The sequence below is a fragment of the Micromonospora sp. NPDC050980 genome, assembly GCF_040653835.1.
In the GTDB taxonomy this organism is placed as follows: Bacteria; Actinomycetota; Actinomycetes; order Mycobacteriales; family Micromonosporaceae; genus Micromonospora.
Genome location: NZ_JBFAGS010000024.1, coordinates 1 through 56,709, shown reverse-complemented (window position 1 = coordinate 56,709; position 56,709 = coordinate 1). Strand labels below are relative to the sequence as shown.

55 protein-coding genes and 3 pseudogenes (1 of these 58 only partly in view) are annotated in these 56,709 nt (G+C 73.3%); 19 read left to right on the top strand and 39 right to left on the bottom strand.

Going from position 1 to position 56,709, the window contains the following annotated elements; all coding sequences use genetic code 11:
- Positions 1-411: the final stretch of a LysR family transcriptional regulator gene (locus AB0H28_RS26055; RefSeq protein ID WP_358045316.1), read on the top strand. It extends 438 nt beyond the left edge of the window; 411 of the gene's 849 nt are visible here — the last part of the coding sequence; its start codon lies beyond the left edge, outside the window; the stop codon is at positions 409-411.
- A 250-nt stretch (positions 412-661) separates the two neighbouring features.
- Here the strand turns inward: AB0H28_RS26055 and AB0H28_RS26050 are convergent, their stop codons facing one another.
- The 8 genes from AB0H28_RS26050 to AB0H28_RS26015 form a co-directional block, all read right to left on the bottom strand.
- Entirely contained in the window at positions 662-922 is a 261-nt protein-coding gene (locus AB0H28_RS26050; RefSeq protein WP_358045313.1) for a GNAT family N-acetyltransferase, read from the bottom strand.
- A 16-nt stretch (positions 923-938) separates the two neighbouring features.
- On the bottom strand, positions 939-1,547 hold the full coding sequence (locus AB0H28_RS26045) for an ATP/GTP-binding protein (RefSeq protein WP_358045310.1): 609 nt from the start codon (positions 1,545-1,547) through the stop codon (positions 939-941).
- The gene (locus AB0H28_RS26040; RefSeq protein ID WP_358045307.1) at positions 1,528-1,917 is read right to left on the bottom strand and encodes a DUF742 domain-containing protein; all 390 of its coding nucleotides are present in this window, start codon (positions 1,915-1,917) and stop codon (positions 1,528-1,530) included. The genes AB0H28_RS26045 and AB0H28_RS26040 overlap by 20 nt, the downstream gene beginning before the upstream one ends.
- The gene (locus AB0H28_RS26035) at positions 1,914-2,339 is read right to left on the bottom strand and encodes a roadblock/LC7 domain-containing protein (RefSeq protein ID WP_358045304.1); all 426 of its coding nucleotides are present in this window, start codon (positions 2,337-2,339) and stop codon (positions 1,914-1,916) included. Before AB0H28_RS26035 ends, AB0H28_RS26040 begins: the two co-directional genes overlap by 4 nt.
- Before the next feature lie 66 nt (positions 2,340-2,405).
- On the bottom strand, positions 2,406-4,841 hold the full coding sequence (locus tag AB0H28_RS26030) for a nitrate- and nitrite sensing domain-containing protein (RefSeq protein WP_358045302.1): 2,436 nt from the start codon (positions 4,839-4,841) through the stop codon (positions 2,406-2,408).
- A gap of 80 nt (positions 4,842-4,921) precedes the next feature.
- Positions 4,922-6,475 (bottom strand): prenyltransferase/squalene oxidase repeat-containing protein, encoded by a 1,554-nt coding sequence (locus AB0H28_RS26025; protein WP_358045299.1) that lies wholly within the window; start codon positions 6,473-6,475, stop codon positions 4,922-4,924.
- Positions 6,472-7,377 carry a terpene synthase family protein gene (locus AB0H28_RS26020; protein ID WP_358045295.1) on the bottom strand — a complete coding sequence of 302 codons (906 nt, stop codon included), beginning with the start codon at positions 7,375-7,377 and terminating at the stop codon, positions 6,472-6,474. The genes AB0H28_RS26025 and AB0H28_RS26020 overlap by 4 nt, the downstream gene beginning before the upstream one ends.
- Positions 7,374-8,711: a cytochrome P450 gene (locus AB0H28_RS26015; RefSeq protein ID WP_358045357.1), complete on the bottom strand. Its 1,338-nt coding sequence runs from the start codon at positions 8,709-8,711 to the stop codon at positions 7,374-7,376. Before AB0H28_RS26015 ends, AB0H28_RS26020 begins: the two co-directional genes overlap by 4 nt.
- Positions 8,712-9,052: 341 nt before the next feature.
- Here AB0H28_RS26015 and AB0H28_RS26010 point away from each other — a divergent pair, with 341 nt between their 5' ends.
- A complete protein-coding gene (locus AB0H28_RS26010) occupies positions 9,053-9,301 on the top strand; it encodes a DUF2630 family protein (protein ID WP_107162524.1) in 249 nt (82 codons plus the stop codon).
- A 69-nt stretch (positions 9,302-9,370) separates the two neighbouring features.
- On the opposite strand, the gene AB0H28_RS26005 is transcribed toward AB0H28_RS26010, so the two are convergent.
- The 3 genes from AB0H28_RS26005 to AB0H28_RS25995 form a co-directional block, all read right to left on the bottom strand.
- A complete protein-coding gene (locus AB0H28_RS26005) occupies positions 9,371-10,297 on the bottom strand; it encodes an RIO1 family regulatory kinase/ATPase (RefSeq protein ID WP_358045291.1) in 927 nt (308 codons plus the stop codon).
- A 162-nt stretch (positions 10,298-10,459) separates the two neighbouring features.
- Entirely contained in the window at positions 10,460-11,104 is a 645-nt protein-coding gene (locus tag AB0H28_RS26000) for an HAD-IA family hydrolase (protein ID WP_358045289.1), read from the bottom strand.
- A gap of 55 nt (positions 11,105-11,159) precedes the next feature.
- A complete protein-coding gene (locus tag AB0H28_RS25995) occupies positions 11,160-11,999 on the bottom strand; it encodes a carbon-nitrogen hydrolase family protein (RefSeq protein ID WP_358045286.1) in 840 nt (279 codons plus the stop codon).
- 79 nt (positions 12,000-12,078) lie between these two features.
- Here AB0H28_RS25995 and AB0H28_RS25990 point away from each other — a divergent pair, with 79 nt between their 5' ends.
- From AB0H28_RS25990 to mug, 6 genes are all read left to right on the top strand, one after another.
- A complete protein-coding gene (locus AB0H28_RS25990; RefSeq protein ID WP_358045283.1) occupies positions 12,079-12,651 on the top strand; it encodes a helix-turn-helix domain-containing protein in 573 nt (190 codons plus the stop codon).
- A gap of 93 nt (positions 12,652-12,744) precedes the next feature.
- Positions 12,745-13,689: a TIGR04222 domain-containing membrane protein gene (locus tag AB0H28_RS25985; protein WP_358045279.1), complete on the top strand. Its 945-nt coding sequence runs from the start codon at positions 12,745-12,747 to the stop codon at positions 13,687-13,689.
- Positions 13,686-14,504, top strand: a complete 819-nt coding sequence (locus AB0H28_RS25980) for a DUF692 domain-containing protein (protein ID WP_358045276.1) — start codon at positions 13,686-13,688, stop codon at positions 14,502-14,504. The genes AB0H28_RS25985 and AB0H28_RS25980 overlap by 4 nt, the downstream gene beginning before the upstream one ends.
- The gene (locus AB0H28_RS25975) at positions 14,501-14,947 is read left to right on the top strand and encodes a hypothetical protein (RefSeq protein ID WP_358045273.1); all 447 of its coding nucleotides are present in this window, start codon (positions 14,501-14,503) and stop codon (positions 14,945-14,947) included. The genes AB0H28_RS25980 and AB0H28_RS25975 overlap by 4 nt, the downstream gene beginning before the upstream one ends.
- A gap of 33 nt (positions 14,948-14,980) precedes the next feature.
- Positions 14,981-15,742, top strand: coding sequence for an SDR family oxidoreductase (locus AB0H28_RS25970; protein WP_358045270.1), 762 nt, complete (start codon positions 14,981-14,983; stop codon positions 15,740-15,742).
- Between the two features lie 70 nt (positions 15,743-15,812).
- Positions 15,813-16,451, top strand: coding sequence for a G/U mismatch-specific DNA glycosylase (mug, locus tag AB0H28_RS25965; RefSeq protein ID WP_358045268.1), 639 nt, complete (start codon positions 15,813-15,815; stop codon positions 16,449-16,451).
- On the opposite strand, the gene AB0H28_RS25960 is transcribed toward mug, so the two are convergent.
- The 4 genes from AB0H28_RS25960 to AB0H28_RS25945 all read right to left on the bottom strand — a co-directional run bounded on the left by AB0H28_RS25960 (position 16,448) and on the right by AB0H28_RS25945 (position 21,375).
- A complete protein-coding gene (locus tag AB0H28_RS25960) occupies positions 16,448-18,430 on the bottom strand; it encodes an ABC transporter ATP-binding protein (protein ID WP_358045354.1) in 1,983 nt (660 codons plus the stop codon). The genes mug and AB0H28_RS25960 overlap by 4 nt on opposite strands.
- Before the next feature lie 114 nt (positions 18,431-18,544).
- The gene (locus AB0H28_RS25955) at positions 18,545-19,312 is read right to left on the bottom strand and encodes an enoyl-CoA hydratase/isomerase family protein (protein WP_358045265.1); all 768 of its coding nucleotides are present in this window, start codon (positions 19,310-19,312) and stop codon (positions 18,545-18,547) included.
- A gap of 46 nt (positions 19,313-19,358) precedes the next feature.
- A complete protein-coding gene (locus AB0H28_RS25950; RefSeq protein WP_007072022.1) occupies positions 19,359-19,586 on the bottom strand; it encodes a helix-turn-helix domain-containing protein in 228 nt (75 codons plus the stop codon).
- A 181-nt stretch (positions 19,587-19,767) separates the two neighbouring features.
- Positions 19,768-21,375 carry an ABC-F family ATP-binding cassette domain-containing protein gene (locus tag AB0H28_RS25945; RefSeq protein ID WP_358045261.1) on the bottom strand — a complete coding sequence of 536 codons (1,608 nt, stop codon included), beginning with the start codon at positions 21,373-21,375 and terminating at the stop codon, positions 19,768-19,770.
- Between the two features lie 249 nt (positions 21,376-21,624).
- Between AB0H28_RS25945 and AB0H28_RS25940 the strand changes: the two genes are divergently transcribed.
- Positions 21,625-22,548: a neutral zinc metallopeptidase gene (locus AB0H28_RS25940; RefSeq protein WP_358045259.1), complete on the top strand. Its 924-nt coding sequence runs from the start codon at positions 21,625-21,627 to the stop codon at positions 22,546-22,548.
- A 76-nt stretch (positions 22,549-22,624) separates the two neighbouring features.
- Here the strand turns inward: AB0H28_RS25940 and AB0H28_RS25935 are convergent, their stop codons facing one another.
- The 12 genes and pseudogenes from AB0H28_RS25935 to AB0H28_RS25880 all read right to left on the bottom strand — a co-directional run bounded on the left by AB0H28_RS25935 (position 22,625) and on the right by AB0H28_RS25880 (position 32,822).
- Complete coding sequence (locus AB0H28_RS25935; RefSeq protein WP_358045256.1) at positions 22,625-23,836, bottom strand: hypothetical protein; 1,212 nt, start codon at positions 23,834-23,836, stop codon at positions 22,625-22,627.
- A gap of 165 nt (positions 23,837-24,001) precedes the next feature.
- A complete protein-coding gene (locus AB0H28_RS25930) occupies positions 24,002-24,640 on the bottom strand; it encodes an acVLRF1 family peptidyl-tRNA hydrolase (protein ID WP_358045253.1) in 639 nt (212 codons plus the stop codon).
- Between the two features lie 27 nt (positions 24,641-24,667).
- Positions 24,668-25,024 (bottom strand): hypothetical protein, encoded by a 357-nt coding sequence (locus AB0H28_RS25925; protein ID WP_358045250.1) that lies wholly within the window; start codon positions 25,022-25,024, stop codon positions 24,668-24,670.
- A gap of 173 nt (positions 25,025-25,197) precedes the next feature.
- Positions 25,198-25,833: a LysE family transporter gene (locus tag AB0H28_RS25920; RefSeq protein WP_358045247.1), complete on the bottom strand. Its 636-nt coding sequence runs from the start codon at positions 25,831-25,833 to the stop codon at positions 25,198-25,200.
- Between the two features lie 253 nt (positions 25,834-26,086).
- On the bottom strand, positions 26,087-26,479 hold the full coding sequence (locus tag AB0H28_RS25915; RefSeq protein WP_358045244.1) for a metal-sulfur cluster assembly factor: 393 nt from the start codon (positions 26,477-26,479) through the stop codon (positions 26,087-26,089).
- A 71-nt stretch (positions 26,480-26,550) separates the two neighbouring features.
- Positions 26,551-27,009: pseudogene (sufU, locus tag AB0H28_RS25910) on the bottom strand (Fe-S cluster assembly sulfur transfer protein SufU); the annotation flags it as partial.
- Entirely contained in the window at positions 27,009-28,313 is a 1,305-nt protein-coding gene (locus AB0H28_RS25905) for a cysteine desulfurase (RefSeq protein ID WP_358045241.1), read from the bottom strand. The pseudogene sufU and the gene AB0H28_RS25905, both read right to left, overlap by 1 nt.
- 11 nt (positions 28,314-28,324) lie before the next feature.
- The gene (gene sufC / locus AB0H28_RS25900) at positions 28,325-29,098 is read right to left on the bottom strand and encodes a Fe-S cluster assembly ATPase SufC (protein ID WP_091573415.1); all 774 of its coding nucleotides are present in this window, start codon (positions 29,096-29,098) and stop codon (positions 28,325-28,327) included.
- Positions 29,098-29,424, bottom strand: a complete 327-nt coding sequence (locus AB0H28_RS25895) for a non-heme iron oxygenase ferredoxin subunit (RefSeq protein WP_358045237.1) — start codon at positions 29,422-29,424, stop codon at positions 29,098-29,100. Before AB0H28_RS25895 ends, sufC begins: the two co-directional genes overlap by 1 nt.
- Positions 29,424-30,569, bottom strand: coding sequence for a Fe-S cluster assembly protein SufD (gene sufD, locus AB0H28_RS25890; protein ID WP_358045234.1), 1,146 nt, complete (start codon positions 30,567-30,569; stop codon positions 29,424-29,426). The genes AB0H28_RS25895 and sufD overlap by 1 nt, the downstream gene beginning before the upstream one ends.
- 88 nt (positions 30,570-30,657) lie before the next feature.
- Positions 30,658-32,088, bottom strand: coding sequence for a Fe-S cluster assembly protein SufB (sufB, locus tag AB0H28_RS25885; RefSeq protein ID WP_358045231.1), 1,431 nt, complete (start codon positions 32,086-32,088; stop codon positions 30,658-30,660).
- Complete coding sequence (locus tag AB0H28_RS25880) at positions 32,085-32,822, bottom strand: HTH domain-containing protein (protein ID WP_358045228.1); 738 nt, start codon at positions 32,820-32,822, stop codon at positions 32,085-32,087. Before AB0H28_RS25880 ends, sufB begins: the two co-directional genes overlap by 4 nt.
- A gap of 98 nt (positions 32,823-32,920) precedes the next feature.
- Between AB0H28_RS25880 and AB0H28_RS25875 the strand changes: the two genes are divergently transcribed.
- Positions 32,921-33,883, top strand: coding sequence for a COX15/CtaA family protein (locus AB0H28_RS25875; RefSeq protein WP_358045225.1), 963 nt, complete (start codon positions 32,921-32,923; stop codon positions 33,881-33,883).
- 73 nt (positions 33,884-33,956) lie between these two features.
- Positions 33,957-35,624, top strand: coding sequence for a right-handed parallel beta-helix repeat-containing protein (locus AB0H28_RS25870; RefSeq protein WP_358045222.1), 1,668 nt, complete (start codon positions 33,957-33,959; stop codon positions 35,622-35,624).
- 23 nt (positions 35,625-35,647) lie between these two features.
- Here AB0H28_RS25870 and AB0H28_RS25865 read toward each other — a convergent pair whose 3' ends face one another.
- The 3 genes from AB0H28_RS25865 to AB0H28_RS25855 all read right to left on the bottom strand — a co-directional run bounded on the left by AB0H28_RS25865 (position 35,648) and on the right by AB0H28_RS25855 (position 38,206).
- The gene (locus AB0H28_RS25865; RefSeq protein ID WP_358045219.1) at positions 35,648-36,565 is read right to left on the bottom strand and encodes a hypothetical protein; all 918 of its coding nucleotides are present in this window, start codon (positions 36,563-36,565) and stop codon (positions 35,648-35,650) included.
- 16 nt (positions 36,566-36,581) lie between these two features.
- Positions 36,582-36,914: a hypothetical protein gene (locus AB0H28_RS25860; protein WP_358045217.1), complete on the bottom strand. Its 333-nt coding sequence runs from the start codon at positions 36,912-36,914 to the stop codon at positions 36,582-36,584.
- Between the two features lie 332 nt (positions 36,915-37,246).
- Complete coding sequence (locus AB0H28_RS25855; RefSeq protein ID WP_358045214.1) at positions 37,247-38,206, bottom strand: heme o synthase; 960 nt, start codon at positions 38,204-38,206, stop codon at positions 37,247-37,249.
- Positions 38,207-38,468: 262 nt separating this feature from the next.
- On the opposite strand from AB0H28_RS25855, the gene tkt reads away from it, so the two are divergent.
- The 6 genes from tkt to pgl all read left to right on the top strand — a co-directional run bounded on the left by tkt (position 38,469) and on the right by pgl (position 46,881).
- Positions 38,469-40,607 carry a transketolase gene (gene tkt / locus AB0H28_RS25850; protein WP_358045351.1) on the top strand — a complete coding sequence of 713 codons (2,139 nt, stop codon included), beginning with the start codon at positions 38,469-38,471 and terminating at the stop codon, positions 40,605-40,607.
- A gap of 16 nt (positions 40,608-40,623) precedes the next feature.
- Entirely contained in the window at positions 40,624-41,802 is a 1,179-nt protein-coding gene (tal, locus tag AB0H28_RS25845) for a transaldolase (protein ID WP_358045211.1), read from the top strand.
- Between the two features lie 78 nt (positions 41,803-41,880).
- Positions 41,881-43,449, top strand: a complete 1,569-nt coding sequence (locus tag AB0H28_RS25840) for a glucose-6-phosphate isomerase (RefSeq protein WP_358045348.1) — start codon at positions 41,881-41,883, stop codon at positions 43,447-43,449.
- A gap of 50 nt (positions 43,450-43,499) precedes the next feature.
- Positions 43,500-45,014, top strand: a complete 1,515-nt coding sequence (gene zwf, locus AB0H28_RS25835; protein WP_358045208.1) for a glucose-6-phosphate dehydrogenase — start codon at positions 43,500-43,502, stop codon at positions 45,012-45,014.
- 31 nt (positions 45,015-45,045) lie between these two features.
- Positions 45,046-46,062, top strand: a complete 1,017-nt coding sequence (locus tag AB0H28_RS25830) for a glucose-6-phosphate dehydrogenase assembly protein OpcA (protein ID WP_358045205.1) — start codon at positions 45,046-45,048, stop codon at positions 46,060-46,062.
- 48 nt (positions 46,063-46,110) lie between these two features.
- Complete coding sequence (gene pgl, locus AB0H28_RS25825) at positions 46,111-46,881, top strand: 6-phosphogluconolactonase (RefSeq protein WP_358045203.1); 771 nt, start codon at positions 46,111-46,113, stop codon at positions 46,879-46,881.
- Between the two features lie 133 nt (positions 46,882-47,014).
- On the opposite strand, the gene AB0H28_RS25820 is transcribed toward pgl, so the two are convergent.
- The 9 genes and pseudogenes from AB0H28_RS25820 to AB0H28_RS25780 all read right to left on the bottom strand — a co-directional run.
- Positions 47,015-47,359 carry an RNA polymerase-binding protein RbpA gene (locus tag AB0H28_RS25820; RefSeq protein WP_358045200.1) on the bottom strand — a complete coding sequence of 115 codons (345 nt, stop codon included), beginning with the start codon at positions 47,357-47,359 and terminating at the stop codon, positions 47,015-47,017.
- Between the two features lie 132 nt (positions 47,360-47,491).
- Positions 47,492-47,752 (bottom strand): preprotein translocase subunit SecG, encoded by a 261-nt coding sequence (gene secG, locus AB0H28_RS25815; RefSeq protein WP_181569394.1) that lies wholly within the window; start codon positions 47,750-47,752, stop codon positions 47,492-47,494.
- A 95-nt stretch (positions 47,753-47,847) separates the two neighbouring features.
- Positions 47,848-48,639, bottom strand: coding sequence for a triose-phosphate isomerase (tpiA, locus tag AB0H28_RS25810; protein ID WP_358045197.1), 792 nt, complete (start codon positions 48,637-48,639; stop codon positions 47,848-47,850).
- Entirely contained in the window at positions 48,640-49,839 is a 1,200-nt protein-coding gene (locus AB0H28_RS25805; RefSeq protein WP_358045194.1) for a phosphoglycerate kinase, read from the bottom strand.
- 52 nt (positions 49,840-49,891) lie between these two features.
- The gene (gene gap, locus AB0H28_RS25800; RefSeq protein WP_358045191.1) at positions 49,892-50,896 is read right to left on the bottom strand and encodes a type I glyceraldehyde-3-phosphate dehydrogenase; all 1,005 of its coding nucleotides are present in this window, start codon (positions 50,894-50,896) and stop codon (positions 49,892-49,894) included.
- 267 nt (positions 50,897-51,163) lie between these two features.
- The gene (gene whiA, locus AB0H28_RS25795) at positions 51,164-52,144 is read right to left on the bottom strand and encodes a DNA-binding protein WhiA (RefSeq protein ID WP_018788213.1); all 981 of its coding nucleotides are present in this window, start codon (positions 52,142-52,144) and stop codon (positions 51,164-51,166) included.
- A gap of 55 nt (positions 52,145-52,199) precedes the next feature.
- Entirely contained in the window at positions 52,200-53,204 is a 1,005-nt protein-coding gene (gene yvcK / locus AB0H28_RS25790) for a uridine diphosphate-N-acetylglucosamine-binding protein YvcK (RefSeq protein WP_358045189.1), read from the bottom strand.
- On the bottom strand, positions 53,201-54,109 hold the full coding sequence (gene rapZ, locus AB0H28_RS25785) for an RNase adapter RapZ (protein ID WP_358045345.1): 909 nt from the start codon (positions 54,107-54,109) through the stop codon (positions 53,201-53,203). Before rapZ ends, yvcK begins: the two co-directional genes overlap by 4 nt.
- A 292-nt stretch (positions 54,110-54,401) precedes the next feature.
- Positions 54,402-54,562: pseudogene (locus tag AB0H28_RS25780) on the bottom strand (XRE family transcriptional regulator); the annotation flags it as partial.
- On the opposite strand from AB0H28_RS25780, the pseudogene AB0H28_RS25775 reads away from it, so the two are divergent.
- Together AB0H28_RS25775 and recQ are read left to right on the top strand one after the other, a co-directional pair.
- Positions 54,562-54,786, top strand: a pseudogene (locus AB0H28_RS25775) (hypothetical protein); the annotation flags it as partial. The pseudogenes AB0H28_RS25780 and AB0H28_RS25775 overlap by 1 nt on opposite strands.
- A 31-nt stretch (positions 54,787-54,817) precedes the next feature.
- Positions 54,818-56,659, top strand: a complete 1,842-nt coding sequence (gene recQ, locus AB0H28_RS25770; RefSeq protein WP_358045186.1) for a DNA helicase RecQ — start codon at positions 54,818-54,820, stop codon at positions 56,657-56,659.
- Positions 56,660-56,709 lie beyond the last annotated feature (50 nt).

Genomic DNA, 56,709 nt, shown 5'->3' with positions numbered 1-56,709 from the left:
CTGCTGCACCTGCCGTTCGACTCGACGGCCGGGCTGGACACCGAGGAACTGGTGACCGAACAGCAGGTCGCGGTGCTCCCGGCCACGCATCCGCTGGCCGCCCGGGCACACCTGCGCACGGCCGACGTCGAGTCGGTGCCCGACCTGCCGTTGCCGCGCTGGCCGCTGGCGGACGGCACGTACCCGGACGGGCCGGGCCCCGAGGTCCGCGACCACGTCCAGTTGCTCCAACTGATCGCGCTCGGGCGTGCGGCGGCGGTGCTGCCCGAGTCGTGCCGGCCCCTGCTGGGCCGTGACCTGGCCGCCGTGCCGGTGCCGGACGCCCCTGCGGTGACCACGGTGATCGCGTGGCCGCCGCACAGCCGGTCCCGCGCGCTGGCCGGGCTGGTCCGCACCGCCACCCGCCTCTAGCCGCCCCCGCGCCTGCCGTTCGGCCGCCGGCCCGCCTCCCGACGACGCCCCTGCTCGGCCCCGCCGCCCGCTCGGCCTGCCGCCCCGCTCAGCCCGCCGCCCCGCTCGGTCGGCGAGGCCACAGGACGGCGGGACGGCAGGACCGCGAGCAGGGCCGCGAGGAACGCAGGACCGCGACCACGGGACCGCACAACCCCAGGGACCGACCGCAGGGCCGCAAGAAAGACAGAGCGGCGACCGCAGGGACCGCCTAGGCCACCAGGTCCTTGCGCATCTGCTGGGTGACCACCCGGTAGCCGGACGTCCGGTAGAGCTGAGCGGCCGTCTCGTTGGCGCCGAACACGTTGAGTTCCAGTGCCCGGGCGCCCCGCTCCCGGGCCGCCCGCTCCCCCGCCGCCAGCAGCGCCCGGTCGAGGCCCTCCCCGGCGGTCCAGTTGCCGGCCGTGACGTGCTCCCGGGCGTACTCGACGGCCAGCTCGCGCTGCCAGCGGCCGAACTCCTCCGCGGACATGGCCCGGACGGTCACCTCAGTCACCGGCGGCCCGCCGGCGGGCCTCGCGCAGCTTCATGGCGTGCTCCAGCAGGGTGATCAACACCTCCTTGGCGGACTCGCGCTGCCGCGCGTCGCAGAGCACCACCGGCACGCCCGGGTCCAGGTCGAGCGCCGCCTGCACCTCGTCCAGCCGGAACTTCCGGGCACCCTCGAAGCAGTTCACCGCCACCACGAACGGCGTGCCCCGCCCCTCGAAGTAGTCGATCGACGGGAAGCAGTCGGCCAACCGGCGCGTGTCGGCGAGCACCACCGCGCCGAGCGCGCCGAGCGCCAGCTCGTCCCAGACGAACCAGAACCGGTCCTGCCCGGGCGTGCCGAACAGGTAGAGCACCAGATCGTCGCTGATGGTGATCCGGCCGAAGTCCATCGCCACCGTGGTGGTCGACTTCGCCTCCACCCCGGACAGGTCGTCGATGCCGATGCCGGTCTCGGTCAGCACCTCTTCCGTGCGCAGCGGCCGGGTCTCGCTGACCGCGCCGACCATCGTGGTCTTGCCGACGCCGAAACCGCCGGCGATCAGAATCTTGATCGCGGTGGGCAGCGGCGCCGCCCCCGCCGGCCGCTCAGAGCGCCCGTAGTCCATTGATTACCGCCTCGAAAACGTGCTCGTCGGGAAGGCCGGCGGGGGTGGCGCGCGGCTCGCGTACCTGCACCAGGCTGCGGGCGGCCAGGTCTCCGAGGAGAACCCGGACGGTGCCCACGGGCAGGTCGAGATGGGCGGCGATCTCGGCCACGGACTGGATCCGCTGGCAGAGGCCGACGATCGCCACATGCTCCGGGCCGAGCCCGGAATCCGACCCCACCTCGTTCCGCGTCGCGGTCACCAGGGAGATCAGGTCGAACGTGCCGGTCACCGGGCGCGCCCGGCCACCGGTCACCGCGTACGGGCGGACGACCGGACCCGCGTGGTCGTCCACCCACTCCTGCTCCGTCGGATCCCCCGGGCGGGTCATCGCGCCGTGTTCTCGCCGAGGGGCTGTTCCCGGGTCGGTGACGCGACGAACCGGCCGACCCGGGTGACGAGCATGGCCATCTCGTACGCGATCAGACCGACGTCCGCCTCCTCCGACGCCAGCACCGCGAGGCAGGCGTTACGGCCGGCCGCGGTGACGAAGAGGAACGAGGACTGCATCTCGATGATGGTCTGCTGCACCTGACCACCGCCGAACCGCTTGCCGGCGCCACGGGCGAGGCTCTGGATGCCCGCCGCCATCGCCGCCAGGTGCTCGCCGTCGTCCCGGCTCAATTCGCGGGACGAGGCCATCAGCAGTCCGTCGGTGGAGAGCGCCACGGCGTGTTCCGCCTGCTTGACCCGGCCGACCAGGTCATCCAGCAGCCACGCAAGATCCGCGCTCGAAGCCGTCTTCTGCGCCACTCGTCGTCCTCTTCTCCCCGGCTGGTGTGCCGTTCTCGTCCCGGAACCGTCGGCCTCGACGTCCGGTCAGGTGGCCTGCTCGTTTTCGTCGGCCGGCCCGTCGCCGGCCCCGTGCGCCCCGCCGAGCAACCGGGCCGCGTCGGTGCGGCCGCGTCGGGTTCCGCTCTGGTAGGAGCTCATCATCCGGCGCACCTGCTCCGGCGCGCGTGCCGCGTCCTCCGACCCGTCGGAGCCCGCCTCGGACTGCTCGTGCCGCAGCTCCGGATTCAGACTGGCCTGGCGCACCCGCACCGGCAACCCCGCGTCGGTCACCGGCGGGGCCACGTCGGCCGCTGCCGGCGCGGGTCGGCTCTCGACCGTGGCCAGCTCCGCGGTCGGCCCGGCCACCGCCGACTGCCGTTTGCGGGTACGCGCCGGGAGCCCGGACGGGGTCAGCCGGGGCGCCGCCGGCTCCGGCTCGGCCGCCGGCGTACCGGAGTCGGCGGGGGTGGCCGCACCGGCGTCGCCGTCCCCGACCGGCTCGACCGCGACGGTCTCGTCCGCGCCGCCGGTGGGCGTCCCCGCCGGCTCGCCGGCCGGCGCCGGCGCGGCGGTCACCTCGCGAGGGCCGCCGAAGCCGCCGGCGTCCTCCGTGATCAGCTCGCGCGGGATCAGCACCACGGCCGTGGTCCCGCCGTAGGCGGACTCCCTGAGCTGCACCCTCACGCCGTGCCGCTCGGTGAGCCGGCTGACCACGAACAGGCCCAGCCGGGCGGCGTCGGCGAGGTTCAGCTCGGATCGGTCCACGATGCGCGCGTTCGCGGCGGCCAACTCGTCGCCGCTCATGCCGAGGCCCCGGTCCTCGATCTCGATGGCGAAGCCGTTGGCGACCAGCTGGCCGCGGACCTCCACGGTGGTCTGCGGCGGGGAGAAGGACAGGCCGTTCTCGATCAGCTCGGCCAGCAGGTGGATCACGTCACCGACCGCGCGACCGGTCAGCGACACCGCGCCCAGCGGCCGGACGGTCACCCGGGTGTAGTCCTCGACCTCGGCGACCGCGCCGCGTACCACGTCGACCATCGGCACGCTGCGTCGCCAGGCGCGGCCGGGGGTCGACCCGGAGAGCACGATCAGGTTCTCCGCGTTGCGCCGCATCCGGGTGGCGAGATGGTCGACGCGGAACAGGTCCTCCAGCTCCTCGGCGTCGTGTTCCCGGCGTTCCATGGCGTCGAGCAGGGTCAACTGGCGGTGCACCAACGCCTGGGTGCGCCGGGCCAGGCTGAGGAACACGTCGCGGACGCTGCGGCGCAGCTCGGCCTGCTCGACGGCGGTGCGGACGGCGGTCTCCTGCACCACGTTGAAGGCCTTGCCGACCTGGCCGATCTCGTCGTCGCCGAACTGCAACGGCGGCGCCTCCCGCCCGACGTCCACCTCCTCGCCCCGGCCGAGTCGTTCCACCACGCTGGGCAGCCGCTCGTTGGCCAGCCGGAACGCCGCCTCGCGCAGCCGTTCGAGCTGCCGGACCAGCGCCCGCGCGGTGGTGATCGAGACGATCACGGACGCGACGACGGCGATCAGACCGAGACCGGCGGCGAGCACCAGCCGGACGATGACGCCGACCGCGACCGGGGTGGCCCGGGACACGATGTCCTCACCACCGGCGATGATCACCCGGCGCAGGTCGGCCATCGCCTGGTCGGCGGCGGCCCGCCAGGCCTCGGCGGTGACGGGTGGGCGCACGTCCTCACCCTTGGCCGCGAGCACCCGGTCCTGCAGGGTGCGCAGTTGCCCGAACGCCTCCCCCTCGACCATCTCCTGGTAGCGGGCCCGGTCGGTCGGGGCCAGTTCCCGGGCGGTGCGGTCGGCGAGGAACCACTGCGCGCCGACGAGCCGGGCGAACGCGGTCTGCTCGGCGACGGTCAGCCGGTTGGCCGCGACCGCGCCGGTGAGCAGGGCGTCCTGTTGGGACAGCAGCTCGCGGGAGCGGTTGAGGTCGATCAGCGCGGCGGTGTCCCGGGCGATCTCGTCGTCGTCGAGGCCGCCGAGCGCGTCGAAGACGGCGAAGATCGAGTCGACCGCCTCGTCGTACGCCGTCAGCGTGGCGGTCCGGTCGATCGTCTTGCGGCCGACCTCCTCGCGGACCTGGCCGAGCTGACCGAGCTCGTTCTTCAGCTCGGCGAGCCGCTGCTCCAGCTCGTCGCTCGCGGGGATCTCGGTGCGCCAGTCCTGCACCGACGTCCACAGGGTGGTGGCCGCCTCGTCGGTGCGGGCGCGCTGGTCCTCCAGTTGACGCAACTGGGCGGGGTCGGACTCGCCGAGGTAGCGCAGGGACAGCCGGCGCTCCTGCTGCAACTGCAGCAGCAGCGGGTCGCTCGGCTCGAAGACCCGCGCGTTGAGCGCCTGCACGCCGAGCAGGTTGAACCCGTCGCGCACGGTCACCCAGGCCGCGAAGCCCCAGAGCGCGATCAGCGACGCCAGCAGGGCGATGATCTTCGTACGGAGATTCGTACTGCGGGAACCCATCACACCGTCCTGGCCCGGTCTCCGGTCGGCTCGAAATCCGATCGACTCCGGCGCACGCTAGCAGCCGTCGTGAACTCCATTCAAGCGATCCTGATCATGGTGGGTGCCGGGTACGTCGATGCCCGGTCGGCACGGCCCGACGCGGCCAGCACCACCGCCCGTACGATCAACGTCGGTCGGTAGAGGTCCTTGTCGTGCCAGAGCGCCGGACCGCCGTCGCGTCCGTCCAGGTCGGACAGCCGGGCGCGGCCCCGGACCAGCGCCGCGGCGATCCGCGCGTCCCCGGCGCGGCCGGCCCGGGCCAGGGCGAGCACCGCGTACGCGGTCTCCTCGGCGGTGCCGTGCCAGCGTCCCCAGGAACCGTCCGGGCGCTGCGTGTCCAGCAGCCAGCCGACGCCCCGTTCCACGGCGGCGCGGGCCGCGCCGTCGGGCGCGTGGTCGGCCAGGGCGAGCAGCACCGCGTACGTCGCGTAGTAGGCCGAGGCGTGCCAGCGGTCGTCCCAGCGCCCGTCCGGCTCCTGCCGCGTCACCAGCCACTCGGTCACCCGACGCCGGGCCGCCGTGACGCCGGGGCGGCTCGGGTGCTCACCGAGCGCGTCGAGCACGTGCGCGTTCGTGGTCAGCGACGTCCCGTCCTCCCCCGGCCAGGTGCAGAAGTGCCGCCCGGTGTCGTATCCGGCGAGCGGGCCGACGCCGAGCGGCCGGCCCAGCCGGGCCAGCACGTAGAGCACGACCGCTGTGGTGTCGGCGTCGGCCGGCAGGCCGGGCGCGGTGGCCACGCCGGACGCGCCGACGGCGGCACGCAGCTCGGCCAGCACCGGCTCGGGCACACGCACCGGGACGCCGGCCCGGATCAGGACGGCGAGCACCCAGGCCCGCTCGAAGACCGTGATCGGGCTGGCGCAGGGCACCGGACCGGATCGGGCGACCGCGGACAGGTAGTCCAGCGCGGGGCCGGGCTCCGGGCGGCCGAGCCAGGCGGCTGTGGCGGCCGGCGACGCGCCCACCGACCCGCTCGCCGACGGCGTCACGCCCGCCGCCCGGCAGGCCAGCTCACCGGTCACCTCCAGCGCGTGCGCCAGCTTCTCCGGGACGGGCCGGCCGGCGGCGAGCATCGCGCGTACCCGGGTCAGCCGGGTCGGGTCGAGACCGGCCGGCAGCGGCAGGCGGGGCCGGTCCGCCCACCCGGCCAGCCCGGGCGGCGGTCCCGCCGGCCCGCCGAGATGCCGGTCGACGGCGGCGAGCAGCGCCGGCACGATCAGGTCGGTGGCCGGGAGGTCGGGCGGCGGGTCGGCGCCCAGGGCCGCGGTCAGGAACGCCAGCCCCCGGCGCGCGGCGGCGACCACCGTCGCGGCCGGCCCGTCCCGGTGCAGCGCGGCGAGCAACGCCTCGACCGCGCTCACCGTCGGCACCAGCGCGTAGCCGCCGGGACCGCCCCAGCCGCCGTCCGGACGCTGCCGGTCGAGCAGCCAGGCCAGGCGCGTGTCGTGGCCGGGCAGCCACGGCGCCAGCGCGACCAACCGGCCGGTCTCGTAGACCGACGGCGAGGTCTGTCCGGCCGGGTCGTGGGCCAGCAGGTCGACCAGCTCGCGTGCGGGTGCGGTCCGCGTCGCGGGCTGGGCGGTGAGGTTCACCGCACGCCCCAGAAGTCGGTGTGCCGATAGAACCCGGTGGTGTAGCCGAGCTGCCGGGACAGGAAGTCGGCCTCCCGGGGCGCCTCGGTGGCCAGTTTCGCCAGCAGCACCCGGCAGTGCTCGACCTGCTCGGCGAACCGTCGCTCGATCTCCGCCGGGTCGTCCACCAGCAGCAACGCGTTGAGGTCGCCCGACGCCACGTCCCGGCGGTGGGTGCCGAGGTCGTTGACCAGCCGCAGCGCCCGCTGCACCTCGTCGCCGACCTCGATCAGCCGGTCCAGCGCGGCGGCGTCGGTGACCGATCCGGTGTGGATCCAGTGGGCCACGTTGACCACTGTGGCGGCGAGATTGTCCGCGTTGGCCAGGTATTCGGCGAGCGTCGGGTGCCCGGTCCCGCGCCACGTCCACTCGCGGGCCATCGCGTCCAGGGTGCGTCGCATGGTGGCGCGCCACCGGCCGCGCAACGCGGGGTAGCCGGGCGCGGCCGCGACGTCGTCGCGCAGCTCGGCGAGGAACCGGCCCAGCGGGTCGCCGGGGTCGGCGCCGTCGAGCACGCCCAGGCAGGTGTCGGCGATCCGGTCCACCTCGGCCCGGCTGGTCGCCTGGTGGTCGACCAGCCAGTCGACCGCGAAGCCCCACAGCACCGCCCGGTTGGTGACCGCCAGCTCGGCGGCCGTGTGCCAGGGCGCGCTGAACGCCATGGCCGAGGCGATGCTGCTGAACAGCGTCGCGTCGAACGGTTCGCCGGGGAACAGGTCGGGGTGGGCGGCGGCGGAGCGGCGCAGGGCACGCTGGCCGTGTGCGGCTAGCGCGCAGATGCGGCCCTGTTCCGCGGCGGCGGCGATCGGGTCCGGCGCCGGGGGCACGGCGGCGATCGGGTCCGGCGCCGGCGTGGCGGTCACGCCGGTTCTCCGCGGCCGGCGGCGAGCAGCGTCAGCTCGACCCGTTCGCGTGGCCGCAGCGCCGCGGCCAGGCGCAGGCCGGGCACGTCGGTGCGGCGCAGCCGGAAACGGTAGCGGCCGAGCATCGTGGCGAGGATGAGCTGGGCCTCCAGATAGAACAGGTACATGCCGAGGCACTGGTGCGGGCCGCCGCCGAACGGGAAGTGGGCGTACCGGTGGCGGGCCCGGATCCGCTCGGGCCGGAAGCGTTCCGGGTCGAACTCGTCCGGGCGGTCCCAGAACTGACCCATCCGCTGGGTGATCAGCGGGCTGACCGCCATGGTGGCCCCGGCCTCGATCGGCACGCCGTCGATGACGTCCTCGGCGATCGCGCGGCGGGGGATGATCCAGCCGATCGGATAGAGCCGCAGCAGTTCGTCGAGCACCATCCGGGTGTAGGTGAGCCGGCCCAGGTGCTCGCGGCGTACCGGCTCGCCGCCCACCACCTCGTCGATCTCGGCATAGAGCCGTTCGGCGACCTCGGGGTGCTGGTGCAGGTGGGGCCAGGCCCAGGTGAGCACGTTGATGGTGGTCTCGGTGGTGGCGGCGAACATGGCCACGGTATCGTTGCGGACCTGCCGTTCGTCGAGCTGCCGCCCGTCGTCGGTGCGGGCCCGCCAGAGCGTGGAGATGATGTCGTCGCTGGAGTCGGCGTCGTCGCGGGTCTGCCGCACGATCGGCACCAGCACGTCGTCGACGACGCGCACGGCCCGGCGGAACGTGCGGTCGCCCGGCATCGGCAGCGACAGCGGCGCGAACGGCACCACGATCCGGGGGATGACCGCGGTGGCGATGCGGTCCTGGGCGTCGATCACGCGCATCGCGTCCGGCACCGAGATCCGGTCGGCGAAGAGCACCTTCATGATCGCCCGGCTGACGATGCGGGCCTGCTCGACGCCGATGTCGACGGGTCGTCCGGCGCGGTACGGCTCGTCCAGCTCGTCGACGGCGTCGCGGATGGCGTCGGCCATGCCGTCGATGAGCGCCTCGACGCGCCGGGCGGTGAACATCGGTTGCAGCATCCGGCGGCTGGCCGACCAGATCTGGCCCTCGCCGAGGATGCCCTCGCCGAACAGCCGCTTGACCGGGCGCCAGAACAGCCCGTCGCCGGCCCGCTCGTAGTTGTCCGCCCGGTCGCGCAGCACGTGCTGCACGTGCCGGGGATGGGTGACCAGATAGGGGCGGAACGAGCCGAGGTTGAGCCGGACGAGGTCGCCGCCGGTGCGGTTGCCGATGTCGATCAGCGCGCGCGCCGGGTCCCGCAGGACGGCGGGCAGGATCTGTCGCAACGGCACGGTACGCGGTCGCCCGGTGGGTGTGGACGGGCCGGACGGATCGACCACCTGAACGCTCCCTCGAGTTGACTGAGGGTCGTTGCCCCATCTCGACCCGTGAACGTTGCTCGTGAGCATGCCATCCTGAACGATGATTCGAAAGACGGCCCGAAGGATATTTCACTTAACAACAATCTCTTTGTCGAGAATGGAGCCGTTGGGATATGCGTCACGCCGCAAGCCTTCCGGCGCAAGGCGGGGCCCCTTGTTAACGCTTCCGGCATAGGCGGGGCCCCTTTTAACACGTGCTCGCGGGAGCGGGAACGCGGGCGCGGGCGCGTGCGCTGTGCCAAGCTTCGGGCATGGACGACAAGACCATCCTGAGCCGGATCTCGGAACTCGTCGACGAGGAGCACCGGCTGCGCGCCGGCGCGCAGCAGCACGAGGCCGGCACCGACGACGAGGCGCGCGAGCGGCTGCGGCACCTGGAGGAGTCCCTGGACCAGTGCTGGGACCTGCTCCGCCGTCGCCGGGCGGCCCGGCAGGCGCACGGTGACCCGGACGCCCAGGGCGAGCGACCGGTGCCGGAGGTCGAGCGCTACCTCCAGTGACCCGGCGGCCGGGCGGCGCAGCCGTGCCCCCACCCGGGCGGGATCGCTCCCGCCCGGGACAGCCGCACGTCAGCGGAGCCCGGCCTCCCGCGACAGCGACTCGGTGAGCGACCCCGGATCGGTGGTGGCGGCCGGCAGCCCTCGGGCGGTGAACCAGGCAGCCACCACCCGCACGTCACGGGCCAGGAACTCGCCGCCCTGCGGGTTGGCCACCACGTCCACCACCTGAGGCAGGTCGATCATGACCAGCCGGCCGGCGTGCACCAGGAGGTTGTACGGCGACAGGTCACCGTGGGCGTACCCGGCCCGGGCCAGCACCACCAGCGCCTCGACCATCTGCTCCCACAGGTCGCGCAACTCGGCCCCGGTGGGCCGGACCTGGGCCAGCCGGGGCGCGGCCTCGCCCGCCTCGGCGTCGCCGACGAACTCCAGCATCAACTCGGTGCCCAGCAGCTGCACCGGGTAGGGCACGGCGATCCGCCCGGAGGCGGCGCCGATCTCCCAGAGCCGGGACAGCGCGGCGAACTCGGCCGCCGCCCACTGCCCGGCGATCATCTGCCGGCCGAACGCGGTGCGGCCGGTCATCGCCCGCATCTCCCGCGACCGGCGGACCCGACGACCCTCCAGGTAGCCGGCGTCGCGGTGGAAGAGCCGGTGCTCGGCGTCGCGGTAACGCTTGGCCGCGAGCAGGCAGTCGCGGTCGGTGCCCGGCACGGCGCGGCGGACCAGGTGGACGTCCGCCTCCTTGCCCGTCTTGAGCACCCCGAGTTCGGTGTCCCGGGCGGCCAGCTCGGTGACCAGCCAGGCAGGGTGCGGCTCGGGGCCGTGGACGGCCTGGTCCCAGGAGGACCAGCGGTCCTCGGTGTCGGGCTCGGCGTCCGGGTCGGCGAGGGCCGGCTGGGGCCGGCCCCGCTTCAGGAAGTGGGGTTCGTCGTCGTCGAAGCGGCTCTTGCCGCGGCCACGGCGCTGCGGCGCCGGGAAGTCGTGATCGCGCACGGGTGGATCTGTCCTTCGATCGAGGCTGGAAGAGGCAGGTGGATGGACCCTGCAAAGACGGCCATGACCGACCTCCTCTCCTCGACCGGGCGACACCCGGATGCGCCCTCGCGCGGCACCATGCTCGTGCGCCGGGCCGGGCGGGTCAACCGATTTTCCCGCTCAGCCCGCCAGCACGGCGGCCACGGCCGGGATCAACCCGTCCTCGACCCGGGTCGGCGCGAACCGGGGGTCCGACCAGCGCCGCCCCCGGTGCAGCCAGACGCTGGGCAGGCCCACAGCGGTCGCGCCGCCGATGTCCGCCTCCGGGCTGTCGCCGACCACCCACGCGCCGCGCAGCGGCAGCCGGGCGCGCTGGGCGGCGAGCGCGAAGATCCGCGGGTTGGGCTTGCTGACCCCGGCCTCCTCGGAGATCACCCAGTCGGCGACGTACCGGTCCAGGCCGGTTTTGCGGATCTTGGTGTCCTGCTGGCGCGCGGCGCCGTTGGTGACCACGACCGGCACCCAACCGGCGTCCGCGGCGATCTGCAACGCGCACGCCACCAGCGGGTCGAGCCGCATCCGCTCCACCACGCCGTCGTGCAGCTCGTCGACCAGGTCGATCGAGGGGATGCGCAGGCCGTAGCGGTCGCGGATGGCGTCGGCCACGTCCCAGCGGTTGGTCAGCCCGTCGGCGTCGACGGAGACGAGCCAGTCGAGGTCGGCGGGCGGCGCGCCGATGCTGTCCAGGAAGCGTGCCCCCCAGGCGCGAAACGGCCCGTCGCGGTCCAGGAGGGTGTCGTCCAGAGCGAGCAGGAGCAACGGCACCTGAGCACCCTACGGGAACGGCCGGAGCACCGGCAGGGCCGAGGGCCCCCTCGTGTCAGGCGACGAACGTCGCGCGGGCCGACCCGGCGTCGGGCAGCCGGTCGAGCAGCATGGTGTGCGCCGCGCGGGTGTCCGCCAGGACGGTCGGGTCCAGCGTCGCCGCCAGCACCTCCTCGCCGGTGTCCGCGCCCCGCGCGAGGGGCCGGCCCTCGGGGTCGTAGACCGCCGCGCCGCCGTTGAACCGCCACGGGTCGGCCCCGCCGACCGGGTTGGCGAAGACCACGAACATCGTGTTGTCCAGGGCGCGGGCGGCGTAGTAGAGGTCGCGGCGGTGCGCCGAGCCGGTCAGGTAGCCACCGGGGCAGAGGTAGCCGTGCGCGCCGTCGGCCGCAGCGGCCCGGCCGTGCTCGGGGAAGCAGCCGTCGTAACAGATGCCGAGACCGAGCCGCCACCGGTCGACAACCAGCGTGGCACCCCGCCGGCCGGCGTCGAACAGCTCGCGCTCGCCGGTCCAGAGCTGCTGCTTGTCGTACGCGGCGGTGACCGCGCCGGCCGGGTCGACGACCAGCGCCGAGATGGTGCGCCGCCGGTCGGGGTGCCGGACCGCCGCGCCGATCACCACGGCCGCCCCGGTGTCCCGGGCCGCGGCGCGCAGCGGGTCCAGCCTCGGGTCGTCGACCCGCCCGTCGGGGTCGGCGGCGACGTCCGTGCCGGCCGGGTCGGCGCCCAGCGTCGGCGGGTGGTACGCCGGCAGGAACAGCTCGGGCAGCACCACCACCCGGGCGGCGGCGCGGCCGACCAGGCGGGCGGCGGCGCGGGCGTTGCCGGCGACGTCGCCGGGCACCGGTTCGGCCTGCACGGCGGCGACGGTCAGCGGCTGGGCGGGGAGGGGCACGACCGGGATGGTAGCGAACAGTCCTCGCAAGCCGTACGTACGGTTTGCGTCGACGTTTCCCACCTGCGACGATCGTGCCGTGCCCAGAGTAAGTCAGACCCAGCTCGACGCGCGTCGGCAGGAGATCCTCACCGCCGCTCGGGCGTGTTTCGCCCGGCACGGCTACGAGGGCGCCACCGTGCGACGGCTGGAGGAGGCCACCGGCCTCTCCCGGGGCGCGATCTTCCACCACTTCCGCGACAAGGACTCCCTCTTCCTCGCCGTCGCCGAGGACGACGCCGCCGCCATGGTGGAGACCGTGGCCCGCAACGGCCTCGTCCAGGTGATGCGGGACCTGCTGGCCCGCGCCGTCTCCCCGGACACCACCGGCTGGCTCGGCAGCCAACTCGAGGTGTCCCGCCGGCTGCGCACCGACCCGGCGTTCGCCAAGCGCTGGGCCGAGCGCTCGGCGGCCATCGCCGAGGCGACCCGGGAACGCCTGCTGCGCCAGCGCGAGGCCGGCGTGCTCCGTGACGACGTGCCGGTCGACGTGCTCGCCCAGTTCCTCGAACTGGCCTACGACGGCCTGGTGCTACACCTGGCCATGGGTCGGCCCGCCGGTGACCTGACCCGCGTGCTCGACCTCGTCGAGGAGGCCGTCCGCCGGCACTGAGTCTCGGTCCGGTAACTGGCCCCGCCGACCGGATCGACGCTGGCGGACCTGCTCCACAATGGGCCGCGACCCCTCGGCGACAGGAGCAGAACCATGACCGTCCTCGCGGCCGACACCTGGGGCGTTCCCGGCCCCGTCTTCCTGCGGTGGTATCTCGTCGCGGCCGTCGCCCTGGTCGTCGGCACGGCGGTGTACCGGTTCCGCGCGTTGGCCGGCACCGCCGTGGCTGATCACGGCGCGCTCGGCCCGCAGCAGGTCGCGTACCTCAACGGGGGCGACCAGCTCGCGGTCTGGACCTCGCTCGGCGGGCTGCGCCGGGCCGGCGCGGTCGGCGCGCACCCGGACCGGCGGCTGGCCACCGGCGGGCCGCTGCCGGCCGGCGTCACCCCGCTCGACCAGGCCGTCCACCACGCGGCGAGCCGGGGCCTGCGCTCCCGGGAGCTGGCCCGCGACGAATGGGTCCGGCGGGCGCTGGACGAGCTGCGCGACGGGCTGGTCCGCCGAGGTCTGGCCCTGGACCAGGAGCGACGCCGTACGCTACGGCGCGGCGCCCTGCTGGTCGGCGCCCTGCTCGCGGTCGGCGTCGTACGTGCCTTCGTCGGGCTGACCCACGGCCGGCCCGCCGGCTTCCTGATCCTCACCCTGTTCCCGCTCTTCGCCGCGTTCCTGCTGCTCAACCGCGTGCCCTGGCGCACCCGGGCGGCCACCGCCGCGCTGCGCGACCTGCGCCGCCGGCACGCCTGGCTGCGGCCGAGCGCCGCCCCGGCATACGCCACCTACGGCCCGTCGGACGCGGCTCTGGGCGTGGCGTTGTTCGGCACCGCGACGCTCTGGACGATGAACCCGGGCTTCGCCGAGCAGGCCGAGATCCAGCGCCAGGCGATGGGCGCCGGCGGCAGCTCCGGCACCTCGTGCGGCGGCGGCAGCTCCTGCTCCGGGGGCAGCTCCTCATCCTGCGGCGGCGGCAGCTCCTGCGGCGGGGGCGGCGGGTGCGGTGGCGGCGGCGGGTGCGGTGGCGGCGGCGGGTGCGGCGGATGAGCGGCCCGGCAGGCGTGGGCATCGGCTGGCGTCCCGAGATCGCCGGTTTCGTCGCCGGGCTGCCGGGGCTGCGCTTCGTCGAGGTGGTAGCGGAAGGAGTGCACCCGGTCGGGCCGCTGCCCGACGGCCTGGCCGAGCTGCGCGAGCGCGGCGTCACCGTCGTACCCCACGGGGTGCGGCTGTCGCTCGGCGGCGCGGAACCGGTCGACCCGGGCCGGGTGGCGCACCTGGCGGCGGTGGCGACGGCGCTGGCGGCACCGCTGGTCAGCGAGCACATCGCGTTCGTGCGGGCCGGCGGGCTGGAGGCGGGTCACCTGCTGCCGCTGCCACGCAGCCGGGAGGCGGTGGCCGCGGTGGTGGCCAACGTGCGGCGGGCGCAGGCGCAGTTGCCGGTGCCGCTGGCGCTGGAGCCGATCGCGGCGCTCTTCGACTGGCCCGACGACGAACTGGACGAGGCCGACTTCCTCACCGAGATCCTCGACGCCACCGGGGCGCTGCTGCTGCTCGACGTGGCAAACGTGCACGCCAACGCGCGCAACCGGGGCGGCGACGCCGCCGCGCTGCTGGACCGGCTGCCGCTGGAGCGCGTCGCCTACGTGCATGTGGCCGGCGGCGCCGAGGCCGGCGGGTTCTACCACGACACGCACACCGACCCGGTGCCCGCCGAGGTGCTCGACCTGGTCCGCCACCTCTGCGACCGGCGCCGCCCACCGGCGCTGCTGCTGGAACGCGACGGCCACTACCCGCCCGCCGCCGAGCTGCGCGGCGAGCTGGACGCGCTGGCCGCCGCCTCCGGTCACCCGGTGGTCACGTGAGCGGCGACCTGGCGGCGCGGCAGGCCGAGCTGGTCGCGGCGCTGGTGGCCGGCGGGCCGCTGCCGCCCGGCTTCGCCCCGGCGCCGGTCGAGGCGGCCCGCCGGGCGCTGAGACGCAAACGGGCCGCCGAGGTGGCCCGGCACTGGCCGCTGCTCGCCGCCGGCCTCGGCGCCGACTGGCCGGCGGTGTTCACCGACTGGGCGCACGGGCGGCCCACCGTCGGTTCCCTGCGCGACGGCTGGGACCTGGCCCGCGCGCTGCGCGACCGGGGCACGCTGCCGCCGCTGGGCGCCGACGAGCTGGCCGGGCGCGAGGCCGCGAGCCGCTACGACGGCCGCGCCGCGCCCCGGCCCCGCCGCCTCCCGGCGTTCGCCCGCGCCGGCGGCGCCGTCGCGGTCCAACTCGCCGGCCGGGTACGCCTGGTGCGTCCCGCCCCGCGCTGACCGGCCCCTAGCCGGTACGGCAGGATCGGGCGCATGGATCTCGGACTCGCCGACCGGGTGTACGTGCTCACCGGCGCCTCCGGCGGCCTCGGCTTCGCCACCGCCGAGCAGCTCGTCGCCGACGGCGCCCGGGTGGTCGTCTCCGCCCGGGCCCCGCAGCGGGTGGCCGCCGCCGTCGAGGCGCTCGGCGACCCGCAGCGCGTCATCGGACTGACCGCCGACCTCGCCGACCCGGGCACCCCGGCCCGCCTCGTCGCGGCGGCGCGCGAGCACTTCGGCCGGCTCGACGGCGCGCTGATCTCGGTCGGCGGCCCGCCCCGGGGCACCGCCGCCGAGGTCACCGACGAGCAGTGGCGGGAGTCGTTCGAGACGGTCTTCCTGGGCAGCGTCCGGGTCGCCCGCACGGTGGCCGGCGCGCTCACCGACGGCGGCGCGATCGGCCTGGTGCTGTCCACCTCGGTGCGCGCCCCGCTGGCCGGCCTCGGCATCTCCAACGGCCTGCGACCGGGGCTGGCCGGTGTGGCGAAGGACCTGGCCGACGAGCACGGCCCGCGCGGCGTCCGGGTGCTGAGCCTGCTGCCCGGGCGGATCATGACCGATCGCAACCGGGAGTTGCTGGCCGCCACCGGTGACGCCGAGCGGGCCCGCGCCGAGGCGGAGGCGGCGATCCCGCTGGGCCGCATCGGCGACCCGGCCGAGTTCGGCCGGGTCGCCGCATTCCTGCTCTCCCCCGCCGCCGGCTACCTCACCGGGATCACCGTGCCGGTCGACGGCGGCGCGCTGCGCGGGCTGTGACGGCGATCGTGGTGCGCTCCCGGCCGGCGCCGACGTCCTCGGCGACCTCGCAGCCCTCGGTGGAGTCCCGGTGAACGACCGACGCCGACCCGGTGGCGGGCGACCCGAAGCCGCCCCCGGCCCGGGCGCGCCGGCCCGCCGCCATCCCCGGCCCAGCCGGGAACAGCTCGCCGCCGCGGCCGACCGGCTGCTGCCCGACGTGATCGCGCCCGGGCTGGACGTGCTCTTCGTCGGCATCAACCCGGGCCTGTGGTCGGCGGCCACCGGCTGGCACTTCGCCCGACCGGGCAACCGGTTCTGGCCGGCGCTGCACCGCGGCGGCTTCACCCCGCGCCTGCTGCACCCCAGCGAGCAGGAGGAGTTGCCGGCGCTGGGGCTGGGCATCACGAACATGGTGGCCCGGGCGAGCGCCCGCGCCGACGAGTTGAGCGCGCAGGAGCTGGTCGACGGCGCGCGGTTGCTGACCGAGAAGGTCGAGCGTCACCGGCCGCGCTGGGTGGCGGTGGTCGGGGTGACCGCGTACCGGATCGGGTTCGCCCGGCCGAAGGCCGGTTTCGGGCCGCAGCCGGAACCGCTCGGACCGGCCCGGCTCTGGGTGCTGCCCAACCCGAGCGGTCTGAACGCCCACTTCACCCCGGAGACGCTGGGCGCCGCCTTCGGCGAGCTGCGCGCCGCCGTCACCGCCGGTCTGCCACCGGCCGCTGCCTAGTTGGCGGCGGCGGGCGGCATGCTCTCCTGCGCGACGTAGGTGCCCATCGGCACCGTGGTCACCACCGGCTCCGGCTGCTCCGGCTCGGCGTGTGGCGCCGGGGAGCCGGCGACCGCGAACTGGGTGCGGTAGAGCTCGGCGTAGAAACCGCCGACCGCCACCAGCTCGTCGTGCCGGCCGCGCTCGACGATCCGCCCCTCGTCGAGCACGAGGATCTGGTCGGCGTCGCGCACGGTGGAGAGCCGGTGCGCGATCACCAGCGCGGTACGCCCGGTCAGCGCCACCGACAGCGCCCGCTGCACCGCGGCCTCACTCTCCGAGTCGAGGTGCGCGGTGGCCTCGTCGAGGATCACGATCGACGGGGCCTTGAGCAGCAGCCGCGCGATGGCGATCCGCTGCTTCTCACCACCGGAGAAGCGGTAACCACGCTCCCCCACCGTGGTGTCGAGCCCGTCGGGCGTGGCCCGGACCAGGTCGGCGACCTGCGCGCCGGCCAGCGCGGCCCAGATCTCGTCGTCGGTGGCGTCGGGCTTGGCGTAGCGGAGGTTCTCCCGGATCGTCTCGTGGAACAGGTGCGAATCCTGGGTGACCACGCCGATCTCGTCGCGCAACGAGGCGAGCGTCGCGTCGCGCACGTCGACGCCGCCGACCAGCACCTGGCCGTCGCTGACGTCGTAGATCCGGGAGATCAGCATGGACAGCGTCGACTTGCCGGCGCCGGACGGGCCGACCAGGGCCACCATCTGCCCCGGCTCGACGGCGAACGAGACGCCCTTGAGCACCGGCTCGTTGACCGTGCGGTCGAGCGCGGCGACCTCTTCGAGGGAGGCCAGCGACACGTCGGCGGCGGTCGGGTAGCGGAACCGCACGTCGCGGAACTCGACCCGGCCGTTGCCCCGGGGCACCGGCACGGCGTCGGGCTTCTCCTCGATGCCGGGGCGCAGGTCGAGCACCTCGAAGACCCGGTCGAAGGAGACGAGCGCGCTCATCACGTCGACCCGGACGTTCGACAGCGCGGTGAGCGGGCCGTAGAGGCGGGTGAGCAGCAGTGCCAGCTTGACCACGGTGCCCGCGCTCACCGCACCGGCGACGGCGAGCCAGCCGCCCAGCCCGTAGGTGAGCGCCTGGGCGAGGGAGGCGACCAGCAGCATCGCCACGAAGAAGGTGCGGGAGTACATCGCGGACTGGATGCCGATGTCGCGGACCCGCTCGGCCCGGCCGGCGAACCGGGTGGCCTCGACCTCGGGCGCGCCGAAGAGCTTGACCAGCAACGCACCCGACACGTTGAACCGCTCGGTCATGGTGGCGTTCATCTTGGCGTCGAGGTTGTAGGACTCGCGGGTGATCTCGGCCAGCCGCCGGCCGACCCGACGCGCCGGGATGATGAAGATCGGCAACAGCACCAGCGCCAGCACGGTGATCTGCCAGGACAGCACCAGCATCGCCCCGGCGGTGAGCACGAGCTGGATGACGTTGCTGACCACCCCGGACAGCGTGGAGGTGAACGCACGCTGGGCGCCCAGCACGTCGTTGTTGAGGCGGCTGACCAGCGCGCCGGTCTGGGTGCGGGTGAAGAACTGCAGCGGCATCCGCTGGACGTGGTCGTAGACCCGGGTGCGCAGGTCGAGGATGATGCCCTCGCCGATGCGGGCCGAATACCACCGCTGGGCCAGCGAGAAGAGCGCGTCGGCCACGGCCAGCGCGGCGATGATCAGGGCGAGCCGGACCACCGTCTCGCGGGCGTCCGGCCCGTCGCCGGCGATCGCGTCGATCACGTCGCCGGCGAGCAGCGGGGTGGCCACGCCGATCACCGCGGCCACGATCACGGTGATCAGGAAGACGACGATGCCGCGCCGGTAGGGCCGGGCGAACGCGACGATCCGCCGGGCGGTGCCCCGCTTGAGCTGGTGCGCGGAGACCTCGTCGCGGTTGCGCAGCGACCGGAGCATGCTCCAGCCGCCCATGCCGCCGCCGGCCATGTGGTTGGACATCCGTCACCTCCGGGTCGTCAGGCAGCATGAACCGTCGGGGTCAATTCTCCCGACGCCTGTGACAACCTCGCGAGTAACCCGGATCTTCCCGAACGGTCCTTACTATTCGCCCCGACCGGCCAGGTCACGGATCCGCCGGGTCTGGGCCTCCCGCTCGGCCCGCTGCTGCTCGACGGGCGAACGCCGGGCCGCGCCGGCGAGCAGGGCCTTGATCTCGACGATCGCGTCCCGGTCGTTGGCCAGCAGCCCGGCGGACAGGTCGCGCACCGCGCCGTCCAGCTCGTCGTTCGGCACGACCAGGGTGGCCAGGCCGATCCGGTCCGCCTCGGCGGCGTCCATCCGGCGGCCGGTGGCGCAGATCTCCAGGGCCCGGGAGTAGCCGACCAGATCGACCAGTCGGCCCGTGCCGGCCAGATCGGGGACCAGGCCGAGAGTCACCTCGGCCATCGAGAGCCGGGCGTCGGCGGCGAGCACCCGCAGGTCGCAGGCGAGGGCGAGCTGGAAGCCGGCGCCGATCGCGTGGCCCTGCACCGCGGCGATCGAGACGACGTCCGGCCGGTGCAGCCAGGTGAAGCCGCCCTGGTATTCGGCGATCCGCTCGGCACACTCGGGCTCCGGGAGCGTGGCCAGCTCGGCGAAGGAACCCGGCCCGGAGGCGCCGGCGAACGCCAGGTCCAGGCCGGCGGAGAAGGAGCGACCCTCGCCGCGCACGACGACGACCCGGACGTCACCGGGCAGGTCCCGGGCGAAGTCGGACATCGCGCGCCACATGGCCGGAGTCTGCGCGTTGAGAACGTCGGGCCGGCACAACGTCACCGTCGCGACCGGCCCGTCGCAGTCGAGTCGCACTCCGGTCGTCTCGGGGGTCACCGGACCACCCGGAGCGCGACGCTGATGGACGACGCTGGGGGGCGGGTCACGCCTTCTTGCGGCGCCGGGCGCCGCCGCGCTGCCGCAGCTGCACCCCGGACTCGGTGAGCACCCGGTGGATGAATCCGTAGGAACGGCCGGTCGAGGCCGCCAGCGCACGGATGCTCTCACCCCCGGTGTACCGCTTTACCAGGTCTTTGGCGAGCGTCTGACGCTCGGCCCCGACGATCCGGCGACCCTTCTCAGTGCTGGTGGCTGTGCCGGTGGCTGCCATGCTGATTCCTCACGTCCCAGACTGTGCGGTTCGGATACGGTCCCACCTATTAGACCGCCTCGGACGATCATGCGCCAGATATCAACTATTCGCCAACCGACACGCTACGCAATGTCAGCTTCCCGATAGAGTGATCCTTCCGACCGCCCGATCCGTACCGTGATGCCGGAGTCGGCGGACCTCAGGCCAGCTCGACCAGCTCCAGCAGGTCGTCGGACCAGGCGTCCTCGTCGCCGTCGGGCAACAGGATGGCGCGGTCCGGCTTGAGCGCGGTGACCGCGCCCGGATCGTGGGTGACCAGCACGATCGCGCCCGGATAGCGGGCGATCGCGTCGAGCACCTGCTCCCGGCTGACCGGGTCGAGGTTGTTCGTCGGCTCGTCCAGCAGCAGCACGTTGGCGCCCGAGCAGACCAGCGTGGCCAACGCCAGCCGGGTCTTCTCACCGCCGGAGAGCACCCCGGCCGGCTTGTCCACGTCCTCGCCGGAGAACAGGAACGCGCCGAGGATCTTGCGCAGGTCGGTGTCGGTCTGGTCCGACGCGGCGCTGCGCATGTGCTCCAGGATCGTCCGGTCCACGTCCAGCGTCTCGTGCTCCTGGGCGTAGTAGCCGAGCCGCAGGCCGTGCCCGGGGCGCACCTCGCCGGTGTCCGGCTCCAGCAGCCCGCCGAGCATCCTCAGCAGGGTGGTCTTGCCGGCGCCGTTGAGGCCGAGGATGGCCACCCGGGAGCCCCGGTCCACCGCGACGTTCACGTCGGTGAAGATCTCCAACGACCCGTACGACTTGGACAGGCCGGCGGCGGTCAGCGGCGTCTTGCCGCACGGCGCCGGGTTGGGGAAGCGCACCTTGGCCACCCGGTCGGCGACCCGCACCTCGTCGAGGCCGGAGAGCAGCCGCTCGGCGCGCCGGGCCATGTTCTGCGCGGCGACGGTCTTGGTGGCCTTGGCCCGCATCTTGTCCGCCTGGGCCATCAGCGCGCCGGCCTTCTTCTCGGCGTTGGCCCGCTCCCGGCGGCGGCGGCGCTCGTCGGTCTCCCGCGCCTCCAGGTACGCCTTCCAGCCGAGGTTGTAGGTGTCGACCACCGAGCGGGTGGCGTCCAGGAACCACACCTTGTTGACCACGGACTCCAACAGCGACCCGTCGTGGGAGATCACGATCAGGCCGCCCTTGTGGTTGGCGAGAAAGCCGCGCAGCCAGGTGATCGAGTCGGCGTCGAGGTGGTTGGTGGGCTCGTCGAGCAGCAGGATGCCGCCGCCGTTCTCGCCGGCGTCGCGGAACAGGATCCGGGCCAGCTCGATGCGGCGGCGCTGGCCGCCGGAGAGCGTGCCGATGGTCTGCGCCAGGGCGCGGTCGGGCAGGCCGAGGTTGGCGCAGATCCGGGCCGCCTCGGCCTCGGCCGCGTAGCCGCCGAGCGAGGCGAACTGGTCCTCCAGCGCGCCGTAGCGGCGGACCAGCCGCTCGTCGTCGGCGCCCTCGGCGAGCTTGTTCTCCACCTCGGTCATCTGGGCCATGAGCACGTCCAGCCCGCGCGCGGAGAGCACCCGGTCCCGCCCGGTGACCTCCAGGTCACCGGTGCGCGGGTCCTGCGGCAGGTAGCCGATGGCGCTGCGCCGGTCGATCTGTCCGGCGTACGGCTGGCCCTCCCCGGCGAGCACCTTGAGGGTGGTGGTCTTGCCGGCGCCGTTGCGCCCGACCAGGCCGATCCGGTCTCCGGGCTGCACCCGCAGGGTGGTGTCGGACAGCAGGATCCGGGAACCGGCGCGCAGTTCCAGGCCGGTGACAGTGATCATTTCGGAGTACTCGCTCTCAGGGTCCGGAAGGGCTGACTCAGGGCACGCGAAAGCGCCGGCGGGTCGTCTTCTCCCGTCGGCGCGGGGCCGTTCAGCCTTCGCAGCGCAGCACGGCCCAAGTGTACCGGGCGCGCCGCGCCGCTCCCGCCGGATTACCGGACAAGATCATCGGGTACGGAATGCGCCGTCCGGACCCGGTCCGGTACCGCAACCACCACACACGGACAGATCGGTGATCGGGGTCAAAACATGGAGCTGAACGAGAACGCGCAGGTCGACACCAGCCAGGTGGACGACCGGCGAGGGTCCGGCGGCGGCGGGGGCGGGATGGGCATCCCGATCCCGGGCGGCGGCGGTGGCCGGGGCGGGCTGGTGAGCATCATCATCGCCGTGCTCGTCGCCCTGGTGGGCGGCGGATTCGGCCTCAACGCGGCCACCAACGGCGGCGGCGGAGACGAGCAGGGCGACAACACCTCGCTGGAGCAGAAGTGCTCCGCGCAGGACGCGCTGGAGCAACTCGACTGCCGCAACACCCTCTACGTCAACTCGATCCAGGCATACTGGCGCACCGCCATGCCGGAGGTGTTCGGCGAGCAGTACCAGCCGTCCAAGACGGTGTTCTTCAGCCGCAACGTCAGCACCGGCTGCGGGGCGGCCGACTCCGGGGTCGGCCCGTTCTACTGCCCGGCCGACGATCTGGTCTACATCGACCTCACGTTCTACGAGCTGCTCGCCGACCAGCTCGGCGCCGAGGGTGAGTTCGCCCAGCCGTACGTGCTGGCCCACGAGTACGGCCACCACGTGCAGGACCTGCTCGGCACCGAGGCGCAGATGCGCCGCCAGCAGCAGCGCGACCCGCAAAACGCCAACGCGCTCTCGGTCAAGCTGGAGTTGCAGGCCGACTGCTACGCCGGCGCCTGGGCCAAGAACGCCACCGGCACCGCCGACGAGCAGGGTCAGAAGATCTTCAAGAGCATCACCGACCAGGACATCCAGCAGGCCATCGACACCGCCGAGAAGATCGGTGACGACGCCATCCAGCAGCGGTCCGGCCGGCCGGTGAACCCGGACGAGTTCACCCACGGCAGCTCCGAGCAGCGCAAGCAGTGGTTCACCAAGGGCTTCTCCACCGGCGATCCGAAGACCTGCGACACCTTCGGCTCCGGCCAGTAACGCCACCCGGGCCGTCGGCCCGCGTCGCTGCGACATCCAGCGACGCGGGCCGACGGCCCGACGTGTTCCCGGCGGGTCAGCCCGGCAGCGCCACCTGGGCCGGGGTGGGTCGCTGGACGGTGGTGCCGTCGCCCAACTGCCCACCGCTGTTGTCGCCCCAGCACCACAGACCGCCGTCGGTCCGGATGCCGCAGGCGTGATCGGCGGCGGCGAGGCCACCGGTCCAGGTGGTGGCGTCACCGACGCGGGTCGGTGCGGACCGGTGGGTGGTGGTGCCGTCGCCCACCTGCCCGAAGGCGTTCTTGCCCCAGCACCACAGGCTGCCGTCGGTACGCGACGCGCACGACGTGTCGCCGCTGGCTGCGACCCAGCTCCAGGTCGTGGCCGTGCCGACCTGGATCGGCGCGGTCCGGTAGCTGCCGCTCACGCCCAACTGCCCGTAGCCGTTCTCCCCCCAGCACCACAGCGCGCCGGACCGGATCCCGCAGGTGTGCGCATACCCGGCCGTGACACCGGACCAGTCGGTCGCGGTGCCGACCTGCGCCGGCGTGGTCTGCGAGCCCAGGGTGCCCAGACCGAGCTGCCCGTCGGAGCTGAGCCCCCAGCACCACAGCGTCCCGTCGGTGCGCACCGCACAGGTGTGCGCGAAGCCGGTGGAGACGCTCGCCCAGTTGCTCGCGGCGCCTACCTGCACCGGGGTGGTCGCGACGTACGGGTCGTCACCGACGCCGAGCTGCGCGGTGCGGTTGAAGCCCCAGCACCAGAGCGTGCCGTCGGTGCGCACGGCGCAGGTGTGCGCCGGGCCGGCGCTGACCCCGGCCCAGGTGGTGGCGGTGCCGACCTGCACCGGCTCGCGCCGGCTCGTGGTGGTCCCGTCGCCGAGTTGGCCCCGGAAGTTCGAGCCCCAGCACCACAGCGTGCCGTCGGTCCGGACCGCGCAGGTGTGCCCGGAGCCGCCGTCGACGGCGGCCCAGGCGGCGCTGCCGACCCGCGCCGGGGCGCTCCGGTTCGTGGTGGTGCCGTCACCGAGCTGGCCACCGTAGTTCGAGCCCCAGCACCACAGTGCCTCGTCGGCGCTGATCGCGCAGGTGTGCGCGCCGCCGGCGGTGACACTGGTGACCGCCGGGGCCGCTGACGCGGCGCGTCCGGCCGCGCCTGCCGCCGCCGGGCCCGCCGTCAACGCGGTGGTGAGCACCATGCTTCCGGCGCCCATCGCCGCCACGGCGGCGAGCAACCTGATCGCACGGCGCCACCGGGCTCGGGGCCGGCCGTCCTGATGTCCGCTCATGAAAGTGTTCTCTCCCAACGACGTCGGTGCGTGGATGGCGGAGCCGAAGCTGCCCCGGCGGGTCGCCCGGAGACCCACCACTTCGTGGCACCAACCTTAGAGATCGGTTTCGCTCAATGCACTGCCGGTGCGGGAGATTGACCAGCTTGAGGTGATCTTTTCCGTTCAGCGGACCAGGATGTGGACTGCCCGGGCGGCGGCGACCGCCGCCACCAGGACGGCGTGCCGGGGCTCCGGCACGTCGAGCAGGCGCTCCGCGCGCAACGCCGCGAGCGGCGCCAGCCGCCGGTCGGCCATCACCGTGTCGACCGCCCGCCGGTCGCCCCCACAGACCAGCGCCGTGAGCGTGCCGGCCGCCGGCAACAGCAGGCGCACGGCGAGGTCGGCGGCATCGCCCAGGGCCGCCTTCGCCTGGTTGTCGCGCCGCCGGGCGAACCGCTGCTGGGACCAGCCGCCCGCGGCGGTCCGCCCCTGCACGTACCGGGTGTCCACCTTGGAGGCCACCAGCTCGGCGCCGTCGGCGACGCCGACCGCCACCGCGCCCTTGCGGGCCAGCAGCAGGCCGAGCCGGCGCGGCGCGGCGACGACACCGGCGAACGCCGGCAGGTCCGCCGCCTGGCGCGCGCCGGGCGGGGTATGCAGTTCGGCCGTGGCACCGTCCGGGGCGGTGAGCAGTAGACCGTACCCCAGGGCGGTGATGGTGGGCGGGCCGTGCCGGTCGGCGAAGCCCTCGACCCAGCGGGTGACGCGGGTCGGGTCGACCTCGACCCACCGGCCGCCCCCGGCTGCGGGTCGGCTGCTCATGGCACCGACCCTACCCAGAGGTACGGCTCAGCCGGCGATGTCCACCGTCACCGGCGGCCCGTCGTCACCGGCGCCGGTGCGGCAGGCGTACGTGACCGCGCGCGCGTCCGCCGGCAGCAGGCCGGGCGGCACCAGGAAGATCCCGTCGGAGACGTCCTCGACGACCGTCCGTCCAGGAGGCTCCCCGACCGCCACGGCGTTCGCGCCCGAGCAGGCGCTGACCACCACGACCACGCCGAACACGCGGGAGGCCGCCGTCGCCGGCGGGCCGTGGCACGCGCTGACCGCACCCGTCTCCATGCCGTCGGACCGGACCTCGCCGACCCGCCAGCAGCGGGGCGGGCCGGTGCGCAGGACGACCGTGCGCCCGGTGGGGGCGGACATCGTCGTCACCGGCGCGGACCAGTCCGTCGCGGCCGCCCCGGCGGGGACGTCACCCCCGCCGCGCCCGTCGTCCCCGCCGCGCCCGTCGTCGCAGGCGACGAGGAGGCCGAGCAGCAGGGCGAACCCACGGCCGGAACTCGGATGCTCCTCATCGCACGCCTCCCCGCTGTCCCTCAGGGTAGTCGGCCGGACACCAGCGTGGTGACCGCCAGCGCGGCGATCAGGGCGCTGGAGACCAGCCCGGTGACCAGCCGCCCACGGGGTCCGGCCAACGCGCGGCCCACCACCGAGCCGCCCCCGGCCACCAGCAGCTGCCAGCTCGCCGAGGCCAGGAACGCGCCACTGACGAACAGCGCGGCGGCCACCGGGTCCGGATCGGCGGCGTCGTGGCGGCCCAGCACCAGGGCGGCGAAGTAGAGCACCGTCGCCGGGTTGAGCAGGGTCAGCCCGAGCACCGCAGCGTACGCCCGCGCCGGAGTGTGCAGCGCGCGCCCGACCGGGACACCGATGGCCTCCCGCCGGGCGGACCAGGCCCGCCACAGGCCGTGCGCGGCGATGCCGAGCAGGACCGATGCGGCGACCACCCGCAGCGGCCCGGCGGCCGGAGCCAGGAACCCGGCCAGCCCGGCGCCGCCGAGCGCGGCGGCCGCGGCGTAGAGCCCGTCGGCGGTGGCCACGGCCAGCGCCGCGGCCGACCCGACCCGGAGCCCGGCGCGGGCGCTCAGCCCGAGGATGAGGATCGCGATCGCGCCGACCGGGATCGCGACACCGTAGCCGGCGACCAGCCCGGCGAGGAACGCCCCGGTCACGACGGTCGGCGTGGGATCGCGGCGGCCGGCGGCACGGCCCGCTGTCGGCGCGCGGCGGTGGCCGCACGGACGGGAGCCTGCTTCGGGTACGCCTCGATCACCCGCTCATCGTGCAACCCGCTCCCCCACCCCCCACCCCCACCCCCCTCACGAGCCGCTGATTCACGGAAAGAGTGCCTATTCGCGAGCCGGAAGCCACTCTTTCCGTGAATCAGCGCGCCCACCGGGGGGGGTGGGGGGTGCGGGGAGGGGGTCAGACGTTGAAGCCTAGGGAGCGGAGCTGGTCGCGTCCCTCGTCGGTGATCTTGTCGGGGCCCCACGGCGGCAGCCAGACCCAGTTGATCCGGATGTCGTTCACCAGGCCGCCGCCCGGGCCGGTGGTCAGCGCCTGCCGGGCCTGATCCTCGATCACGTCGGTCAGCGGGCAGGCCGCCGAGGTCAGCGTCATGTCCAGCGTGGCGACGTTCTCGTCATCCACGTGGACGCCGTACACCAGGCCCAGGTCGACCACGTTGATGCCCAGCTCGGGGTCGACGACGTCCTTCATCGCCTCCTCGATGTCGCCGACGGCGGCCTTGCCGCCGGCCGGGCTGTCGGTCGCCACCGCGCCGGTCTCCGGCGTCGTGGTGGTCTCGTCGTCGCTCATGCCGCCCCCTCGCTTCGCTCGGCGCCGGCCTGGGACGCCGCCGCGCTGTATTGATGACTCGCCTTCGCCTCGGGGCTCACGCCCACCCCGGCGCGTGCCGCGGCGTCCTTGAACGCCATCCACGACAGCAGCGCGCACTTGACCCGGGCCGGATAGCGCGCGACACCCGCGAACGCCACCCCGTCGCCGAGCACGTCCTCGTCCGGCGTGACCTGGCCCCGCCCGGACATCAACTCGACGAACGCCTCGTGCACCACCGCGGCGTCGTCCGCGGCCCGGCCCCGCAGCAACTCGTGCAGGATGCTCGCCGACGCCTGACTGATCGAGCAGCCCATCCCGTCGTACGAGATGTCGGTCAACACGGCGCCGTCGGTCGCCACCCGCACGGTGATCTCGTCACCACAGGTCGGGTTGACGTGGTGCGCCTCGCCGACCCGGGCCGCCGGGTCCGTGGCCTCCCGCAGACCGCGGCCGTGCGGGTGCTTGTAGTGGTCCAGGATGATCTCCTGGTAGAGAGACTCAAGCTGCATCAGTTGAAGACCTTCCGCGCCTTGTCCAGGCCCGCCACCAGGGCGTCGATCTCCGCCGTGGTGGTGTAGAGGTAGAACGACGCCCGCGTCATCGCCGGCACCCCGAATCGGGCGCACACCGGCTTGGCGCAGTGGTGCCCCACCCGCACCTGCACGCCGAGCGAGTCGAGCACCTGCCCGACGTCGTGCGGGTGCACGTCGCCGAGGGCGAACGAGATCGTCCCGCCCCGGCCGACCGGCACGGACGGGCCGAAGATCCGCAGGCCCGGCACGGTGGCGAGGGCGTCCAGCGCGTACGCCGTCAGCTCCTTCTCGTGCCACTGGATCGCCCGCATCCCGACGCCGGTGAGGTAGTCCACCGCCGCGCCGAGCGCGACCGCCTCGGCGATCGGCGGGGTGCCCGCCTCGAACCGGGCCGGCGGCGCGGCGAACGTGGTGCGCGCCATCGTCACCGTCTCGATCATCGAGCCGCCGCCCAGCACCGGGGGCATCGCGGCGAGCAGCTCACCCCGGCCCCAGAGCACGCCGATGCCGGTCGGAGCGCACATCTTGTGCCCGGTGAAGACGATGAAGTCGGCGTCCAGGTCGACCACGTCGATCGGCTGGTGCGGCACCGACTGGGAGCAGTCGAGCAGCAGCAGCGCACCGACCTGGCGAACCCGCTCGGTGATCCGCGCGGTGGCGTTGACCGTGCCGAGGATGTTCGACGTGTGCACCAACGAGACGATCTTCGTGCGCTCGGTGACCAGCTCGTCCAGGCCCGACTCGTCCAGCCGGCCGCCATCGGTGACCGGGAACCAGCGCAGCGTCGCACCGGTGCGCTCCGCCAGAAGCTGCCACGGGACGATGTTCGAGTGGTGCTCCATCTCGGAGATCACGATCTCGTCGCCGGGGCCCAGCCGGAACCGCGGGTCGGCGTCCGCGCGCAACGAGGCGTTGGAGAACGCGTACGCCACCACGTTGATCGCCTCGGTGGAGTTCTTGGTGAACACCACCTCGTCCACGCTCGGGGCGTTGACGAACGCGGCGATCTTCGCCCGCGCCCCCTCGTACGCCTCGGTCGCCTCGGTGCCCAGCGTGTGCACCGAGCGCGACACGTTGGCGTTGTGCCTCGCGTAGTGCTCGGTGAGCACGTCGAGCACCTGCCGCGGCTTGTGCGAGGTGTTCGCGCTGTCCAGGTAGACGAGCGGGTGACCGTTGACCTCCCGGCCCAGGATCGGGAAGTCGGCCCGCACCGCCGCGGTGTCGAAGCGCGGCACGTCGGCGTACTGCGGCATGCCCGCCGGGATCGCGATGGAGGTCATGTCCGGCTCGCTCAGGCCCGCGCCGCGCCGGCCCCGGCGACGTACCGCTCGTAGCCCTCTTCCTCGAGCTTGTCGGCCAGCTCGCGACCGCCCTGCTCGACGATCCGCCCGGCCACGAAGACGTGCACGAAGTCCGGCTTGATGTAGCGCAGGATCCGGGTGTAGTGGGTGATCAGCAGCATCCCGGTGTCGCCGGTGTCGCGGACCCGGTTCACGCCCTCGCTGACCACGCGCAGCGCGTCCACGTCGAGGCCGGAGTCGGTCTCGTCGAGGATGGCGATCTTCGGCTTGAGCAGCTCCAACTGCACGATCTCGTGCCGCTTCTTCTCCCCGCCGGAGAAGCCCTCGTTGACGTTGCGCTGGGCGAACGCCGGGTCCATCTGGAGCTTCTCCATGGCCCCGCGCAGCTCGCCGGCCCAGGTGCGCAGCTTCGGCGCCTCGCCGTCGATGGCGGTCTTCGCGGTACGCAGGAAGTTGGCCACCGACACGCCGGGGACCTCGACCGGGTACTGCATGGCCAGGAAGAGGCCGGCGCGGGCCCGCTCGTCGACGGACATGGACAGCACGTCGGAGCCGTCGAGGGTCACCTCGCCGCCGGTGATCTCGTACTTGGGGTGGCCGGCGATCGAGTAGGCAAGCGTCGACTTGCCGGAGCCGTTCGGGCCCATGATCGCGTGCGTCTCACCGGAGCGCACGGTCAGGTCGACCCCGTGCAGGATCGGCTTGAGCTCACCCTCGGGCAGCTTGACCGACACCTTCAGGTCGCGGATCTCCAGGGTGCTCATTATCGCGTCACTCCATTGCTCGGCGTCATGCTGACGTAGATCTCGCCGTCGCGGACCTCGACGGGGTAGACGGGTACGGGTTCGGTCGCGGGCAGCCCGGTCGGCTCACCGGTACGCAGGTCGAAACGGGATCCGTGCAGCCAGCATTCCAGCGTGCAGCCCTCGACCTCGCCCTCGGAGAGCGCCACGGCGGCGTGCGAGCACTCGTCGTGCACGGCGTAGAACACGTCGTCCTCGCCGTGCACGATCGCCACCTGCACGCCGTCCACGTCGGCGCTGATCGCGGCGCCCTTCGGCACGTCCTCGGTGGAACAGATCCTGATCATCAGGCGCCGGCCTTCGTGAGGCGCGCCTCGATCGCGTCGCCGAGCCGATCGCGCAGGTCCTCGACCGGGATCTTGTTGATCAGCTCGGCGAAGAAGCCCCGCACCACCAGGCGTCGGGCCTCGCCCTCCGGGATGCCCCGGGCCATCAGGTAGAACAACTGCTCGTCGTCGAAGCGGCCGGTCGCGCTGGCGTGCCCGGCGCCGGCGATCTCGCCGGTCTCGATCTCCAGGTTGGGCACCGAGTCGGCCCGGGCACCGTCGCTGAGCAGCAGGTTCCGGTTGATCTCGTAGGTGTCGGTGCCGGTGGCCTCGGCCCCGATCAGCACGTCGCCGACCCAGACGGTGTGCGCGTCGTCGCCCTGCAGCGCGCCGCGGTAGCCGACGTAGGAACGGCAGTCCGGCACGGTGTGGTCGACCAACTGCCGGTGCTCCAGGTGCTGGCCGGAGTCGGCGAAGTAGAGGCCGTACAGCTCCGCCTCGCCGCCGCGCTGGGTGTATTCCACAGTGGTGTGCTGCCGGACCAGGTCGCCGCCGAGACTCACCTGCACGTGCACGACCTTGGCGTCGCGGCCCAGCTTCACCTTCAGGTGCTGCGCCTGGACCGCGTCGTCGGCCCAGTCGGCGACCGTGACCAGGGTCAGCTTCGCCCCGTCCGCCACCGTCACCTCGACGTTGTCGGCGAGCGTGGCCGAGCCGACGTGCTCCAGCACCACTGTCACGTCGGCGAACCGGCCCACCTCGACGAACGTGTGGCCGAACGCCAGCGCCCCGGCGTCCTCGCCGACCGCCCGCAGGCGCACCGGCGCGTCCACCACGGCGTCCCGGTCGACCCGCACCAGCAGCGCGCCGTCGGCCCCGCCGTAGGCCAGCGCGCTGACCCGGTCGAACGGGGTGAGCACGCTGCCCACCCGGGGGTCGTCGCGGCCGATCCGGTCGACGACGACGCCCTCGGGCAGGTCGCCGTGCTCGTGCCGGACCGTGCCGCGCGGCGACCCGGAGCCGTCACCCGTCAGGCCACGCAGGCGCTTGAGCGGGGTGAACCGCCACTCCTCCTCCAGCCCGGTCAGGGCCGGGAAGTCGGCGACGTCGTACGAGCGGAGCGCCTGCGACTTGGTCGTGGGCGGCGCGGAAGCCTGGGTAGTCATCTCTTCCTTGGTCTGTCTGGTCCGTGACGACGTGGTCTTGCTGACGCGGCGGGCCGGGGTTCCGGCCCGCCGCGCGGGAACGGCGGCGTCAGCCGACCGCGCCCTCCATCTGCAGCTCGATCAGGCGGTTGAGCTCCAGCGCGTATTCCATGGGGAGCTCCTTGGCGATCGGCTCGATGAAGCCGCGCACGATCATCGCCATCGCCTCGTCCTCGCTCAGGCCCCGACTCATCAGGTAGAAGAGCTGGTCGTCGCTGACCTTGGAGACGGTCGCCTCGTGCCCCATCGACACGTCGTCCTCGCGGATGTCGACGTAGGGGTAGGTGTCGGAGCGGGAGATGGTGTCGACAAGCAGCGCGTCGCACTTGACCGTGCTGCGGCTGCTGTGCGAACCCTCCAGCACCTGCACCAGGCCGCGGTAGGAGGTGCGGCCACCGCCCCGGGCGATCGACTTCGACACGATGGTCGAGGAGGTGTGCGGCGCGGCGTGCACCATCTTGGCGCCGGCGTCCTGGTGCTGGCCCTCACCGGCCATGGCCACCGAGAGCACCTCGCCCTTGGCGTGCTCGCCGGTCATGTAGACCGCCGGGTACTTCATGGTGACCTTGGAGCCGATGTTGCCGTCGACCCACTCCATGGTCGCGCCCTCGTGGCACACCGCGCGCTTGGTGACCAGGTTGTAGACGTTGTTCGACCAGTTCTGGATGGTCGTGTAGCGGCAGCGCGCGTTCTTCTTGACCACGATCTCCACGACCGCGCTGTGCAGCGAGTCGGAGGAGTAGAGCGGCGCGGTGCAGCCCTCGACGTAGTGCACGTACGCGCCCTCGTCGACGATGATCAGCGTCCGCTCGAACTGGCCCATGTTCTCCGTGTTGATCCGGAAGTAGGCCTGCAACGGGATCTCCACGTGCACGCCCTTCGGCACGTAGATGAACGAGCCACCGGACCAGACGGAGGTGTTCAACGCGGCGAACTTGTTGTCACCGACCGGGATGACCGTGCCGAAGTATTCCTTGAAGAGGTCCTCGTGCTCGCGCAGCGCGGTGTCGGTGTCGAGGAAGACGACGCCCTGCTCCTCGAGGTCCTCACGGATCTTGTGGTAGACGACCTCGGACTCGTACTGCGCCGCGACGCCGGCGACCAGCCGCTGCTTCTCCGCCTCCGGGATGCCCAGCCGGTCGTAGGTGTTCTTGATGTCCTCCGGCAGGTCCTCCCAGCTGGTGGCCTGCTTCTCGGTGGACCGGACGAAGTACTTGATGTTGTCGAAGTCGATCCCGGTGAGGTCGGCGCCCCACGCCGGCATCGGCTTGCGGTCGAACAGCCGCAGGCCCTTCAGGCGCAGGTCGAGCATCCAGGCCGGCTCGTTCTTCTTGGCCGAGATGTCGCGCACCACCGCCTCGTTCAGACCACGCTGGGCGGCGGCCCCGGCGACGTCGGGGTCGGCCCAGCCGTACTCGTAACGACCGAGGGCGGCGAGCTGCTCCTCCTGGGTCAGGGGCTGGACGATCTGCTCGGTCATCTATCTGTCCTCACAGTGGTGACGGTGGAACCGGACTGGGCGGGGATGTGCGTGGTGCACACGCCGTCGCCGTGCGCGATGGTGGCCAGGCGCTGCACGTGGGTGCCGACCAGGCGGGAGATCACCGCGGTCTCGGCCTCGCACAGCTGGGGGAACTCGGCGGCCACGTGCGCCACCGGGCAGTGGTGCTGGCAGAGCTGGCCGCCGGAGGCGATCGTGGACGCGTTGGCAGCGTAACCCTCGGCGGTGAGCGCCCCGGCGAGCGCCTCGGCCCGCGCGAGCGGTGCGTCGCCGGCGTCCTCCATGGCGGCCCGGCAACGCTTCTCCAGCGCGGCGACCTGGTCGGCGGCGAACTCCGCCACCGCCTCGGCGCCACCGGTGCGGGCGATCCAGCGCAGCGCGGCGGTGGCCATGTTGTCGTAGTGGTGGGTCCCGCAGCGCACCCGGGCCGCCTCGGTCAGCACGAACACCTTGGCCGGCCGGCCCCGCCCCCGGCTGCCCCGCACGGCCTGCTCGCGGGCGACCACGTCACCGTCGGCGAGCATCGCGTCGAGGTGCCTGCGGATCGCGGCCGGGCTGAGGCCGAGCGCCGAGCCGAGCTGCGCGGCGGTGGTCGCGCCCCGCTCCAGCAGCAGCTGGGTGACCCGGTCGCGGGTCGACCGGTCGGCAGGGACCGTCGCGCCGGCGACCGTACCGGTCACCGACCCTTCGGACAGCGCTGCCGCGTTTTTCACAACGGCAACGTTACGTAATTCGCGCGGGGCCCGCAAACCGGGGGTCCGGTGATTCCGACCACCGGGTCGGCGGAGTCACCCGATCGGGATCAACTACGGTGCGTAGGATTTGCCGCGTGAAGCGTTCCGTCCGGTTCCCGGTCTCCCCCACGCTGCTGCGTCGCCTCGCGTTCACCTCGATCATCGCGAACGTGGCGATCGTGGTCACCGGCGGGGCCGTCCGGCTCACCGCCTCCGGCCTCGGCTGCCCCACCTGGCCCCGGTGCACCGACGAGTCCTACACCACCACCCCCGAGATGGGCGTGCACGGGGTGATCGAGTTCGGCAACCGGCTGCTCACGTTCGCGGTGGGGATCATCGCGCTCGCGGTGGTGCTCGCCGTGCTGGCCCAGCGCCCCCGCCGCCGAGGGCTGCTGCCGCTGGCCGTGGGCGTGCTGCTCGGCATCCCGGCGCAGGCGGTCATCGGCGGGATCACCGTGCTCACCAACCTCAACCCCTGGGTGGTCGGGCTGCATTTCCTCGCCTCGATGGCGGTCATCGCGGTCGCGTACGCGCTCTGGCGGCGCACCGGCGAGCCGGACGGGCCGGTGACACCCACCGTGCCGGCGCCGCTGCGTACCCTCGCCTGGATCACGACCGTGGTCGGCGCGGCCGTGCTCGTGGTCGGCACCTGGGTGACCGGCAGCGGCCCGCACGCCGGCGACCGGGGCGCGGCCCGCAACGGCCTGGACCCGGAGGCGATCTCCCAGGTGCACGCCGACGGCGTCTTCCTGCTGATCGGCCTCTCGGTGGCGCTGCTCTTCGCGTTCCGCGCGGTCGGCGCGCGCCGCGCCGCCCGGGCCGCCGGAGTGCTGCTCGCGGTCGAGCTGGGCCAGGGCCTGATCGGCTTCGTGCAGTACTTCACCCACCTGCCGGCGGTGCTCGTCGCCGCGCACATGCTCGGCTCCTGCCTGGTGCTGCTGGCCACGCTGGCCGTGCTCGGGGCCACCCGGGAGCGTCTCCCGGCCGCCCCGCCGGCCCCGGCCGCGCCCACCGCCGAGCCGGTGGGCGCCGCCGCCTGAGCCGGGCGTTACCCAGCGACCGGAGCGGGAATGCGGGCCGCACGACGGACCGCACGCCCGAGGGGAGGACCCGGTGTCGCGCAGGAGCCTTGCCACCACCACCCCGCAGCGGCTCACCCCGGTGGCCGGCGCGCCGCTGTGGTGCGACGCCCGCGAGCACGGCCTCACCGGCGACGGGGTGACCAACGACCAGCCGGCACTGGCCGCGCTGGTGGACCGCCTCGGCGCCGGCTACGACGCCGACGGCCGCGCCCGGGTCATCCACTGCCCGCCCGGGCTCTACTCGATCCGCGACGCCGGCACGATCTGGCGCAGCGGCGTATCGCTGATCGGCGCCGGCCCGGCCGCGACCCGGTTCCTGCTCAGCAACGAGGGCAACCGCGCCAACCCGGTGCCGCTGGCCTACTGGACCACGGTGCAGCACGGCGCGGACCGGGACCGGCACATCGCCGACTGCACCTTCGCCGACTTCGAGATCGACGGCTCCGGGGTGGTTCAGACCGCCTACGACTACCTGGCCAAGGGCCTCGGGTTGCAGTACGTCGTGCGCGGCGTGTTCCGCAACCTCTACATCCACCACACCGGCGCGACCGGTCTCGGCTGCGACTTCCTCCAGGACAGCCTGATCGACGGCGTGGTCGTGGTCGGCTGCGGCCGACTGGACAACGGCCGGCAGATGGGCGGCGCCGGCATCGGGGTCGGCATCGGCGGCTGGGGCGACGTGGAACGCCTCACCATCGCCAACTGCACCACGGTCGGCAACGGCACCAACGGGATCTTCCTGGAGCTGCAGAAGGACTACTGGACCCCGCCGCGCGGCATCCGCATCATCGGCTGCCACAGCCAGGCCAACCGGTTCGGCATCTCGGACTGGGGCGCGGACGGCCTGATCGTCTCCGGCTGCACCATGACCAACAACCTGGAGGCCGGGTTCGACGTGTCCGCCAACGGCACCGCCGGCATCGCCGGGCACGGCGGGCTGCTCACCGGCTGCGTGATCGACTGCAACGTCGGCAACGGGATCAGCATGGGCAACACCCCCGGCCCGTACGCGGTGCAGGGCAACCGGATCAGCCGCAACGGCGGGTACGGCTACCACGAGCACGACCTCGGCCGCGGCTACCGGGGCGCCGCCGCCGACGTGGTGATCCAGGACAACGACATCCGGGAGAACGCGCTGGACGGCATCCGGATCGACCGGCCGATGCTTGACGCGTCGATCGTGGGCAACCGGATCCGGGACAACGGGCGCCGGTCCGCGCCGGCGCACCGGGGTTCGGGCGACGCGGTGCGCTACGGCCCGCGCGAGGTCACCGACGGCGAGGCGGACTGGCCCGTCGGCGGGCACCGGGGCAAGGTCGTCCGGGTCGGCACCCGGGACGCCGTGGTGGCCGACAACACCGCCGACCAGCTCGCCCTGGCCGAGGTACGCCCCGACGGCGCCACCGGCTGGAACGAGGCCACCCCGGAGCCCGGCTCGGCGTACGAGCTGCCGGACGGGCCGGCGGCCTGCGCCGGGATCACGGTGGCCGCACCGTTCGACTCGGCCACCGTGCGGGGCAACCGGATCTGGCACCGGGACGACGACACGCAGGCGTACGGGCTGTGGATCACCGAGTCGGGAAGCTGCGTGTCCTGCGCGGTAGAGGACAACGACCTGGCCGGGTCGACGGCCGCGCTGCGGCTGGACACCCCGCCGATCGGCGGCCGGTGGAACCGCAACCACACCGACCGCGAGTGACCCGGCCACCTCGGCCGGGCCGGTCAGGGGCGGTGGGGCAGGCGGGTGAGGACCGCCTCGGCGAGCCGGTCCGGGGCGCCGTCGGCGTAGCCGACGAACAGGCTCGGCTCGGTCAGCTCCAGCTCGACCAGGACGGGCGACCCGTCCGGGCCGGGGATCAGGTCGACCCGCGCGTAGAGCAACCGGTCGGTGCCGCCGGGGACGGCGGCCAGCACCTTCTCGGCGACGGCCCGCTGCTCGGCGGTCGCGGTGCGGGCGTCGATCCGCTCCTCCTTGTAGAGCGCGGTCTCACCCCGGTCCGGGCCGGTCAGCATCGGCCCCTTACGGATCGCGTGGCTGAACGCCAGGCCGGTCGGGGCGGCCAGGTAGAGCAGTGCGGTCTCGCCGTCGGTGTCCACCGCGTCCAGGTAGGGCTGCACCATCGTCACCCGCCCCGCGTCACCGAGCCGCCGCACGTGCGCCGAGGCCAACTCCCGGTGCTCCGGGTCGGTCAGGTCGTAGCGCCCGGTGTCCTGGCTGCCGGCGCTGATCGCCGGCTTGAGCACGTGTTCCCCGCCGGCCGGCGGCGCCCACCGCTCCCCGGGCGCGATCCAGACCGTCGGCACGGTGGGCGCCCCGGCCGCGGACAACTCGGCCAGGTAGCGCTTGTCGGTGTTCCAGGCGACCACGTCGGCCGGGTTGACCAGTGCCGGCACGGTGTGCGCCCAGGCGACGAACTCGTCCCGGCGCCGGGCGTAGTCCCAGGGCGAGCGGAGCACGACCAGGTCGTAGCCGGACCAGTTGACGGCCGGGTCGTCCCAGATCGCGATCTCGGCGGTCACGCCGCGGGCGGCGAGCGGGTCGAGCACGAGCCGGTCGTCCGGGTCGAGGTCGGGCACGGGGGCGCAGGTGACGAGAGCGACCCGGGGTTTCCCCCGGGTCGACTGGTGGATGTCGGTCATGCGGTTTATATGTGTGTCAACGGGCCATCGTGCGCCGGGCCATCGACCGCCAGAGGTCGTTGCTCGGACGCATCTGGTCCATCAGCTCACGCTCCCAGGCGTTTTCGATGTCGACCCCGGCCGCGGCGCAGGCCTGCCGCGCGACCACGGTGTCGTCGGCGAACTGGTCGGCCCACGCCCCGTCGGAACCCACGAGGACGATCCGTGCGCCGCGCTTGCCGACGTATTCGATGACCGCCTTCGCGCCGCCGTGCCCGGCGGCGAACGACTTGATGCCCGCGACCAGGCCGTTGGAGCCCTGCCCGCCGGTCTTGTCGGCCGTCAGCGTCGTATCGGAACCATCTGCCATGACGCGAAGCCTAAGCAGACATCCACCCGGATGTGCGAGAACGATGAACTGAATGTGATGCCAATTACCCGCTGGTTTAAGGAGAACCACAGGTAATTTGTCCGACCATGCCCGCTATATGCGGGCGATACGCCCAGCAGCTATCGTCACACTCTGCCCCTTTTGATCCACCCGAGGACCCAAGAAAAAACTTCTGATGAACCGTCTCACGTGCGGAAACATCCATCCCGCTCGACCCCAGCTCGTTGATCATGAGGCTGACGGCGCTTCGGGAGATCGAAAACGCCGCCAACCTCACGATCAACGGCGCACGGTGCGGGGTTGGGGGTGGGTCAGAGGAGGGCGTCCAGGGCCACGGCGGCGAACAGGATGGTGAGGTAGGTGGTGGACCAGTGGAACAGCCGCATCGGCTTGACCGCCTCGCCGCGCGCCGCGCGCCGGCACAGCTTGTGCGCCTCGACCACGAAGATCCCGCCGACCACCAGCGCGGTCACCCCGTAGACCGGGCTCATCCCGAGCGGCCAGACGGCCAGCGACGACAGCAGCGTCAGCCAGGAGAACCCGATGATCTCCGCGTTGACCCGGCGGACCGAGGCCACCACCGGCAGCATCGGGATGCCGGCCCGGGCGTAGTCGTCCTTGTACTTGATGGCCAGCGCGTAGAAGTGCGGTAGCTGCCAGAAGAAGACCACCGCGAACAGGCCCCAGGCCGCCGGCGACAGCGAGCCGGTGACCGCGGCCCAGCCGATCAGCACCGGCGCGGCCCCGCAGGCGCCGCCCCAGAACGTGTTGGCGGCCGTGGTCCGCTTCAGCCAGAGCGTGTAGACCAGGTCGTAGTAGACGATCGCGGCCAGCGTCAGGCCGGCCGCCAGCCAGTTGGTGGTCGCCGCCATCAGGGCCACCGACACCGTCGCCAGCACCAGGCCGAAGACCAGGGCGCTGCGCGGCGACACGGTGTGCGCCGGCAGCGGGCGACGCTTGGTGCGCCGCATCAACTGGTCGATGTCCCGGTCGATGTAGCAGTTGAGCACGCTTGCCGCGCCGGCCGCGAGCGAGCCGCCGACCAGCACCACGGCCACCAGCCACAGCGCCGGCATGCCGCCGTCCGCGAGCATCATCGCCGGCACGGTGGTCACCAGCAGCAGTTCGACGATCCGCGGCTTGGTCAGCGCCACGTACGCGGACACCACGGCCCGCACGTCCCGCCGGCCGGTCGCCGGCGCCTCCGCCACCGCGCCCACCGGCGACGTCCCGGCAGGGTTGCTGACCGGGCGCTCGGTGATCATGCTCACGGATTGCCACCTTCCGGCTTCGGCGGGGGAGGTCGTCGGCCCGGACCCGAGCCGGGTCCACACACCGACCCACACACTACGCGCCGTCGTTTTGGCTGCCCCGCAGACCCGGCAACGGTGCGGGCGGTCACACCGGAGGTTGAACGGCCGGTCGGGGCGGAAACGTACAAGTCAGCATGCCGAGATCCCCGGGCGGACGTTTAGCGACGCTCGATAGGGTCATCAGTGAGGGTTCCGCCCATCTGCCGAGGAGCACATGAACGTGGCTGCGAAACGACCCGAGCTTCCCGCTCTCAACTGGTCCGACCTCGACCGCAGGGCCGTCGACACGGTCCGCGTGCTGGCCATGGACGCCGTGGAGAAATCCGGCAACGGCCACCCGGGCACGGCGATGAGCCTCGCCCCGGCGGCGTACCTCCTGTTCAACCGGGTCATGCGGCACAACCCGACCGACCCGAACTGGCCCGGCCGGGACCGGTTCGTGCTGTCCGCCGGGCACTCCAGCCTGACCCTCTACATCCAGCTCTTCCTCTCCGGCTACCCGCTGGCTCTGGAGGACCTCAAGGCGCTGCGCCAGTGGGGCTCGCTCACCCCGGGTCACCCGGAGCACGGCCACACCCCGGGCGTGGAGACCACCACCGGCCCGCTCGGGCAGGGCCTCGGCAACGCGGTCGGCATGGCGATGGCGGCCCGCCGGGAGCGGGGCCTGTTCGATCCCGAGCCGGACCGCGCCGACTCGCCGTTCCGGCACGACATCTGGTGCATCGCCTCGGACGGCGACATCGAGGAGGGCATCACCCACGAGGTGAGCGCGCTCGCCGGCCACCAGCAGCTCGGCAACCTGTGCGTGATCTACGACGACAACGAGATCTCGATCGAGGACGACACCCGGATCGCCAAGAGCGAGGACGTGGCGGCCCGCTACGAGGCGTACGGCTGGCACGTGCAGACCGTCGACTGGCGCACCGGCGACGCCGACCAGGGCGACTACCACGAGGACACCGAGGCGCTCTACCAGGCGCTGCTGGCCGCCCGGGCGGAGACCGCGCGGCCGTCGTTCGTCGCGCTGCGCACCATCATCGGGTGGCCCGCGCCGAACAAGCAGAACACCGGCAAGATCCACGGCTCGGCGCTCGGCGCGGACGAGGTCAAGGCCACCAAGGAGATCCTCGGCTTCGACCCGCAGCGCACCTTCTCCGTCGACGAGGAGGTGCTCAAGCACGCCCGTCAGGTGGTCGAGCGCGGCACCGAGGCGCAGGCCGAGTGGACCACCCGGTTCGACGCCTGGGCGCAGGCCAACCCGGAGCGCAAGGCGCTGTGGGACCGGATGGCCACCCGTACCCTGCCGACCGGCTGGACCGACGCGCTGCCCACCTTCGGCGCGGACGCCAAGGGCGTCGCCACCCGGGCCGCCTCCGGCAAGGTCCTGGAGGCGCTCGCCCCGGTGCTGCCCGAGCTGTGGGGCGGCTCGGCCGACCTGGCCGAGAGCAACAACACCACCATGAAGGGCGAGCCGTCCTTCGTCCCGGCCGGGCACGCCACCAAGGACTTCCCGGGCGACGAGTACGGCCGCACGCTGCACTTCGGCATCCGCGAGCACGGCATGGGCGCGATCCTCAACGGCATCGCCCTGCACGGCGGCACCCGCCCCTACGGCGGCACCTTCCTGGTGTTCAGCGACTACATGCGCCCGTCGGTGCGGCTCGCCGCGCTGATGAAGCTGCCGGTGACGTACGTCTGGACGCACGACTCGATCGGCCTGGGCGAGGACGGCCCGACCCACCAGCCGATCGAGCACCTGAGCGCGCTGCGGGCCATCCCCGGCCTGGACGTGGTCCGGCCGGCCGACGCCAACGAGACCGCCTGGGCGTGGCGGCAGGCGCTGGAGCACACCGACCGGCCGACCGCCCTGGCGCTCAGCCGGCAGGCGCTGCCGACGCTCGACCGCACCGAGTTCGGTCCCGCCGAGGGCACCGCCAAGGGCGGTTACGTGCTCGCCGAGGCGTCCAACGGCAAGCCGCAGGTGATCATCGTGGGCACCGGCTCGGAGGTGCAGCTCTGCCTCACCGCGCGGGAGCGGCTGGAGGCCGACGGCACCCCGACGCGGGTGGTGTCCATGCCGTGCCAGGAGTGGTTCTTCGCGCAGGACGAGGCGTACCGGGAGTCGGTGCTGCCGCGCGGGGTAAAGGCACGGGTGAGCGTGGAGGCGGGCATCGCGATGTCCTGGCGGGCGATCGTCGGGGACAGCGGCGAGTGCGTGAGCATCGAGCACTACGGCGCGAGCGCGCCCTACACCGTGCTCTTCGAGCAGTTCGGGTTCACCCCCGACCGGATCGTGGCCGCCGCGCACGCGGCGCTGACCCGGGTGGGCGACATCACCGGTTTCACGACCGGCAACTGAGGGGAGCGTGGACGGCATGACGGACAGGCTGAGCGAGCTCCAGAACGCCGGGGTGGCGATCTGGCTCGACGATCTTTCCCGGGTACGACTGACCTCCGGCGGGCTGGACAAGCTGCGCCGGGAGAGCCACGTGGCCGGCGTGACCACCAACCCGACGATCTTCGCCAAGGCGCTGAGCGACGCCGACGAATACGACTGGCAGCTTCGTGACCTCGCCACCCGCGACGTGGACGTCGAGGAGGCGGTCCGCATGCTCACCACGTACGACGTGCGGTGGGCCTGCGACGTGATGCGTCAGTCGTACGACGCCAGCGACGGGGTGGACGGCCGGGTGTCGATCGAGGTCGACCCCCGCTCGGCGCACGACGCGGACAAGACCGCCGCCGAGGCCAAGGCGCTGTGGTGGCTGGTCGACCGGCCGAACCTCTTCATCAAGATCCCGGCGACCGAGGAGGGCCTGCCGGCGATCACGAAGACGCTGGCCGAGGGGATCAGCGTGAACGTGACGCTGATCTTCGGGCTGGACCGCTACTCGCAGGTGATGGAGGCGTTCCTCGCCGGCCTGGAGCAGGCGCAGGCCAACGGGCACGACCTGTCGAAGATCGGCTCGGTCGCCTCGTTCTTCGTCTCCCGGGTCGACAGCGAGGTGGACAAGCGGCTGGAGAAGATCGGCTCCGACCAGGCCAAGGCGCTGCGCGGCAAGGCCGCGGTGGCGAACGCCCGGCTGGCCTACGAGCGTTACGGCGAGGTGTTCTCCTCCGCCCGCTGGCAGAAGCTGGCCGACGCCGGCGCCCACCCGCAGCGACCGCTGTGGGCGTCCACCTCGACGAAGAACCCGGACTACCGGGACGTCGTCTACGTCGAGGAGCTGATCGCCCCCGGCACGGTCAACACCATGCCGGAGCCGGTCATCCACGCCTACGCCGAGCACGGCGAGACGCAGGCCGACACGATCACCGGCGGGTACGACGACGCGCGGCAGGTCTTCGCGGACCTGGAGTCGGTCGGGGTGGACCTGGCCGACGTGATCGCCACCCTGGAGCGGGAGGGCGTGGAGAAGTTCGAGGCGAGCTGGCTGGAGCTGCTGGAGGGGGTCAAGAAGTCCCTCGCCGAGGCGGCCAAGGGCGCCGGCAGCCCGCACCGGGCGGCCGGGGACAACGCGCGCAACGCCCAGCAGGCCGGCGGCAACGCGTGACCGACGGCGTCCGACGCGTCCCGGGGCGCTGCCCCGGGGCGCGTTCCGTCGTACCGTGGAACCGGTGAGGTGAGTCACTTGGGTGACCTGCTGGCCGGCCCGGCGGACGTCGCCGCCGGCCTGGCCGTGCACGGCGCGGACGCGGTGGATGACCGCTCCGCGCGCGCCGCGCTGGTCGCCCGCGACGTGCCCGCGCGGTTGGCCGCCGAGGACCCGACGCTGTGGGGGCCGGGGGCCGAGGCGGCGGCCCGCGGCCGGCTGGGTTGGGTCCACACCCACTGCCGCAGCCGGGACCTGCTCCCCCAGCTCGCCGAGCTGACCGCCGAGTTGGGCGACCTCGACCACGTGGTGCTCGCCGGCTCCGCCGACGTCACGCTGGCCGCCGAGGTGATCGCCGGCTGCCTGGGTCGGCCGCTGACCGTGCTCGACTCGGCCGACCCCGGGCCGGTCCGGGCGGCGGTGGCCGACCGCCCGGCGCGTACCGTGCTGGTGCTCGCCGGCCGGTCCGGCCTCGACCCGACCGCCGACGCCCACCTGCGCGCCTACCGGCGGGCCTGGCGGGACGCCGGCCCGGAGGCCGACCGGCACGTCGTGGTGGTCACCCCGGCCGGCTCCGAGTTGGCGGCGCTCGCCGACGAGCTGGGTGCCGTGGTGATCCCGGCCGACCCGCACGCGGTCGGGCCCTGGTCCGCGCTGACCGCGTTCGGTCTGGTCCCGGCGGCGCTCGCCGGCGCGCCGGTCGTCGAACTGCTGGACGAGGCCGCGGCGCTCGCCGACGCGCTCGACCGGGACCGGGACAATCCCGGCCTCGCGCTCGGTGCGGCCCTGGGCGCGGCTGCCGCCGGCGGGCGGTCCACCGTCGCGCTGACGCCCGACGGCACCGGCCTGGACGGGCTGCGGCACTGGGTCGGCGCGCTGCTCGCCGCCGCGACCGGCGGGCGGGTGCTGCCGATCGCGGCGGAGTCGCCCGACGCGCCCGGCGCCGGCGGGCCCGGCGTGCTGACGGTCGGGATCGGCGGCGCGCTCGGCCCGGCCGTGACGCCCGGCGTGGCCGCCGACGTGGCGGTCAACGGGCCGCTCGGCGCCCAGTTCCTCGCCTGGGCGCACGCCGCCGCGATCGCCGCCGCGGCGCTGCGGGTCGACCCGTTCGCGGAGCCGGTCCGGTCCGCTGCGGCGGGGCCCGCGGACGACCCACCCTCGTCGGTCGACGGCACGATCGAGGTGTACGCCCCGGCCGGCGCCCCCACCGACCTGACCGGCGCGCTGTGGTGGCTTGTCGACGGGCTCGGCCCCGACGAGCACCTCGCCGTCACCGCCCACCTGGACCGGCGGGCCGACGCGGCGGTCGCCGGGCTGCGCCCGCTGCTGGCGCGTTCCGCCGGACGACCGGTGACCTTCGGGTGGGGCCCCCGCCACCCGAGCCACCACGACGGGCGCGCCCGGCACCTCCAGATCACCGGCGTGGTCACCGATGATCTGGCGGTGCCGGGCCGCCCGTACACCTTCGGGGAACTCCAGGCGGCCCAGGCCGCCGACGACCGGCGGGCCCTGGCCGGCCGGGAGCGACCGGTGCTGCGACTGCACCTGACCGAGCGGGCGGCGGGCGTCGCCCAACTGCTGGATACGGCCGGACGGACACGTACGTGACGATCAACGACCTGGAATCAGTGGACCGACATGCAGGAGGAGGTGGCCCGGTGAACCCGCTGCGTGACCCGCAGGACCGGCGGCTGCCGCGGATCCCCGAGCCGTGCGCCTTGGTGATCTTCGGGGTCACCGGGGACCTGGCCCGCAAGAAGCTGTTGCCGGCGGTCTACGACCTGGCCAACCGGGGGCTCCTGCCGCCCGGTTTCGTGGTCCTCGGCTTCGCCCGCCGCGACTGGGGCGACGGTGACTTCGAGTCGCTGGCCCACGAGGCCGCCAAGAAGCACGCCCGCACCCCCTGGCGGGAGGAGGTCTGGGCCCGGCTCGTCGGCAACATCAAGTTCGTCGGCGGCTCGTTCGACGACGACGCCGCCTTCGACCATCTCGCCACCACGCTCGACGAGCTGCGCGAATCGCACGGCATCGACGGCAACGCGGCGTTCTACTTCTCCATCCCGCCGGCCGCCTTCCCCGTGGTGCTCAAGCAGCTCGCCCGCACCGGCATGGCCGACAACGACAAGTCCGGCGGCTGGCGGCGGGTGGTGGTGGAGAAGCCGTTCGGCAACGACCTGCCCTCGGCCAAGGCGCTCAACGACCTGGTCGACGACGTGTTCACCAGCAAGGACGTCTTCCGGATCGACCACTACCTGGGCAAGGAGACGGTCCAGAACATCCTGGCGCTGCGGTTCGCCAACAACCTGTTCGAGCCGCTGTGGAACTCCAAGTACGTCGACTCGGTGCAGATCACCATGGCCGAGGACGTCGGCATCGGCACCCGGGCCGCGTTCTACGACTCGGTCGGCACCGCCCGCGACGTGCTCCAGAACCACCTCCTCCAACTGCTCGCCCTGGTCGCGATGGAGGAGCCGACCAGCTTCGACGCCGACGAGATCCGGGCCGAGAAGCTCAAGGTGCTCAAGGCCATCACGGTCCCCCGGGACATCGCCGGGGACACCGTGCGCGGCCAGTACCTGCCCGGCTGGGTGGGCGGCGAGCGCGCCAAGGGCTACCTGGAGGAGGAGGGCGTCCCGGCGGACTCCACCACCGAGACGTACGTGGCGGTGAAGCTGGGCATCCAGAACCGGCGCTGGGCCGGGGTGCCGTTCTACATCCGGGCCGGCAAGCGGCTGCCCCGGCGGGTCACCGAGGTGGCCATCATGTTCAAGAAGGCGCCGCACCTGCCGTTCAACGCCGCCGACATGGAGTCCCTCGGCCCCAACCAGCTCGTCATCCGGGTGCAGCCGGACGAGGGCGTGGTGCTGAAGTTCGGCTCCAAGGTGCCGGGCACCACGATGGAGGTCCGCGACATCGCGATGGACTTCCAGTACGGCGAGGCGTTCACCGAGTCCAGCCCGGAGGCGTACGAGCGGTTGGTGCTGGACGTGCTCATCGGCGACCGGACGCTGTTCCCGGACGCCGCCGAGGTCGAGCAGAGCTGGCAGGTGGTGGACCCGCTGGAACACGCCTGGGCGGGCACGACGCCGGAGCCGTACCGGGCCGGCGAGTGGGGCCCCCGGGCCGCCGACGAGATGCTGGCCGACGAGGGCCGGGCGTGGCGCAGAGCGTGAGCGAGCAGAGCGAGCGAACCAGGAGGCTCCAGTGATCGGGCTGTGGGACACCACCGGCAACGAGGTGGTCAAGGCGCTGGCCGCCGAGCGGCGCAGCGCGGGCGGGGTGGCCAGCGGCATGGCGCTCACCCTGATCGTGGTGGTGGACGAGAAGCGGGTCCGGGAGGCGGAGGCGGCGGCCACCATCGCCGCCGCCGCGCACCCGTGCCGGCTGCTCGTGGTGGTCCGCGCCGACGTGGAGCGGGACCGCAACCGGCTGGACGCGGAGATCGTCGTGGGCGGCCGGCTCGGCCCGTGCGAGGCGGTGGTCACCCGGATGTACGGCCGGCTCGCGCTGCACGCCGAGTCCGTGGTGATGCCGCTGCTGGTCCCGGACGTGCCGGTGGTGACCTGGTGGCACGGCGAGCCGCCGGACGAGATCGCCACCGACTTCCTCGGCGTGGTGGCCGACCGGCGGATCACCGACTCGGCGCAGGCCGCCGACCCGATCGCCGCGCTGCGGCAGCGGGCCTGCGACTACGCGCCGGGCGACACCGACCTGGCCTGGACCCGGATCACCCCGTGGCGCACGCTCGTCGCCGGGGCGTTCGACACCACCCAGGCCCGGATCACCGAGGCGACGGTGGTGGCGCCGCGCACCGACCCGACCGCCGCGCTGATGTGCGGCTGGTTGAGCGCCCGGCTCGGCATCGCGCCGGCCTGGGAGCACACCGACGAGTTCCCCCGGATGCGCGAGGTGCAACTACGCTGCGCCAACGGCGACGAGCTGACGCTGACCCGGGACGACAGCATCGCCGTCTTCCGGCGTACCGGTCAGGAGGATCGGACGCTGCCGCTGGTCCGCCGGCCGCTCGGCGACGAGTTGGCCGAGGAGCTGCGTCGCCTCGACGCCGATCAGGTGTACGCCGAGGCGCTCGGCGCGACGGCCGGGCTGACCAGCCTGGACCAGCGCGCGCCGCAGCGGGTGCACGTGTGGAAGGATCCGGCGACCGCCCGGCGGGCCGAGGCCGGCGTTACCGCGCACGCGGGCGCGACCGCCAACGAGTGACCGCCCGGACCGGGCGGTCGGACGCACAGAGACACGAGGGCACGACGGATGACTGAGGCGAGTGTCGCCGTACACGCCGACCCGGACCTGCTGGCGCAGGCGGTGGCGGCCCGGCTGGTGGTGAAGCTGCTCGACGCGCAGGCCGAGCGCGGTCAGGCGTCGGTGGTGCTGACCGGCGGGCGGATCGCCGCGGCGGTCCACCGGGCGGTCGGCCGGTTGCCGGCCCGCGACGCCGTGGACTGGTCCCGGGTCGACGTCTGGTGGGGCGACGAGCGGTTCCTGCCGTCCGGCGACCCGGAGCGCAACGAGACCCAGGCCCGGGCGGCGCTGCTGGACGCGCTGCCGCTGGACCCGGCCCGGGTGCACCCGATGCCGGCGTCCGACGGCCCGTGCGGTGACGACCCGGAGGCCGCCGCCGCCGGGTACGCGCGGGAGCTGGCCGCCGCCGCCCGGCCGGGCACCGCGGCCCTGCCCCACTTCGACGTGTTGATGCTCGGCGTCGGCGAGGACGGGCACGTGGCGTCGGTGTTCCCGGAGCACCCGGTGCACCACGACGACCGGCCGGTGAGCGCCGTGCGGGGCAGCCCGAAGCCGCCGCCGGTGCGCACCACGCTGACCCTGCCGACGATCAACACGGCCGAGGAGGTGTGGCTGGTCGCCGCCGGGGCGGACAAGGCCGGGGCGGTCGGCATGGCGCTGGCCGGGGCCGGCCCGGTGCAGCTTCCGGCGGCCGGCGTGCACGGCGTCTCCCGCACCCTCTGGCTGCTGGACCGCGCCGCCGCGGCCAACGTCCCACCCCGAGCCCGCAGCCTCCGCTGACCCCCACCCCACCCCCACCCCCTCCCCTCAGCGCTGATTCATCGGAAAGAGTGGCTATAGCCGGCGGCATAGCCACTCTTTCCGTGAATCAGGCGCGACTGGGGTGGGGGTGGGGGTGGGGGTGGGGGTGGGGTCAGGGGCGGCCGCGGCGGCGGTGTAGGGCGGCGAGGGCCTCGGCTAGCAGCGCCTCGCCCTCCTCGGGCGTGCGCCGCTCCTGCACGTACGCCAGGTGGGTCTTGTAGGGCTCGGCGCGGGTGCGGGCCGGCGGGTTGCCCGGGTCGGGGCCGGCCGGCTCCCCACAGCGCGGGCAGTCCCACGACGCCGGGGTCTCCGCCTCGGCGGCGATCAGGAACTCGACGCGGTGCCCGTGGCGGCACCAGTAGACGACCGGCCGGCGCGGGGCCGGCTCGGTGCGCTGGTCGAAACGCTCGGGGGCGGACCCGATCCGGGTGCCGCGGATGACGTTGTTGCTGGGCACGGTTGCTCGCTCCCTGTCGTCGGAGGGGACCGCCGCCGGGAAGGGATCGGCGACGGGCGACGGGCGGAGAAACAAAACTGCGCGCGGTCCGTGACGGACCGCGCGCAGATTGTACGCTTCTTCGGCGCTCGCTCAGGTGCCGCTGCTCATCTGCAGCCGGAGCCAGAGCCCCAGCCCGACGATGCAGGCGAACCAGACGATCCCCACCAGAACGGTGTAGCGGTCGAGGTTCTTCTCGGCCACCGAGGAACCGGCCAGGCTGGAGCTGACGCCGCCGCCGAACATGCTCGACAACCCGCCGCCCTTACCGCGGTGCAGGAGGATCAGCAGGACGAGCAGCACGCTGGTGATGACCAGCAACGTGATCATCGTGTAGGCGAACCAGATCGGCATGGCGGGGGTCAGTCCTCTCGTTACGATCACTGCCCGGACCTGTCGGGCACGGCGGCACCGACCGGTGGACGGGCAGCGTCAAGGATAGCGAGCGATCAGCGGGCCGTGTGCTCCGGGAACCGACAGATCTGCGCGAACTCCTCCGCGTCCAGGCTCGCGCCCCCGACCAGCGCCCCGTCCACGTCCGGCTGGGCCATGATCGCGGCGACGTTCGACGCCTTGACCGACCCGCCGTAGAGGATCCGGACCTGCCCGGCGGTGGACTCGTCGAAGGTCTCCACGAGCCGCTTGCGCACCTCGCCGCAGACCTCCTGGGCGTCCTCCGGGGTCGCCGTCTTGCCGGTGCCGATCGCCCAGACCGGCTCGTACGCCACGACGACCTTGGTGACCTGCTCGGCGGTAAGGCCCTTCAGCGCGCCGTCGAGCTGGTCACAGCAGTGCGGAACCTGCTTGAGCTGCTCCCGGATCTCCAGGCCCTCGCCGATGCAGAGGATCGGGGTGAGCCCGTTCGCCAGCGCCGCCGCCACCTTCGCGTTGACCAGCGCGTCGTCCTCGTGGTGGTACTGCCGCCGCTCGGAGTGGCCGACCACCACGTAGCCGCAGCCCAGCTTCGCCAGCATCGGCCCGGCGATGTCGCCGGTGTAGGCCCCGGACTGGAACGGCGACAGGTCCTGCGCGCCGTAGCCGATCAGCAGCTTGTCGCCGTCCACCGCGGTCTGCACGGTACGCAGGTCGGTGAAGGGCGGCAGCACCACGCACTCGACGTCGGTGAGCTGCTTTTCGTCGAGGCTCGCCGCCAGCTTCTGCACCAGCAGGTTCGCCTCGAGGTGGTTCAGGTTCATCTTCCAGTTGCCGGCCATCAGTGGCCGGCGGGTGGTGCTCGCCATTCAGTTCTCCAGGGCCGCGATGCCGGGGAGGGTCTTGCCCTCCAGGTATTCCAGGGAGGCGCCACCCCCGGTGGAGATGTGCCCGAACGAGGACTCGTCCAGGCCCAGCGCCCGCACCGCCGCCGCCGAGTCACCGCCGCCGACCACGCTGAACGCGTCGGCCTTGGTGATCGCCTCGGCCACCCCGCGCGTGCCGTTGGCGAACGCGGCCATCTCGAACACGCCCATCGGGCCGTTCCAGAAGATCGTCTTCGCCTGGGACAGCACGGCCGCGAAACCGGCCACCGTCTCCGGGCCGATGTCCAGGCCGAGCCGGTGGCTGGGGATGCCGTCGGCGGGCACCGTGTCGTGCGCGGCGTCCGGGGCGAAGGCGTCCGCGGCCACCACGTCGACCGGGAGCAGGATCTTGCCGGGGGCGCGTTGCATCAGGTTGCGGCAGGTCTCGACCATCTCCTCCTCCAGCAACGAGGTGCCCACCTCGTGGCCCTGGGCCTTGAGGAAGGTGAAGCACATCCCGCCGCCGATGAGCAGCCGGTCGACAGTGGGCAGCAGCGCCTCGATCACGGCCAGCTTGTCGGAGACCTTCGAGCCGCCCAGCACCACCACGTACGGCCGCTCGGGCGCGCCGGTGAGCTTGCTGAGCACCTCGACCTCGCGCAGCACCAGCCGGCCGGCCACGTGCGGCAGGCGCGCCGGCACGTCGTGCACGCTGGCGTGCTTGCGGTGCACCGCGCCGAACGCGTCGTCGACGTACGCGTCGCCGAACGCCGCGAGCTGGTCGGCGAACGCGCCCCGCTCGGCGTCGTCCTTGCTGGTCTCGCCCTTGTTGAACCGGAGGTTCTCCAGCAGCGCGACCTGGCCGTCGGCCAGCTCGGCCACGGTGGACCGGGCCGAGTCACCGACGGTGTCCTCGGCGAAGTGCACCGGGGCGCCGAGCAGCTCACCGAGCCGCCCGGCGACCGGGCGGAGGCTGAACTGCGGGTCCGGCGCGCCCTTCGGGCGGCCCAGGTGCGAGCAGACGACCACCTTCGCGCCGGCCTGCACCAGCGCGCCCAGCGTCGGCAGCACCGCGCGGATCCGCCCGTCGTCCGTGATGTCACCGGTCTGCTTGTCGAGCGGGACGTTCAGGTCGGCGCGCACCAGCACGCGCCGACCCGACACCCCCTCGGCGAGCAGGTCGTCAAGGTTACGGATCGTCACAGAGCTAGTCCTCCGTTCGTGACTGCGGGGCTCGCAAGCTCACTCCTCGCACTCACAGCGACGAACCCACCAGCTTGACCAGGTCCACGAGGCGGTTGGAGTAGCCCCACTCGTTGTCGTACCAGCCGACGACCTTGACCTGGTTGCCGATCACCTTGGTCAGCGGCGCGTCGAAGATGCACGACGCCGGGTCGGTGACGATGTCGGCGGAGACGATCGGGTCCTCGTTGTAGACCAGGACGCCCTTGAGCGGGCCCTCCGCGGCGGCCTTGATCGCGGCGTTGACCTCGTCCACGGTGGTCTCCCGGCCGACCTCGACGGTCAGGTCGGTGGCCGAACCGGTCGGGATCGGCACCCGCAGCGCGTAACCGTCGAGCTTGCCCTTCAGCTCCGGCAGCACCAGGCCGATCGCCTTCGCGGCGCCGGTCGAGGTGGGCACGATGTTGAGCGCGGCGGCCCGGGCCCGGCGCAGGTCCTTGTGCGGCGCGTCCTGCAGGTTCTGGTCCTGCGTGTACGCGTGGATGGTGGTCATCAGACCCTTGGTGATGCCGAACGTGTCCTGGAGGACCTTCGCCATCGGGGCGAGGCAGTTGGTGGTGCAGGACGCGTTCGAGATGATGTGGTGCTTGGCCGGGTCGTACTGGTCCTGGTTGACGCCCATGACCACGGTGACGTCCTCGTTCTTCGCCGGCGCGGAGATGATGACCTTCTTGGCCCCGCCGTCGATGTGCGCCTTCGCCTTGGTGGCGTCGGTGAAGAACCCGGTGGACTCGATGACGACGTCGACGCCGAGGTCGTTCCACGGCAGCTTGCCGGGGTCCTTCTCCTCGAACACCTTGATGGCCTTGCCGCCCACGGTGATCTCGTCGGCGCTGGCCTTCACCTCGTGCGGGAGGCGACCCAGGATGCTGTCGTACTTGACAAGGTGGGCGAGCGTCGCGTTGTCGGTCAGGTCGTTGACCGCCACGATCTCGATGTCGGCGCCGGACGCCAGCACTGCCCGGAAGAAGTTACGGCCGATCCGGCCGAAGCCGTTGATGCCAACCCGGATGGTCACAGGTCCCATCTCCTCGCGTTCTGGTCCGCCGGCGTCAGACCACGGCCGGCGGAGGTGTGTGCGCCGACCGTTGGAGCCGGCCGTTGACGATGTCATCTCGGCCACCCCGCCGCGGTCCATGGAAGACCTGACCGCCCGAGGCGGTGAGTACGGCGAGGAATGCCTGTGCCGGCCCCCTTGCCGTACGCAGCGACCCTATCCGAGCGCGCGGCGGCGCGCTGCGCCGGGTGGTGATCCCGGTCGCGCGACGTCACCCCCTGCGTCCTATCAGACCACGAGCATGTCCGGTGTGACTGCCGCTTCGGTATCCGGGATGCCGAGGTCGCGGGCCCGCTTGTCGGCAAGCGCCAGCAACCGGCGGATCCGGCCGGCGATGGCGTCCTTGGTCAGCGGCGGCTCGGCGAGCGCGCCCAACTCCTCCAGCGACGCCTGGCGGTGCTCCAGCCGCAGCCGGCCGGCCGAGGTCAGGTGGTTGGGCGCGTCGTCGGCGAGGATCTCCAGCGCCCGGGTCACCCGGGCGGCGGCGGCCACCGCCGCGCGCGCCGAGCGGCGCAGGTTCGCGTCGTCGAAGTTGGCCAGCCGGTTCGCGGTGGCCCGCACCTCCCGGCGTACCCGCCGCTCCTCCCAGGCCAGCACGCTGGAGTGCGCGCCGATGCGGGTGAGCAGCGCGGCGATCGCGTCGCCGTCCTTCACCACCACCCGGTCCACGCCGCGCACCTCGCGGTTCTTGGCGGTGATGCCGATCCGGCGGGCGGCGCCGACCAGCGCGAGCGCCGACTCCGGCCCGGGGCAGGTGATCTCCAACGCGCTGGAGCGGCCCGGCTCGGTCAGCGAACCGTGCGCCATGAACGCGCCCCGCCACGCCGACACCGCGCAGCACACGTTGGCGGCCACCACATGCGGCGGCAGGCCCCGCACCGGGCGGCCCCGCACGTCCAGCAGGCCGGTCTGCCGCGCGAGGGCCTCACCGTCCTTGACCACCCGCACGATGAAGTGGCTGCCCTTGCGCAGGCCGCCCGAGGCGAGCACGTGGATCTCACTCGGGTAGCCGTAGACCTCGGCGATCTCCCGGCGCAGCCGGCGGGCCACCGCGCCGGTGTCCAGCTCCGCCTCCACCACCACGCGACCCGACACGATGTGCAGGCCGCCGGCGAAGCGCAGCAGGGCGGCCATCTCCGCCCGGCGGCAGCAGGGCTTGGGCACGTCGACCCGACTCAGCTCGTCCTTGACCGCAGCCGTCATCGCCATTCCAGCGCCCCCTCACGGACCGGTACCGGCGTGTCGCCGGTGATTACGTACGTGTCTAACGATCGGCGCCCAGGACAGGCACCAGTGCGGCGCCCAGGGCGGCCGGATCATGACGGGGCGTGCCGTCGGTGACGGCGACGGGGGCGAGGACCAGCCGGGCACCAAGCGATTCTGCCGCACGTTCGACCGCGACGGGGTCACCCACCGCCGTCGAGTCGGCAAGCACCATGTCCACCTTCAGCTCGGGCAGATAGCGGCGCAGGGTGTCCAGATGGTCGGGCAGGGACAGCCCGGACGTCTCCTTCTCGGCCATTAGGTTGAGCGTCACCAGCCGCCGCGCCGGGCTGGAGACGATCGCGTCGGCCAGGCCGGGCACCAGCAGGTGCGGCAGCACGCTCGTGTACCAACTGCCCGGCCCGAAGATCAACCAGTCGGCGGCGCGCACCGCGGTCACCGCCTCGGCGCACGCGGCCGGCGCGGCCGGGGTCAGCCGCAGCGACTCCACCACGCCGCTCGTCACCGCCACCTGGTGCTGGCCGCGCAGGGTGCGTACCTCGTCCGGATGCTCCGGGTCGGTGCCGCGGACCCGGGCCTCGATGCCCACCGGCTGGCGGGACATCGGCAGCACCCGGCCGACCGCGCCGAGCATCGCCCCGGCGTGGTCGAGCGCGGCCACCGGATCCCCGAGCAGCTCGGTCAGCCCGTGCAGGAGCAGGTTGCCCACCGCGTGACCGGCCAGCGGGTCGCCCAGGCCGCCGGCCGGGGCCGGCGCGCCGAGCGTCGGCGCGGGCGCGGCGGCGGCGAAGCGGTGCTGGAACAGCGCCGCGCTGCGCCGGGTCGCGGGATGGTCGCCGGAGAGCGCGACGAGCGCCTGCCGCAGGTCACCCGGGGGCAGGCCGCCGCGCTCGGCCCGCAACCGGCCGCTGGAGCCGCCGTCGTCGCCGACCGTGACCACCGCGGTGATGTCCAGGTCCAGTCCGGGTACGCAGTGCCGCAGCGCCCGCAGCGACGCCGAGAGGCCGTGGCCGCCACCGAACGCGACCACCCTGATCGGGGTCACTCCCGCCCCAGGTCCCGGTGCTGCGGGTTGGCGGCGATGCCGGAGGCGCGCAGCCGGACGGCCAGTTCCTCGGCGATCGCGACGCTGCGGTGCTTGCCGCCGGTGCAGCCGACCGCCACGGTCAGGTAGCGCTTGCCCTCCCGCTCGAACCCGGCGGTGGTGGCGTTGACCAGGTCGGCGTAGCCGGCGACGAACGCGTCGGCGCCCTCCTGACCCAGCACGTACGCGCTGACCGCCTCCTCCCGGCCGGTGTGCTCGCGCAGCTCCGGCACCCAGTAGGGATTCGGCAGGAACCGGGCGTCCATCACGAAGTCGGCGTCCGGCGGGAGTCCGTACTTGAAGCCGAACGACAGCACGGTGATCCGCAGCCGGCGGGCGTCCTCGCCGCCGAACAGCTCCTCCACCCGGCGGCGCAACTGGTTGACGTTCAGGTGGCTGGTGTCGATGATCACGTCGGCCTGGTCCCGGGCCTCCTCCAGCAGCGCCCGCTCGACCGCGATGCCGTCGGCCAGCCGCCCGTCACCCTGCAACGGGTGCGAGCGGCGCACGCTCTCGAAGCGGCGGATCAGCACCTCGTCGTCGGCGTCGACGAAGACCACCCGGGGGGAGAAACCCCGCTCGCCCAGCTCCCGGATCGCGCCGGCCAGATCCGTGGAGAACGCGCGCGAGCGCACGTCCAGCACCATCGCCGTACGCCGGGCCGCGCCGCCGGCCTTGAACGCCAGCTCGGCCATGTCCAGCAGGAGCGCCTGGGGCAGGTTGTCGACGACGTAGTAGCCGACGTTCTCCAACGCCCGGGCCACCGTGCTGCGGCCACCGCCGGAGAGGCCGGTCACCACCACCAGGGAGGTCTCCGCCTCCGCCGGCGCCGGTCGTCCCGCCGTCTCCCCATCGGTCGGCACCAGGTTGTCCGCCGTCCGCGCCTCGCTCACCCGCTACCCCCAGCCGTGGCGCCGCGGCCGGTCGGCCGCGCGTGGTCAGTCGCCGACTCTAACGGCTGCGACCCCGCCCGGGATTCCACGGGGTGACCACCGGAACAGCGGCTCGTCCGTTTTCCCGCCCGCCGTCCGACCCGTCCCTCCCCCTCCCTCCGCACCCCATCTCTTCGCTGTTTCACGGAAAGAGTGGCTATAACTGCCGGAACAGCCCCAGTTTCCGTGAATCAGCGGGGCAAGGGCGGGCGGGGGTCAGGGGCGACAGGCCGGGCACGTAGAGGCCCTCGAACGCGCTGATCGAGGTGGCCTCCGCCGCGAAGCCGACGTCGTGGTCCGGCAGCCGTCGCCGTACGCGCTCCACCAGCCCGTCTGCCGGGACCGGCGGAGCAACGCGGTGAGCGACTCCCGTTCGGACTCGGTGGCACACCGAGGGGCTGACCGTCCTGCGCCCCGAACTGACTGCGGACGCCGCGCTGCTGCCCCGGGCCTACGCCTGGAACCACATCGAGCCGGTCTTCTGCGGCCGGGTCGGCCCCGACGGCGAGGTCTGCGCGGACGTCACCGGCCACCCCGGTTTCCACCACGCGGCCGGCATCGGCGAGCTGCGGTGGGGCGACGGCGACGGGACGACGGGGCTTCTTCCGTAACGCTGTCGGGGGACGCTCGTAGACTGCGCGGATGGTCTCCCCCACCGAGCAGCGGACCTCCGACGCGCTGGGCGTGCTACGCCGGGTCTTCGGCTACGACGCCTTCCGCGGCGTCCAGCAGGACATCGTCGAGCACGTGGTGGCCGGCGGCGACGCGCTGGTGCTCATGCCCACCGGCGGCGGCAAGTCGCTCTGCTACCAGATCCCGGCGCTGGTCCGCGACGGCGTGGCGGTGGTCGTCTCGCCGCTGATCGCGCTCATGCAGGACCAGGTCGACGCGCTCACCGCGGTCGGCGTGCGGGCCGGCTTCCTCAACTCGACCCAGGACGCGGCGGAGCGACGCCGGGTGGAGGCGGCCTACCTCGCCGGCGACCTCGACCTGCTCTACCTGGCACCGGAAGGGCTGGCGGTGCGCTCCACCCTCGGCCTGCTGGAGCGCGGCCGGATCGCGCTGTTCGCGATCGACGAGGCGCACTGCGTCTCCCAGTGGGGGCACGACTTCCGCCCCGACTACCTCAACCTGTCGATGCTGCACGAACGCTGGCCGCAGGTGCCGCGGATCGCGCTGACCGCCACCGCGACGCGGGCCACCCGCACCGAGATCGCCACCCGCCTCCAGCTCACCGAGGCCCGGCACTTCGTGGCCAGCTTCGACCGGCCCAACATTCAATACCGCATCGTGCCCAAGCGGGAGCCGCGCCGCCAACTGCTGAGCCTGCTGCGCGACGAGCACCCGGGCGACGCCGGCATCGTCTACTGCCTCTCCCGCGCCTCGGTGGAGAAGACCGCCGAGTTCCTGGCCGCCAACGGCATCCCGGCGCTGCCCTACCACGCCGGCCTGGACGCGACCACGCGCGCTCGCAACCAGCAGCGCTTCCTGCGGGAGGACGGGCTGGTCATGGTGGCCACGATCGCGTTCGGCATGGGCATCGACAAGCCCGACGTACGCTTCGTCGCCCACCTCGACCTCCCCAAGTCCGTCGAGGGCTACTACCAGGAGACCGGCCGCGCCGGGCGCGACGGGCTGCCGTCCACGGCCTGGCTGGCGTACGGCCTCCAGGACGTGGTGCAGCAACGCAAGATGATCGAGACGTCGGAGGGGGACCTGGCGCACCGGCGCAACCTCGCCGCCCACCTCGACGCGATGTTGGCGCTCTGCGAGACGGTCCGCTGCCGCCGCGCCCAACTGCTCGACTACTTCGGCGAGACCGGGGCGGCCAACTGCGGCAACTGCGACACCTGCCTCGACCCGCCGGAGTCCTGGGACGGCACCGTCGCCGCGCAGAAACTGCTTTCCACCGTCTTCCGGCTCGACCGGGAACGCAACCAGCGCTTCGGCGCCGGGCACAGCATCGACATCCTGCTCGGCAAGCACACCGACAAGATCGACCAGCACGGTCACGACACGTTGAGCACGTTCGGCATCGGCACCGAGCTGCGCGACGTCGAGTGGCGCGGGGTGGTGCGGCAACTGCTCGCCGAGGGCCTGCTCGCCGTCGAGGGCGACTACGGCACGCTGGCGCTGACCGACGCCAGCGCCGACGTGCTCGGCCGACGACGCACGGTCACCCTGCGCAAGGAGCCGGAGCGTCCGCTGTCCGGCCGGGCCGCGAAGCCACGCGGCTCGGCCACCGTCGTCGCCGACCTCTCCCCCGCCGCCGCGGGCGTCTTCGAGCGGCTGCGCGCCTGGCGGGCGGCCACCGCCAAGGAGCAGGGCGTCCCGGCGTACGTGATCTTCCACGACGCGACCCTGCGCCAGATCGCCGCCGAGCCGCCGGCGTCACTGGCCGAGCTGTCCCGCTTCAGCGGCGTGGGCGAGAACAAGCTCGCCAAGTACGGCGAGTCGATCCTCGCCGTCCTCGCCGAAGGATGACGAAGCGCCCGACCCCGGGTTCGTGGGGTCGGGCGCTTCGGTGTGTGCGG

Coding starts and splice junctions, on each gene's coding strand:
- AB0H28_RS26050 (WP_358045313.1), bottom strand. CDS start 922: ATGTCCGCGGAGGAGTTCGGCCGCTGGCAGCGCGAGCTGGCCGTCGAG.
- AB0H28_RS26045 (WP_358045310.1), bottom strand. CDS start 1,547: ATGGACTACGGGCGCTCTGAGCGGCCGGCGGGGGCGGCGCCGCTGCCC.
- AB0H28_RS26040 (WP_358045307.1), bottom strand. CDS start 1,917: ATGACCCGCCCGGGGGATCCGACGGAGCAGGAGTGGGTGGACGACCAC.
- AB0H28_RS26030 (WP_358045302.1), bottom strand. CDS start 4,841: ATGGGTTCCCGCAGTACGAATCTCCGTACGAAGATCATCGCCCTGCTG.
- AB0H28_RS26010 (WP_107162524.1), top strand. CDS start 9,053: ATGGACGACAAGACCATCCTGAGCCGGATCTCGGAACTCGTCGACGAG.
- AB0H28_RS25985 (WP_358045279.1), top strand. CDS start 12,745: ATGACCGTCCTCGCGGCCGACACCTGGGGCGTTCCCGGCCCCGTCTTC.
- AB0H28_RS25980 (WP_358045276.1), top strand. CDS start 13,686: ATGAGCGGCCCGGCAGGCGTGGGCATCGGCTGGCGTCCCGAGATCGCC.
- AB0H28_RS25970 (WP_358045270.1), top strand. CDS start 14,981: ATGGATCTCGGACTCGCCGACCGGGTGTACGTGCTCACCGGCGCCTCC.
- AB0H28_RS25960 (WP_358045354.1), bottom strand. CDS start 18,430: ATGGCCGGCGGCGGCATGGGCGGCTGGAGCATGCTCCGGTCGCTGCGC.
- AB0H28_RS25950 (WP_007072022.1), bottom strand. CDS start 19,586: ATGGCAGCCACCGGCACAGCCACCAGCACTGAGAAGGGTCGCCGGATC.
- AB0H28_RS25945 (WP_358045261.1), bottom strand. CDS start 21,375: ATGATCACTGTCACCGGCCTGGAACTGCGCGCCGGTTCCCGGATCCTG.
- AB0H28_RS25940 (WP_358045259.1), top strand. CDS start 21,625: ATGGAGCTGAACGAGAACGCGCAGGTCGACACCAGCCAGGTGGACGAC.
- AB0H28_RS25935 (WP_358045256.1), bottom strand. CDS start 23,836: ATGAGCGGACATCAGGACGGCCGGCCCCGAGCCCGGTGGCGCCGTGCG.
- AB0H28_RS25930 (WP_358045253.1), bottom strand. CDS start 24,640: ATGAGCAGCCGACCCGCAGCCGGGGGCGGCCGGTGGGTCGAGGTCGAC.
- AB0H28_RS25925 (WP_358045250.1), bottom strand. CDS start 25,024: ATGTCCGCCCCCACCGGGCGCACGGTCGTCCTGCGCACCGGCCCGCCC.
- AB0H28_RS25915 (WP_358045244.1), bottom strand. CDS start 26,479: ATGAGCGACGACGAGACCACCACGACGCCGGAGACCGGCGCGGTGGCG.
- AB0H28_RS25905 (WP_358045241.1), bottom strand. CDS start 28,313: ATGACCTCCATCGCGATCCCGGCGGGCATGCCGCAGTACGCCGACGTG.
- sufC (WP_091573415.1), bottom strand. CDS start 29,098: ATGAGCACCCTGGAGATCCGCGACCTGAAGGTGTCGGTCAAGCTGCCC.
- AB0H28_RS25895 (WP_358045237.1), bottom strand. CDS start 29,424: ATGATCAGGATCTGTTCCACCGAGGACGTGCCGAAGGGCGCCGCGATC.
- sufD (WP_358045234.1), bottom strand. CDS start 30,569: ATGACTACCCAGGCTTCCGCGCCGCCCACGACCAAGTCGCAGGCGCTC.
- sufB (WP_358045231.1), bottom strand. CDS start 32,088: ATGACCGAGCAGATCGTCCAGCCCCTGACCCAGGAGGAGCAGCTCGCC.
- AB0H28_RS25865 (WP_358045219.1), bottom strand. CDS start 36,565: ATGACCGACATCCACCAGTCGACCCGGGGGAAACCCCGGGTCGCTCTC.
- AB0H28_RS25860 (WP_358045217.1), bottom strand. CDS start 36,914: ATGGCAGATGGTTCCGATACGACGCTGACGGCCGACAAGACCGGCGGG.
- tal (WP_358045211.1), top strand. CDS start 40,624: ATGACGGACAGGCTGAGCGAGCTCCAGAACGCCGGGGTGGCGATCTGG.
- pgl (WP_358045203.1), top strand. CDS start 46,111: ATGACTGAGGCGAGTGTCGCCGTACACGCCGACCCGGACCTGCTGGCG.
- secG (WP_181569394.1), bottom strand. CDS start 47,752: ATGCCGATCTGGTTCGCCTACACGATGATCACGTTGCTGGTCATCACC.
- tpiA (WP_358045197.1), bottom strand. CDS start 48,639: ATGGCGAGCACCACCCGCCGGCCACTGATGGCCGGCAACTGGAAGATG.
- whiA (WP_018788213.1), bottom strand. CDS start 52,144: ATGGCGATGACGGCTGCGGTCAAGGACGAGCTGAGTCGGGTCGACGTG.
- recQ (WP_358045186.1), top strand. CDS start 54,818: ATGGTCTCCCCCACCGAGCAGCGGACCTCCGACGCGCTGGGCGTGCTA.